This window comes from Streptomyces sp. NPDC096105, assembly GCF_044763335.1.
Classification (GTDB): domain Bacteria; phylum Actinomycetota; class Actinomycetes; order Streptomycetales; family Streptomycetaceae; genus Streptomyces.
The window spans coordinates 393,114-450,122 of sequence record NZ_JBIWGC010000003.1 but is presented as its reverse complement, the minus strand read 5'-3'; the positions used below and the strand labels follow the sequence as shown (position 1 = coordinate 450,122).

Genomic DNA, 57,009 nt, shown 5'->3' with positions numbered 1-57,009 from the left:
TCGCCGTGGCCACCATGTCGGGGTAGACGCAGACCGCGGCCGTGGCGGGCGTGGTGCGGTCGGTCGGGTCGGGGCGGACCGCCTTCGCGCCGAGCGCCCGGACCTTGCCCGGGGTGTCCGCGCCTTCCAGCGTCGTCAGGTCGACCATCGAGATGGCGAGGTCGATGGCGTACGCCTTCGCGGTCGTCTTGATCGAGCGGGTGCCGAGGGAGGCGGCACGCGCCTCCAGGCCGACCGCGTCGACGCCGGGCAGCCCGTGGAGGAAACGGCGCAGCGTGCTGTCGGACGCGGTGACGTCGCTCAGAGCGTGGGGTGCAGTGGTGGGCATGGTCACCAGACGAGCATATCTACGCGCGTAGCGGCTGTACAGCCCCGGACCGGGATCCGGGGTGCGGGCCGGGGCAGGGGTCCCGGGCGGGGGCGGAGCGGAGGAGTGCCTTCGGGCCGGGTGCGGCAGTCGTGCAGAATCGGGGGCATGACGACCCCCGACCCGTCGCGCGGACCGGAGCCGGAGCCCACGAAGCCCGCCGGGACCGCGACGACCCAGTACAAGGACCGCGTCTACCGCTCGCCCGCAGGCGTCGTCGGTGGCGTGCTGGTGCTCGCCATCATCGGCTGGCTCGGCATCGACGCGGTCGTCGTCGGCGAGGGCCGCACCCCGTGGCTCGCCCTCGCCGTCATGCTCTTCCTCGTCCCCCTGGTCTTCGCGTACACCGTGCGGCCCGCGGTCTTCGTCAACGACGACCGGCTGCGCGTCCGCAACCCGCTGCGGCTGATCGAGCTGCCGTGGGGGCGGGTCGCCTCGCTGCGGTCCGGGTTCTCCAACGAGGTCGTCGACGACTCCGGCACGAAGTACCAGCTGTGGGCGCTGCCCGTCTCCCTGCGGGCCCGCAGCAAGGCCGCGCGGCAGGAGTCGCGGGCGGCCGCGCGGGCCGCGCGCGCCGAGGCGGGGCAGGGGAGCGGAGGCCGTGGCGGTCGTGGCGGCCGCGCGGGCCTCGGGGGTGCGGTGGGCGCCGCCGATCTGGGCGCGGGTGCCGCCGTGGCCGCGGGCGGACCCCGGCGGGCCGAGACCGACCAGGCCATGGACGAGCTGCGTGAGCTGCACGAGCGGCGGCAGGAGGAGGCGGGCGCGCAGGGGGAGGTCACCGTGCGGTGGGCCTACGAGATCATCGCGCCCGCCGCGGCGGGGGCCGTGCTGCTGGGTGTGCTGTGGGGGCTGGGCTGACGTTTCGTCGCGGTGCGTCGACAGCGGGGGCGGTCTTCGGCCGCCCCCGCTGTCGTGTCCCGTGGAGGGCTGTTCCGGGGGGTGTTCTCAGATGCCTGCCGCCTGGGACAGGTCCTGCTTGATCGTGGCCAGGAGTGCTGCCGCCTTGGCACGGGCCTCGGGGAGGTCCGCCTTGGTGGCCACCGGGACCACCACCTCCAGGTAGCACTTCAGCTTCGGCTCCGTGCCGCTGGGGCGGACGACCACCCGCGCGCCGTCCAGCGTGTAGCGGAGGCCGTCCGTCGGCGGCAGCTTCTCCGTGCCCTCGGTGAGGTCCTCGGCCTTCGTGATGCGCAGGCCCGCCAGCTCCGCGGGGGGCTGCTCGCGCAGGCGGCGCATCGCGGCGGCGATCAGGCCGAGGTCCTGCACGCGGACGCTGAGCTGGTCCGTGGCGTGCAGGCCGTGCTCCACGGCGAGGTCGTCGAGGAGGTCGAGGAGCGTGCGGTTCCCGGCCTTGAGCTCGGACGCCAGTTCCGTGAGGAGGAGGGCCGCGGTGATGCCGTCCTTGTCGCGTACGCCGTCCGGGTCCACGCAGTAGCCGAGGGCCTCCTCGTAGCCGTAGCGCAGGCCGTCGACGCGGGCGATCCACTTGAAGCCGGTCAGGGTCTCCTCGTAGGGGAGGCCCGCCTTCTCGGCGATGCGGCCGAGCAGGCTGGAGGAGACGATCGACTCCGCGAAGGCGCCGGTCGCGCCGCGGCGGACCAGGTGGGCGGCGAGGAGCGCGCCGACCTCGTCGCCGCGGAGCATGCGCCAGGCGTCGCCGTCCTTGACGGCGGCGGCGCAGCGGTCGGCGTCCGGGTCGTTGGCGATGACCAGGTCGGGGTTGGTCTCGCGGGCCTTCGCGAAGGCCAGGTCCATCGCGCCGGGCTCCTCCGGGTTGGGGAACGCGACGGTCGGGAAGTCCGGGTCGGGGTCGGCCTGCTCGGTGACGAGGTCCGGGGCGGGGAAGCCGGCACGGGCGAAGGCGGCGAGGAGGACGTCCTTGCCCACGCCGTGCATGGCGGTGTAGACGGTGCGGGCGGTGCGGGGGGAGCCCTGGGAGAGGACGGCGTCCGTGCGGGCGAGGTAGGCGTCCAGGACGGTGTCGTCGAGGGTCTCCCAGCCGGTGGCGGGGCGGGGGACGGTGGTGAGGGAGGCGACTGCCTCGATCTCCGCGGCGATCTCCGCGTCCGCCGGGGGGACGATCTGGGAGCCGTCGCCCAGGTACACCTTGTAGCCGTTGTCGCGGGGCGGGTTGTGGCTGGCGGTGACCTCCACACCGGCGACCGCGCCGAGGTGCCGGATGGCGAAGGCGAGGACGGGGGTGGGGAGGGGGCGGGGGAGGACGGCGGCGCGGAGGCCGGCGCCGGTCATGACGGCGGCGGTGTCCTCGGCGAAGGTCCGCGACTTGTGGCGGGCGTCGTAGCCGATGACGACGAGGCCGTCGGTGTGGTCGTGCTTCTTGAGGTACGCGGCGAGGCCGGCGGCGGCGCGGATGACCACGGAGCGGTTCATGCGGAGGGGGCCGGCGCCGAGCTCGCCGCGGAGGCCGGCGGTGCCGAACTGGAGGGTGCCGGCGAAGCGGGCGGTGAGTTCGGCGTGGTCGCCGGAGTCGATGAGGCGGGCGAGTTCCTCGCGGGTGTCCGGGTCGGGGTCCTCGGCGAGCCATGCCTGGGCCTGTGCGATGAGCGCGTCGTGTTCCACGGTCGGGTCGGCCTCTCTCGGTGGTCGTGTCGTCAGGGTGCCCGCGGGGGCGGGAGTTCTGCCCGGTGGGGGCTGGGGTCCCGTGCCTGCGGCGCAGTGTTCTGTTCGGTGGGGGCGGGCGCAGCGCCCGCGGTCGGTGGGTGGTGCGGGGCCGCGGTGGGGGCGGTCGTCCCCGGTCCGGCGCGAGAGTGCGTCTCGGTCGGTGAAGGGCGCGGACGCGCCGGCCGCTGCGGGCGCCCGCCCCCACCCCGTCCCCTCCCCGCCGCAGGGGGCTGCATCCCGCCCACGCCGGGTGCCCCGTCTCGCCGTACGCGGCTACCGCCCGGCAGTCCGGGGAGCGCTCCTCGCCCACCGCGGGCAGTCGTGCCTCCCCGGTGCCTCAAGGGCCTGGGAGGTGCCCCCGGGGCGGCACGGTGGTACCCCCTCTGGGGGATGCGCCCCGTTGGCGCCGGGTTGCGCCGACACCCCCCCGGCCCGCGCCCACGCCGGGCGTCGCTGCGGCCCACCCGCGCCGAAGGCACCCGCACCCCGAGCCGCACAGCCCCGCTGACAAGCAGCCGCGCTGCGAGCAGGTGGGTTACAAGCGCCCCAGCACCTGGGTGAGGAGCGCGCCCATGCGTGTCGCGCTGTCGCGGCCCGCCTGGAGGACCTCCTCGTGGTTGAGGGGCTCGCCCGTCATCCCCGCGGCCAGGTTGGTCACCAGGGAGATGCCGAGGACCTCCGCGCCGGCCTCGCGCGCGGCGATGGCCTCCAGGACCGTGGACATGCCGACCAGGTCCGCCCCGATGACGCGGGCCATGCGGATCTCCGCGGGCGTCTCGTAGTGCGGGCCGGGGAACTGGGCGTAGACGCCCTCCTCCAGGGAGGGGTCGATCTCCTTGCACAGGGCGCGCAGGCGCGGGGAGTACAGGTCGGTGAGGTCCACGAAGTTCGCGCCCACGATCGGCGAGGTCGCCGTCAGGTTGATGTGGTCGCTGATCAGGACCGGCTGCCCGGGGCGCATCCCCTCGCGGAGCCCCCCGCAGCCGTTGGTCAGCACGATCGTCTTCGCGCCCGCCGCGACCGCCGTGCGGACGCCGTGCGCGACGGCGGCCACCCCGCGGCCCTCGTAGTAGTGGGTGCGGCCCAGGAAGACCAGGGCACGCTTCGCGCCCACGCGGTAGGAGCGGATCTTGCCTCCGTGGCCTTCGACCGCCGGCGGCGGGAAGCCGGGCAGCTCGGTGACCGGGTGCTCGGCCTCGGGGGTGCCGAGCGCGTCCACGGCCGGGGCCCACCCGGAGCCCATCACGAGGGCGACGTCGTGGGTCTCGGCGCCTGTGAGTTCGCGCAGACGGACTGCGGCGGCGTCGGCTGCGGCGTACGGGTCGCCCTGGATGTCGTCCGGAAGAAGAGAAGCGTTCACGTCGACGAGGGTAGCCGCAATTCGCCTACGCGCGTAGATGTGGGAAGTGACGGGATGGCGATCGTTGTCTTGTCGTTTCCCTCAGCAGGGACGCTTGCGGAGCTCCATCACATAGTCGTGGGGCGCCCCCGCGGACTCCGCCGCGTCGGCGATCTCGCCCAGGTAGCGGGCCGAGGGCAGGCCGCCCTCGTAGGAGTTCAGGACGTAGGCCCAGGCGCCCTCTTCGCCGTCCAGGGTGTGCGCGCGGACCCGGGTGCGGCGGTAGATGCCCAGGCCCGTCCCCTCCCAGCGGTCCAGGGACTCCTCGTCCATGGGTGCGATCTCGTAGAGGGAGACGAAGACCTGGGAGAGCGGGTCCTCCACCAGGGTGGCCAGCGCGCCCTCCCAGCCCATGTGCTCGCCGCCGAACGTCAGCCGCCAGCCGTTGAGCCAGCCGGTGGCCCGCAGCGGGGAGTGCGGGGCGCGGCGGGACATCAGCCGTGCGTCGAGGTTGCCGGCGTAGGCGGCGTAGAGCGACATGGGGGGAAGGGTACGGCAGGGGATGCCGGGGCCGGGGTGACCGAGGGGGAACACCCCCGGGCGGTCGCACGGTGAAGCGTGCGGGACAATGGAGTACGTGACTCGGATCGTGATCATCGGTGGCGGACCCGGCGGATACGAAGCGGCGCTGGTCGCCGCGCAGCTCGGCGCGGAGGTGACCGTCGTCGACTGCGACGGCCTGGGCGGGGCGTCGGTGCTGACCGACTGCGTGCCGTCCAAGACCCTGATCGCCACGGCCGAGGTGATGACCACCTTCGACTCCTCCTACGAGGAGCTGGGGATCATCGTCGCCGACGACACCCCGCCGCTGGAGCAGTCCGCCCGGGTGGTCGGCGTGGACCTGGGGAAGGTCAACCGGCGCGTGAAGCGGCTCGCGCTGGCGCAGTCGCACGACATCACCGCCTCCGTGACGCGCGCCGGCGCACGGGTGATGCGCGGGCGCGGGCGGCTGGACGGGATGCAGGCGCTCGACGGGTCGCGCAAGGTCGTCGTGACCGCCGCCGACGGCACCGAGGAGACGCTCACCGCGGACGCCGTGCTGATCGCGACCGGCGGTCATCCGCGTGAGCTGCCGGACGCGCAGCCCGACGGCGAGCGGATCCTGAACTGGACCCAGGTGTACGACCTCGACGAGCTTCCCGAGGAGCTCATCGTGGTCGGTTCGGGTGTCACGGGCGCCGAGTTCGCCGGCGCCTACCAGGCGCTCGGCTCCCGCGTGACGCTGGTGTCCTCGCGCGACCGCGTGCTGCCGGGCGAGGACCCGGACGCGGCGGCCGTGCTGGAGGACGTCTTCCGGCGGCGCGGCATGAACGTCATGGCCCGCTCGCGGGCGCAGTCCGCCAAACGGGTCGGGGACCGGGTCGAGGTGACGCTGGCGGACGGCCGGGTCATCACCGGCACGCACTGTCTGATGGCGGTCGGCGCCGTCCCCAACTCCGCGGGCATGGGCCTGGAGGAGGCCGGGGTGCGGCTGCGGGAGTCGGGCCACATCTGGACCGACAAGGTGTCGCGGACCACGGCCCCGGGCGTGTACGCGGCGGGTGACGTCACCGGTGTCTTCGCGCTCGCCTCGGTGGCCGCCATGCAGGGGCGGATCGCCATGTACCACTTCCTGGGGGACGCGGTCGCGCCGCTCAACCTGAAGACGGTCTCCTCCAATGTCTTCACCGATCCCGAGATCGCCACCGTCGGGTACACGCAGGCCGACGTGGACGGCGGGAAGATCGACGCGCGCGTGGTGAAGCTGCCGCTGCTGCGCAACCCGCGCGCCAAGATGCAGGGCATCCGCGACGGCTTCGTCAAGATCTTCTGCCGGCCGGGCACCGGCATCGTGGTGGGCGGTGTCGTCGTGGCGCCGCGCGCCTCGGAACTCATCCACCCCATCTCGGTCGCGGTCGACAACAACCTGACCGTCGAACAGATCGCGAACGCCTTCACCGTGTACCCGTCGCTGTCGGGCTCGATCGCCGAGGTCGCGCGGCAGCTGCACACGCGGAAGGCGGACGGCGAGGGCTGACCCGGCCCTATACCACTTGCCGTGGGGCCGTGCGAACAACTTCTGCTATTCAGCGCAAACTGCTGAAAGCAGACGGTCGCCGGCGTTACTGTCAGTTTCGTGTTCGCTGCAGAACGTCGCCAATTGATCCTCGAAATGGTGCGAGCGAACGGAGCCGTGTCGCTCCGTGAGCTCGCCCGCGTCGTCCAGACCTCCGAAGTGACCGTACGGCGGGACGTGCGCGCGCTGGAGGCAGAAGGACTCCTCGACCGCCGGCACGGCGGTGCGGTACTGCCGGGCGGTTTCACACGCGAGTCCGGCTTCCCGCAGAAGTCGCACCTCGCCACCGCCGAGAAGACCGCCATCGCCGACCTCGCCGCGAGCTTCGTGGAGGAGGGCGAGGCCATCGTGGTCGGCGCGGGCACCACCACGCAGGAGCTGGCCCGCCGGCTGGCCCGGGTGCCCGGGCTGACGGTCGTCACCAACTCCCTGCTGGTCGCCCAGGCGCTCGCCCACGCCAACCGGGTCGAGGTCGTGATGACCGGCGGCACGCTGCGCGGTTCGAACTACGCCCTCGTCGGCAGCGGCGCCGAACAGTCCCTGCAGGGGCTGCGGGTCTCCCGGGCCTTCCTCTCGGGCAGCGGCCTGACCGCCGAGCGCGGGCTGTCCACGTCCAACATGCTGTCGGCGTCCGTCGACCGGGCGCTGGTGCAGGCTGCGGCCGAGGTGGTGGTCCTCGCCGACCACACCAAGCTCGGCACGGACACCATGTTCCAGACCGTGCCGACCGACCTGATCACCCGGCTGGTGACCGACGAGCCGCCCGCGCACGACGACCGCGCGGCGACCGAGCTCCAGGCGCTGGCCGACCAGGGCGTGCAGATCGCCGTCGCGGGGGCGCCGGGGGGAAACGGCGGCGCGGGACATGACGGACCGCCGTCGGGGCGGCAGCGCCGTGACGTCCCGCTGCCCGGCCCCCGACGGCAGGCGCCCGGACTGCGTACGGCGGTGGGGCTGGGCGCCGCGTCCGACCAGGGGCAGGGCGCCGAGCGGGCGGCCCGGGTGGCGGACCTGCGGCGGCGCTGACCGGGTTCGCCGGTACGACAGCGCCCGGCGTCCCCTCGCAGGAGGAGCGCCGGGCGCTGCGGTGTCGGCGGGGGTCAGTCCTTGATCTCGCAGATCGCGGCGCCGGAGGTGACCGAGCCGCCGACCTCCGCGGTCAGGCCCTTGACGGTGCCGGAGCGGTGGGCGTTGATGGGCTGCTCCATCTTCATCGCCTCCAGGACGACGACCAGGTCGCCCTCCTGCACCTCCTGGCCCTCCTCGACCGCGACCTTGACGATCGTGCCCTGCATCGGGGAGGCGAGGGTGTCACCGGAGGCCGCCGGGCCCGACTTGCGGGCGGCACGGCGCTTGGGCTTGGCGCCGGCGGCCAGACCCGTGCGCGCCAGGCTCATGCCGAGCGACGCGGGCAGGGAGACCTCCAGACGCTTGCCGCCGACCTCGACGACGACCGTCTCGCGGCCCGCCTCCTCCTCGGCGTCCGCGTCCGCGGGCGAGGCGAAGGGCTTGATGTCGTTGACGAACTCGGTCTCGATCCAGCGCGTGTGCACCGTGAACGGCTCGCTGGAGCCGGTCAGTTCGGGGGCGAACGCCGGGTCCTTCACCACCGCGCGGTGGAACGGGATGGCCGTGGCCATGCCCTCGACCGTGAACTCCTCCAGCGCACGGGAGGCGCGCTCCAGCGCCTCCTTGCGGGTGCGGCCGGTGACGATCAGCTTGGCCAGCAGGGAGTCCCACGCCGGGCCGATCACGCTGCCGGACTCCACGCCCGCGTCCAGACGCACGCCCGGGCCGGACGGCGGGGCGAAGACGGAGACGGTGCCGGGAGCCGGCAGGAAGTTCCGGCCCGGGTCCTCGCCGTTGATGCGGAACTCGAAGGAGTGGCCGCGCAGCACCGGGTCGTCGTAGCCGAGCTCCTCGCCGTCGGCGATGCGGAACATCTCGCGCACCAGGTCGACGCCGGCGACCTCCTCGGTCACCGGGTGCTCCACCTGGAGGCGGGTGTTGACCTCGAGGAAGGAGATCGTGCCGTCGTTGCCGACGAGGAACTCCACGGTGCCCGCGCCGACGTAGCCGGCCTCCTTGAGGATGGCCTTGGACGCGCGGTACAGCTCCTCGACCTGGGCGTCGGTGAGGAACGGCGCGGGGGCCTCCTCGACCAGCTTCTGGTGGCGGCGCTGCAGCGAGCAGTCACGGGTGGAGACCACCACCACGTTGCCGTGCTGGTCGGCCAGGCACTGGGTCTCCACGTGGCGCGGCTTGTCGAGGTAGCGCTCGACGAAGCACTCGCCGCGGCCGAAGGCGGCGACCGCCTCGCGGACGGCCGAGTCGTAGAGCTCGGGGACCTCTTCCAGGGTGCGGGCGACCTTCAGGCCGCGCCCGCCGCCGCCGAACGCGGCCTTGATGGCGATCGGCAGGCCGTGCTCCTCGGCGAACGCGACGACCTCGTCCGCGCCGCTCACCGGGTCGGGCGTGCCCGCGACCAGCGGGGCGCCCGCGCGCTGCGCGATGTGCCGGGCGGCGACCTTGTCGCCGAGGTCGCGGATGGCCTGCGGGGGCGGGCCGATCCAGATCAGGCCCGCGTCCAGCACCGCCTGGGCGAAGTCGGCGTTCTCCGAGAGGAAGCCGTAGCCGGGGTGGATCGCGTCGGCCCCCGACTCCCGCGCGGCCTTCAGCACCTTGTCCATGTCCAGGTAGCTGGTGGCCGGAGTGTCACCGCCCAGGGCGAACGCCTCATCCGCGGCGCGGACATGCAGAGCGTCCCGGTCCGGGTCGGCGTAGACGGCAACGCTCGCGATTCCGGCATCCCGGCAGGCCCGGGCCACGCGGACAGCGATTTCGCCACGGTTGGCGATGAGCACCTTGCGCACGATTGAGGCTCCCTCCTTGAAACAAGCCGAGTTTAGGGACTGCCGACACGGCACTTCGACCCGTCCCCAGTGGTGAGCTTGCCCACACGGAGCGTGATGCGAGGCTTGCTCGACCCGCGAAAGCCCTTGTCGCACCTCGGTACGCAGGACTCCTCCCGGAAACACTAGCGCCGTCGTGTGGTCAAGGTCTCTGTGAGAGCGTGCCGCGGCCCACTTGGTTTCTTTGTGGAGTCCCTACGAATGGCCCAATGATTCTTTGCCCTCGGCAGGCCCCTTGTACCGGGGTTTACCGGTTAGTAGCCTTCGCGTCGTCCCGAACATACTCGGGGTAACCACAGTCGTGCTCGAAGGTGGGTGGGGGCCGGTGGTCCGCAGACCGGTGGCGTGGATCGTCGCGCTCGTGCTGTTCGCCGAGGCGTTGGGCGTGCTGGCGGTGAACTGGTTCCTCGGGGTCGTCGTCGACCGGCAGGACATGTCGCTGGCCAGCCTCGACCCGGACGTGATGTCGGTGTCCTCGAAGGCCGGCGGAGTGGTCTTCGGTCTCTACTTCGCGCTGTGCGGCCTGGTGTCCCTGCTGGTCGCCGTGCGCGACCGGGCCCCGGCCGGATTCGGCAAGGTGCTGCTGATCAGCGCCGCGGTGGTGCACGCGCTGCTCGGCGCGTTCGCGTGGGGGCTCGTCGGCTGGACGGCGTTCCTCCTCATGGCCGTCGTCCTCGCGCTCGTCGTGCTGCTCCTGATGACGCACGACGGGCGGCCCGGGGAGCCGGCGGACGCCGCTGCCGGGACGGCGGGCGGCGGCCCCGGCGGTACGGACGGTTCCGCGGGCCCCGGCGGCCCGGGCGGGCCCGGCACGCCGGTCAGTCCGCCCGCGGCGCCCACAGCTCCGTGATGCCGACGCCCAGTTCGGCCAGCAGGCGGCGGACCAGCGGCAGGCTGATGCCGATCACGTTGCCGTGGTCGCCGTCGATGCCCTCGATGAACGGGGCCGAGCGGCCGTCCAGGGTGAACGCCCCGGCCACGTGCAGCGGTTCGCCGGACGCCACGTAGGCCGCGATCTCCTCCTCGGAAGGTTCACCGAAACGGACGACCGTGGAGGCGGTGGCGGAGGCGTAACGCCCGCTGACGGTGTCGTGGACACAGTGACCCGTCTGGAGGACGCCCGCCCGGCCGCGCATCGCCTTCCAGCGCGCGGTGGCCTCCTCGGCGTCCGCCGGCTTGCCGAGGGCCTGGCCGTCCAGCTCCAGCACCGAGTCGCAGCCGATCACCAGCGCGCCCCGCACCTCGGGCTTCGCGGCGACGACGGACGCCTTGGCCTCGGCCAGGGCGAGCGCCAGTTCGGCGGGGGTGGGGGCGGAGACGGCGTCCTCGTCCACCCCGCTGACCCTCACCTCGGGGTCCAGTCCGGCCTGGCGGAGCAGCCCGAGCCGGGCGGGGGACTGGGAGGCGAGCACGAGGCGGCGACGCGGCTGATCTGTCATACGGTCAGCGTATCGACGTCGCCCGGATGCCTCACCTCACGCCGATCACGAGCATCGCGAGCACCATGGCCAGCGCCATGAGAACACCCAGCCGCCGCAGCATCTCCTGCGCGTCGCGCAGTTCCTTCGGCGGTTTGTTCTCGGGGTCGGACCACAGCATTCCTCCAGCGTGCGGCGGAGCCGGAGGGGGGCGCCTGAGTACGCGTACTCAACTTGGCGGGGCGGGGAGGGTCCGGTGGGGTGAGGGGAGCCGGTGGGGAGGGCGCGGTGACGCGGGACGGGCCGTACGCCGTGCGTACGGCCCGTCCGGGACGCCGTCGCCGGATCAGGCGCCCGGCCAGTACGTCCGCGACCACGACGCCGGGCCCGGCCGGGGCACGTGGCGGGCGGCGATGCGGGACGGGTCGGACCAGGCGTCGCGGACCGTGGGCGCGCCGGACGGCAGGGCGGCCGCCGCCGCGGCGCGCGCCCTGACCACCGCCAGTGCGGCGGCCAGCTCCTCCGGGGTCGGGTTGCCCCGTACGACCTTGATCGTCACAGCGGCTCCTTACAGGGGGATGTTGCCGTGCTTCTTCGGGGGCAGGCTCTCGCGCTTGGTGCGCAGCTGGCGCAGACCGCGCACGATGTGGCGGCGGGTGTCGGACGGCATGATCACCGCGTCGACGTAGCCGCGCTCGGCCGCGACGTAGGGGTTGAGGAGGGCGTCCTCGTACTCCCGCATCAGCCGGGCCCGGGTCGCCTCCGGGTCGTCCGACTCGGCGATGGTACGGCGGTGCAGGATGTTGACGGCGCCCTGCGCGCCCATCACCGCGATCTGGGCGGTGGGCCAGGCGAGGTTGAGGTCGGCGCCCAGGTGCTTGGAGCCCATCACGTCGTACGCGCCGCCGAACGCCTTGCGGGTGATGACGGTGATGAGGGGGACCGTGGCCTCGGCGTAGGCGTAGATCAGCTTGGCGCCGCGGCGGATGATGCCGTCGTGCTCCTGGTCCACGCCGGGCAGGAAGCCGGGGACGTCGACGAAGGTCAGCACCGGGATGTTGAAGGCGTCGCAGGTCCGCACGAAGCGGGCCGCCTTCTCCGACGCGGTGATGTCCAGGCAGCCGGCGAACTGCATCGGCTGGTTGGCGACGATGCCGACGGGGCGGCCCTCGACGCGGCCGTACCCGGTGAGGATGTTCGGCGCGAACAGGGGCTGCGTCTCGAAGAACTCCGCGTCGTCGAGGACGTGCTCGATGACCGTGTGCATGTCGTACGGCTGGTTCGCCGAGTCCGGGACGATCGTGTCGAGTTCGCGGTCCTCGTCGGTGACCGTGAGGTCGGCCTCCTCGGGGAACGCCGGCGGCTCCGAGAGGTTGTTGGACGGGAGGTAGGAGAGGAGCTGCTTGACGTACTCGATCGCGTCCTTCTCGTCGCCCGCCATGTGGTGCGCCACGCCGGACGTGGAGTTGTGCGTGCGGGCGCCGCCGAGCTCCTCGAAGCCGACGTCCTCGCCGGTGACCGTCTTGATGACGTCCGGGCCGGTGATGAACATGTGGCTGGTCCGGTCGACCATGATCGTGAAGTCGGTGATCGCGGGGGAGTAGACCGCGCCGCCCGCGCAGGGTCCGACGACCAGGCTGATCTGCGGGATCACGCCGGAGGCGTGGGTGTTGCGGCGGAAGATCTCGCCGTACGCGCCGAGGGAGGCCACGCCCTCCTGGATGCGGGCGCCGCCGGAGTCGTTGATGCCGACGACCGGGCAGCCGGTCTTCAGCGCGAAGTCCATGACCTTCACGATCTTCTGGCCGTAGACCTCGCCGAGGGCGCCGCCGAAGACGGTGAAGTCCTGGGAGAAGACGGCGACCGGGCGGCCGTCGACCGTGCCGTAGCCCGTGACGACGCCGTCGCCGTACGGGCGGTTGGCGTCGAGGCCGAAGTTGGTGGAGCGGTGCCGGGCGAACTCGTCCAGTTCGACGAAGGAGCCCTCGTCGAGCAGGAGGTCGATCCGCTCACGGGCCGTCAGCTTGCCCTTGGCGTGCTGCTTCTCGACGGCGCGTGCGGAGCCGGCGTGCGTCGCCTCTTCGATGCGACGCTGGAGATCCGCGAGCTTGCCCGCGGTGGTGTGGATGTCAGGCTGCTGCTCTTCCGGCTCGGACATCGGGATGCGGCTCCCTGCCTGCTCAAAAGGGGGGACGGTTACTCAGCCGTAGCGTAGTGGGGGGCCGTGTGTTCGGCAGTGCGGTGTTTCCCACACCTAGTGTGGGTTGCATGACACCCCGAGATGACTCCGAATCCGCTGGGCCCCGCCGTAGCCGGTGGTCCGACCTCGACCGGCCGCCGTTGAACGCCGCCGCGCTGCGGCGGGCTCTCGTGCGGGAGGGAAGTCTGTGGCGGGAGGTGGACGTGGTGCAGCGGACCGGGTCCACGAACTCCGATCTTGTGGCGCGGGCCGGCGGGGGTGGCGCTGAGGGGTTGGAGGAGGGGGTTGTCCTTGTCGCGGAGGAGCAGACCGCCGCGCGGGGGCGGCTGGACCGGAAGTGGGTGGCTCCTGCCCGGTCCGGGTTGTTCTTCTCCGTGTTGTTGCGGCCGGGGGACGCCGTGCCGGTGGAGCGGTGGGGGTGGCTGCCGTTGCTGACGGGGGTCGCCGTGGCTGCCGGGCTGGCGCGGGCCGGGGGCGTCGATACGGCGTTGAAGTGGCCCAATGACGTGCTGGTGACGGTGGGGGGAGAGGAGCGGAAGGCCGGGGGGATCCTGGCGGAGGCCGCGGGGACGGCGGGGGCTTCGGGGGGTGGTGGTGTGGTCGTCGGGGTCGGCATCAACGTGAGTCTGCGCGCTGATGAGCTGCCGGTGCCCACGGCGGGGTCGTTGGCGTTGGCGGGGGCCGTGAGTACGGACCGGGATCCGTTGCTGCGGGCGATGCTGCGGGGGCTGGAGGACTGGTACGGGCGCTGGCGGGCCGCCGGCGGTGACGCGGGGGCGTGCGGGCTGCAGGAGGCGTACGCGGCGGGGTGCGCGACGCTGGGGCGGGTCGTGCGGGCGGAGTTGCCGGGGGACCGGGCGCTGGTGGGGGAGGCGGTGGCCGTGGACGGGGACGGGCGGCTGGTGCTGGCGACGGAGGCGGGGGTGCAGGAGCCGGTGGGGGCGGGGGACATCGTCCACTTGCGGGCGTGAGGTGGGGGATGCGTGCGGTGCGGGTTCCGTCGGTGGGACTGGCGCTCGTGGGGCAGTGTTCCGTCCGGTGGGGGCTGGGGTCCCGTGCCTGCGGCGGAGTGTTCCGTCTGGTGGGGGCTGGGGTTCCGTGCCTGCGGCGGAGTGTTCCGTCCGGTGGGGGCTGGGGTTCCGTGCCTGCGGCGCAGGGTTGCGGTTCGGTGGGGGCGGGCGCAGCGCCCGCGGTCGGTGGGTGGTGCGGGACCGCGGTGGGGGCGGTCGTCCTCGGTCCGGCGCGAGAGTGCGTCTCGGTGAGTGAAGGGCGCGGACGCGCCGGCCGCTGCGGGCGCCCGCCCCCACCCCGTCCCCTCCCCGCCGCAGGCGGCTGCATCCCGCCCATGGTGGGCGAGCCGTCTCGCCGTACGCGGCTACCGCGCGGTCGGGTGCGCCCCCACTGCGGGCAGTCGTGCCGCTGGGGCGGCACGGGTGGGCGCTGGGGGTACCCCCTCTGGGGGAGGCACCCCGTAAGCGCCGGGTTGCGCAGACACCCCGGGCCCGCACCCACCCCGGGCACGTGACGATGCGCCGGGGCGTGCAGCACCCCACCCGCGCCGCTTGCGCGACCGTGGCTGAAAAGCGCCCCCGGGGTCGCGTCCCGGGCGCGTGGGGCAAGGGGCGCGACCCGTGCCTCACCCGCGGCCCAACCTGACGGAGTGAGCTACCGCACACCTGCCGTAGAGTTGAGCCCGGTCGAGACATGGCCGTGACAGATCGGAAGGGCAGCAACGCGTGAGCGTCGACGACTCGGGTTCCGGTGCGGACGCGCAGGGCGACGGCGAGGATCCGCTTGCTCTGCGTCTCGAGCAGCTCATCCTGGGCGCCGAGCGCCGTTACACGCCGTTCCAGGCGGCCCGCAGCGCCGGCGTCACGATGGAGCTCGCCACCCGCTTCTGGCGCGCCATGGGCTTCGCCGACGTCGGCCAGGCGAAGGCCCTGACGGAGGCGGACGTCCTCGCCCTGCGCCGTCTCGCCGGTCTGGTGGAGGCGGGCCTCCTCAGTGAGGCGATGGCCGTGCAGGTCGCCCGGTCCACCGGCCAGACCACCGCACGTCTGGCCGAATGGCAGATCGATTCCTTCCTGGAAGGGCTCACGGAGCCGCCCGAGCCCGGCATGACCCGCACCGAGGTCACGTATCCGATCGTCGAGCTGCTCCTTCCCGAGCTGGAGGAGTTCCTCGTCTATGTCTGGCGGCGGCAGCTCGCCGCCTCGGCCGGGCGCGTGGTGCAGGCGGCCGACGACGAGGAGATGGTGGACCGGCGGCTCGCCGTCGCCTTCGCCGACCTCGTCGGCTTCACCCGCCTGACCCGGCGGATGGAGGAGGAGGAGCTCGGCGAGCTGGTCGAGGCGTTCGAGACCACCGCCGCCGACCTGGTCGCGGCACGCGGCGGACGGCTCATCAAGACCCTCGGCGACGAGGTTCTGTACGCCGCCGACGACGCCGGGACCGCCGCGGAGATCGCCCTGCGGCTCATCGAGACCATGGCGAACGACGAGACCATGCCGGAACTGCGGGTCGGCATGGCCTTCGGCACCGTCACCACCCGGATGGGCGATGTCTTCGGCACGACCGTCAATCTGGCCTCCCGTCTCACCTCCATAGCCCCCCGCGACGCGGTGCTCGTGGACGCCGACTTCGCCCAGGAGCTGATCCGCACCGGTGACGCGCCGGCCAGTGAGGCCGCCGCGGCCGAGGCGGCGGCAGCGGCCGAGAAGGAGGGCGAGGAGCCGCCCTCGTACCGTTTCGCCCTCCGGCCGATGTGGCAGCGGCCCGTGCGTGGTCTCGGCGTGGTCGAGCCCTGGCTGCTGACCCGCCGGAACGACGCGGAGCCGTCGGCCTGAGTTCCCTCAGCCGCCCAGGCAGAGGCTGAGCAGCGGCAGGCAGAGGCCCCGGTCATCGTCGTCGTCAGGCGGAGGGGGCGGGGGCGTGGGTGTGGGTGCCGACGGGGGTGGTGCCGTCGGCTGGTGCCGGTCCGGTGAGGGCTGGGGTGCCGGTGACGTCCGGGGTGGGACGGCGCGGGGGCGGGTGTGTTCGCTCGGTGGTGGTGTGGTCCGGGGTCGTGGGGGTGGCGTTTCGACGCGGGGTGGGAGGAGGGGGGCTTGTGCTTTGCCGCCCAGGGGCCTCGGGGACGTCGGGCGGGGGTGAGGGGGCGGCGGGGGTGTGGAGCCCTCGGGGGGCGCGGGTTCCGTGCCCGGTGTGGAGGTGCTGGTCTCGGGGAGGGGGGCCGCCTTCGTGGCCCTGGGCGGGGTGTCCGGGGCCGCCAGGTGGATGAGGGCCGCCGCGCACGCCGTCAGGGTCAGGGCGCCCGCGGCCAGGAGGGCGCGGCGGTCGCGGGGCTTGCGGTGGCGTCCTCGGGGGACGGTACGGGTCTCGTCCGGTGTCATCGTCTGTCTCCCCCCTGCGGCGCGCCGCGGTGTGCGCACGCTACGCGCCGGGCGGGGCGCGGCTCAGCCGGGTCGGTCGTATGTCACTCGAACGGGTGGACCCTTTTCCTCGGCGGCTCCCGGCTGCCATGATCGGGGCGAGTCACGTTAACCCGCGTTAACCGGAGGGTGTCATGAGTGAGGAACGGTTCGGGGAGTTCGTGCTGGTGCGGCGGCACGAGCGGGGGCATGTCGCGGAGCTCGTCCTCGACCGGCCGAAGGCCATGAACGCGGTGTCGACGGAGATGGCCCGCTCGATCGCCGGGGCCTGTGCGGCGCTGGGCGAGGACCGTGACGTACGGGCGGTGGTGCTGACCTCCTCGCACGAGCGGGCGTTCTGCGTGGGGGCCGATCTGAAGGAGCGGAACTCGTTCAGCGACGCGGACCTGGTGCGGCAGCGGCCGGTGGCGCGGGCCGCCTACACGGGGGTGCTGCAGCTGCCGGTGCCCGCCGTCGCCGCCGTGCACGGGTTCGCGCTGGGGGGCGGGTGCGAGCTGGCCCTGTCGTGCGACGTGATCGTGGCCGACCGTACGGCCGTGATGGGGCTGCCCGAGGTGTCCGTCGGGGTGATCCCGGGCGGGGGCGGTACGCAGTTGCTGCCCCGGCGCGTGGGCGCGGCGCGGGCGGCCGAGCTCATCTTCACCGCGCGGCGGGTGGAGGCCGCCGAGGCGCGGGAGATCGGGCTCGTGGACGCGTTGGTGGAGGAGGGGCGGGACCGCGAGGAGGCGCTCGCCCTGGCCGCGCGGATCGCCGGGAACTCGCCCGTGGGGCTGCGGGCCGCCAAGCGGGCGCTGCGGCTCGGGCACGGACTCGATCTGCCGGCCGGGCTGGAGGTCGAGGACGCGGCCTGGCGGTCGGTGGCGTTCTCCGGGGACCGGGCGGAGGGTGTCGCGGCCTTCAACGAGAAGCGGCGGCCGGAGTGGCCGGGGGAGTGACTTTCACATCGTCCCCGATGTCTCGACAAGCGGAGAATCTCCCTAATCTGGGGGAATGGGTGAGGAGAGCCGGCTGGCGGCCGTGGTGGCGCTGGCTCAGGGCATGGCCGCCGCGCACAGTTCGCGGGAGGCGTGGCGGGCCGCCGCCGGCGGGGCCCGCCGGGCGCTGGGCGGGAGTTTCGCCGCGCTGTCGGTGTGGGAGCGGGAGCTCGGACGGCTGCGGGTGCTGGTGAACGTCGGGGAGCTGGCCGAGGGCGAGGAGGAGTTCCCCGAGGACGAGTCGTACCCGGTGCACCAGTTCGCCGAGATCACCGAGTTCCTGCACGAGCAGTGGGCCGGCGGGGGCGAGCCCGACGCCTGGGTGGAGACCGCGCAGGGCCCCGAGGAGGGGCGCGCCGGCTACTGCCACCAGCGGGTCGCGGCGCTGCGGCGGCGGGGGCGCGGCTGCTGCGTGGTCGCGCCGATCGTGATGCACGGGCGGGCCTGGGGCGAGCTGTACGTGGCCCGGCCGGTCGGTGAGCCCGTGTTCGGGCGCGCGGACGCCGACTTCGCGACCGTGCTGGCCGCCGTGGTGGCCGCGGGCATCGCGCAGACCGAGCGGCTGGAGGAGGCGCGGCGGCTGGCCTTCACGGACTCGCTGACCGGCCTCGCCAACCGGCGGGCCGTGGACGCCCGGCTGGACGAGGCGGTCGAGCGGCACCGGCGCGACGGGGCCGTCGTCAGCCTGGTGGTGTGCGACGTGAACGGGCTGAAGCGGGTCAACGACACGCTCGGGCACTCCGTGGGCGACCGGCTGCTGGAACGATTCGGCACCGTTCTCTCGCTGTGCGGGGCGATGCTGCCGGGCGCCCTGGCGGCGCGGCTCGGCGGGGACGAGTTCTGCCTGCTGGCGGTCGGGCCGCCCGCCGACGAGGTGGTCAAGGCGGCCGACGAGGTGTGCCGGCGGGCCGTCGAGCTGGGCATCGGGGACGGGGTCGCGTGCGGGGTGGCGTCCACCGGGGACCCGATCGGGCCGGTGCGCTCCGCCCGGCGGCTGTTCCGGCTGGCCGACGCGGCGCAGTACCGGGCCAAGGCCGAGCGGGCCGCGCATCCCGTGGTGGCCGGGCGGGAGGGGCCGGGCGACCCCGTGGTGCGGCTCGCGGACGAACCGTCGCGGGAGGCCGACGGGGAGCGGCGCCGGTTCCGCGGGCGGCACGCGCCCGGGTAAGGGGCGCGGGCCCGGTCCGGTGGTGACAGTGCGGCATTCACTGCGTAGGCTCCTGAATATGGATATGCACACTGTGGTGGTGGGGACGTCGGGCGTGACCGCGTCCGACGTGCGGGCCGTGGCGCGCGACGGCGCCCGCGTCGAACTGTCCGCGGAGGCGGTCGCCGCCCTCGCCGCGTCCCGCGAGATCGTGGACGCCCTGGCTGCCGAGCCGGACCCCGTCTACGGGGTGAGCACCGGTTTCGGCGCCCTGGCGACCCGGCACATCAGCCCCGAGCTCCGTGCCCGGTTGCAACGCAACATCGTCCGCTCGCACGCCGCCGGCATGGGGCCGCGCGTGGAGCGGGAGGTCGTCCGGGCGCTGATGTTCCTGCGGCTGAAGACCGTCTGCTCCGGACACACCGGTGTCCGGCCCGAGGTCGCGCAGACGATGGCCGACGTGCTGAACGCCGGGATCACCCCGGTCGTGCACGAGTACGGCTCCCTCGGCTGCTCCGGCGACCTCGCCCCGCTGTCCCACTGCGCCCTCGCGCTGATGGGCGAGGGGGAGGCGGAGGGTCCCGACGGCAGCGTGCGGCCGGCCGGTGAACTGCTCGCCGACCACGGCATCCGGCCCGTCGAACTGCGCGAGAAGGAAGGGCTCGCCCTCCTCAACGGCACCGACGGCATGCTCGGCATGCTGGTCCTGGCCCTCGCCGACCTGGACCTCCTCTACCGGTCCGCCGACGTCACCGCCGCGCTGAGCCTGGAGGCGCTGCTCGGCACCGACAAGGTGCTCGCCCCCGAGCTGCACGCCATCCGCCCGCATCCCGGACAGGCCGCGAGCGCCGCCAACATGCTGGCCGTGCTGGAGGGTTCGGGCCTGACGGGACATCACCAGGACGACGCGCCCCGGGTCCAGGACGCCTACTCGGTGCGCTGCGCCCCGCAGGTCGCCGGTGCCGGACGCGACACCCTGGCGCACGCCCGGCTGGTCGCCGAGCGCGAACTCGCCGCCGCCGTCGACAACCCGGTGGTCCTCCCCGGGGGCGCCTCCCAGGCTTTCGGCTCCGGGGGAGGCCGTCTGGAGTCCAACGGCAACTTCCACGGGGCGCCGGTCGCCTACGTGCTGGACTTCCTCGCCATCGCCGTCGCCGACCTCGCCTCCATCACGGAGCGCCGCACCGACCGGCTGCTCGACAAGAACCGCAGCCACGGACTGCCGCCGTTCCTCGCCGACGACGCCGGCGTCGACTCCGGGCTGATGATCGCCCAGTACACGCAGGCCGCCCTGGTCGGCGAGCTGAAGCGGCTGGCCGTACCGGCGTCGGCGGACTCCATCCCGTCGTCCGCGATGCAGGAGGACCACGTCTCCATGGGCTGGTCGGCGGCGCGCAAGCTGCGCACCGCCGTCGACGGCCTCGCCCGGGTCGTCGCCGTCGAGCTGTACGCCGCCGCGCGGGCCGTGGAACTGCGTGAGGGGCTCACCCCGGCCCCGGCGACGCGGGCGGTGCTGAAGGCGCTGCGGGAGGCCGGCGTGGGCGGCCCCGGCCCGGACCGGTACCTGGCGCCCGACCTCGCCGCCGCGGAGACGTTCGTACGGGACGGGCGGCTGGTGGCAGCCGTGGAGCGGGTCACCGGGCCGCTGAGGTGAAGAGGCCGGGGCCCCGCGGACGTGTCCGCGGGGCCCCGGTACGCCGTGGGGGAGTTCAGAACTCCAGGCGCTCCCTGCGGACCGAATAGACGACGAAGCCGGCGCCGAGGGCCAGACAGGCCGTGCCGCCGACGATGTACGGGGTGCTGTCGAAGCTTCCGGTGTCCGCGAGGCGGACGTCCTGGCCGGTGGTCTCCAGCGAGGCCGACGTCGCGCTCGACACGCCTCTCGCCTGCTCGGTGACCTGCGGGGACGGACCCGCGGACGGCGCGGTCCCCGTCGGGGCGTCCGAGGTCGCGTTCGCGGACGGGACGAACCACAGGGCGCACAGCAGGGTGCCCGCGGCGGTGGCGGTCAGCAACGGACGGAGCGCGGATGACACGGAATATCGATCCCCTTGTGGCGCTGGCGAATTGGCCGTGTGGGCTGATGGTAGTGAACCGCGCGGGTCACAGGAAAGTCACGGGCGTCCGTCCCCGTGCGCTCCGGGCGTGACCACGTCGGGGATCTCACGGTTTGCCGGGTTCGCCTGCAGGGTGTCCCCGGGACCGGCGACGTGCGGGCGCCGACCGGCGCCGCGCTGCGGGGCGCCGGTCGGCACGGGGCCGGCGGGCGGCGAACGGACCCGGGCGGAAAGGGCTGTGACGGAGGACACAGCGGAAGTCCTGGCTCGTCTCGTGGACGCGTTCGCACTGGTCGGAGAGGTGCCGGGGGCGGAACCGCCGCGGGCCTCCTGGGGCAGTGAGCGGATCGACCGCGGCCCGCACTCGCCCGAAGGGGGCGCCGGCGACGAGGATGAGAGCCTGTTCGGCGCGGGCGACGAGGACCGCGACGACGAGTCCGGCGGCGAAGAGTCCCTCCATGACGCGTCCTGCGGCGGCGGGTCCCGCGCCCACGGGACGACTTGGGGAAATGTTGACCCCGCGAGGCAACCGGCGCACCGGATCGGAACGTCTCAAACGGCGCAAAGACCGGCGTTCCCGCGGTCCGCACCGGCGGACGTGGCGAGTTCCACACGCGTGGGCCTCGGGAACCGGATCACCCGGTCGTAGCGTTGAACGTTGTGGACGAGACGCCTCGGCTCCCGCCGGGCTCTCGTGGGGTTGGGATTCTGGCGACGATGGAGAAGCGTGTGATGACGGACGGTAAGCGGCGGCGCAGGGGTCTGGCGGCCGCGTCCGCTCTGCTCGGCGGAGTGCTGGTGCTCTCGGCGTGTTCCGGCGGGGACGACGACGCCGCCGCGGGGTCCGACGGCAAGGACACCTCGCAGGCGCAGGTCGACGAGGCGGCGGCCAAGGAGTCCTCCGAGGCGCGGATCGAGATCACGCCCAAGAACGGCTCGAACAACGCCTCCATCAACAACTCGGCCACCGTGACCGTCGACAAGGGCACGCTCACCAAGGTCACGATGACCGGTTCCGACGGCACCGTCGTCGAGGGCGAGATATCGGCCGACAAGAAGAGCTGGAAGCCCAGCGTCCAGCTCGAGCGCGCCACCACCTACAAGCTGGCCGTGTCCGCGAAGGACTCCCGGGGCCTCGTCGCCCACGAGAACGCGTCCTTCACGACGGTCTCCCAGGCCAACAGCTTCATCGGCACCTTCACCCCGGACAACGGCACCACGGTCGGCGTGGGCATGCCGGTGTCGATCAACTTCGACAAGGCGATCACGGACAAGGCCGCCGTGCAGAAGGGCATCACCGTGTCCTCCACCAGCGGCCAGGAGGTGGCCTGCCACTGGTTCAACGCCAACCGCATGGACTGCCGCCCCGAGCAGTACTGGCAGGAGGGCTCCACCGTCACCCTGAAGCTGGCGCTCGACGGCGTCGAGGGCGCCGAGGGCGTCTACGGCGTCCAGCAGAAGACGGTCACCTTCAAGATCGGGCGCAACCAGGTCTCCTACGTCGACGCGAAGACCAAGCAGATGAAGGTCACGCAGAACGGCAAGACCGTCAAGACCATCCCGATCTCCGCCGGCGCGCCCGAGACCAAGACGTACGAGGGCCAGATGGTGATCTCCGAGAAGTTCAAGGAGACCCGGATGAACGGCGCGACGGTCGGCTTCACCGACGACGACGGCAAGGGCGAGTACGACATCGCGGACGTGCCCCACGCCATGCGCCTGAGCACCTCCGGCACCTTCATCCACGGCAACTACTGGGGCGCGAAGTCCATCTTCGGCAGCGTCAACACCAGCCACGGCTGCGTGGGCCTCGCCGACACCAAGGGCGCGAACGACCCGAGCACGCCGGGCGCCTGGTTCTACAACAACTCGATCATCGGTGACGTGGTCGTCGTGCAGAACACCGGTGACAAGACCATCGCCCCGGACAACGGCCTCAACGGCTGGAACATGGACTGGGAGCAGTGGAAGGCGGGCTCCGCGATCTGACGCCCCCTCCGCCACGACGGAAAACCCACACCACCCGGCCGGTGCCCTCGAACCCTCCCTCGGGAGCGGTGACGGGGCATCGGCCGTTTTCGTCCCTCCGGCCCCAACCGCGCGATTGCGTAACGGAGTTCCGGCGATGACATCACAGTCACCCGGCGACTTCCCGACCTCTTCCGATCCCCCTTGAGCCGCTTGATCGCCCGTCGGCATACTCCGAGCACCGGGGGGTGCGCGCAGGCGTACGAGACCACCCCCGGCCGGGTGATGCTTCGGCCACCCGGCGACTCCGCTAGGGGGAACCTTGCGCAGACAAGTGAAAAGAGCATGCGCGGCCACGATCGCCACGGCGACCGCCGTGGCGCTCGCGGCGGGCATGGCCGGCCCCGCGTCGGCGAACGGGGAGGGCACCACGGCCGCCGGCTCGTCCGCGAGCGCGGCCGCACTCAAGGGCAAACACCGGATCACCCTCATCACGGGCGACCGGGTCACGCTGGACGCCAAGGGCCGCGTCGTGGGCCTGGAGCCGGCCGAGGGCCGGGAGCACATACCCGTCCAGATCCGCCGCGGCGACGGCCACACGCTGGTCGTGCCGGCCGACGCCGCCCGGCTGGTCGCGTCCGGCAAGCTGGACCGACGGCTCTTCGACGTCACGGAGTTGAGCAAGGCGGCGACCCGCACCGCGCACCGGAGCGGTCTGAAGGTCATCGTCGGCTACCGGGGCTCCGCGAAGACCGCCAAGGCCGAGGTCCGTGACGCGGGCACGGTCCGCCGGGCGCTGACGTCCCTGAACGCGGAGGCGGTGCAGACGCCGCACGAGGCCACCGCCGAGCTGTGGGACGCCGTCACCGACGGCGACCGTACCGCCTCCGGTGTCGCCCGCGTCTGGCTGGACGGCGTCCGCAAGGCGTCCCTGGACACCTCGGTCGGGCAGATCGGCACCCCGAAGGCCTGGGAGGCCGGCTACGACGGCAAGGGCGTCAAGATCGCCGTCCTGGACACCGGTGTGGACGCCACCCACCCCGACCTCAAGGGCCAGGTGAGCGCGTCCAAGAACTTCACCTCCGCGCCCACCGCCGGGGACGTGGTCGGCCACGGCACCCATGTCGCGTCCATCGCGGCCGGCACGGGCGCCCAGTCGAAGGGCAAGTACAAGGGCGTCGCGCCCGGCGCGAAGATCCTCAACGGCAAGGTCCTCGACGACAGCGGCTTCGGCGACGACTCCGGGATCCTCGCCGGCATGGAGTGGGCGGCCGCCCAGGGCGCCGACATCGTCAACATGAGCCTCGGCGGCATGGACACCCCGGAGACCGACCCGCTGGAGGCGGCGGTCGACAAGCTCTCCGCCGAGAAGGGCGTCCTGTTCGCCATCGCGGCGGGCAACGAGGGTCCGCAGTCGATCGGTTCGCCCGGCAGCGCGGACTCCGCCCTCACCGTCGGCGCCGTCGACGACAAGGACAAGCTCGCCGACTTCTCCTCCACCGGCCCGCGCCTCGGCGACGGGGCCGTCAAGCCGGACGTCACCGCCCCCGGCGTGGACATCACGGCCGCCTCGGCGAAGGGCAACGACATCGCCGGGGAGGTCGGCGAGAAGCCGGCCGGCTACATGACCATCTCCGGCACCTCGATGGCCACCCCGCACGTCGCGGGCGCCGCCGCGCTGCTGAAGCAGCAGCACCCGGAGTGGACGTCCACGGAGCTGAAGGGCGCCCTCACCGCCTCCACCAAGGGCGGCAAGTACACCCCCTTCGAGCAGGGTTCGGGCCGCGTCCAGGTGGACAAGGCGATCGCGCAGACCGTGATCGCGGAGCCGGTGTCGCTGAACTTCGGCGTGCAGCAGTGGCCGCACACCGACGACAAGCCGGTCACCGAGAAGCTCACCTACCGCAACCTCGGCACCGAGGACGTCACGCTGAAGCTGACGTCGACCGCCACCGGACCGAAGGGCAAGGCCGCCCCGGCCGGCTTCTTCACCCTCGGCGCCTCCACCCTGACCGTCCCGGCGGGCGGCACGGCCTCCGTGGACGTCACCGCCGACACCCGCCTCGGCGGCACGGTCGACGGCGCGTACTCGGCGTACGTGGTCGCCACGGGAGGCGGTCAGACCGTGCGCACCGCCGCCGTGGTGGAGCGCGAGGTCGAGTCCCACACCGTCACGCTGAAGGTCCTCGACCGCTCCGGCAAGGCGACCGCGAACTACTCGACGTACCTGTCGGGCCTCACCGGCCTGGGCAAGGACCGGTCGTTCGCGCCGTACGAGGCCGACGGCACCGTCAGCGTGCGCGTGCCCAAGGGCAGTTACGTCCTGGACGCCAGCGTGTTCGTGGGCGCCGACCCGGAGAAGTGGCGGGGCGCCGACTGGCTCGCCCAGCCGAAGCTGGACGTCACCAGGAACACCACCGTGACGGTGGACGCCCGCAAGGCCAAGCCGGTGAAGGTCACCGTGCCGGGCAAGGGCGCCAAGACGGAGTTCGCCCTGGCCGACTACACCGTCGAAACCAACGACAGCGCGGTCTCCTACGGCTGGTGGCTGGCGTCCTTCAGCGGCTTCCGCACCGCCCACCTCGGGCCGCAGGTCACCGACGGCACGCTGATCCAGCAGTGGAACGCCCACTTCAGCAAGGGTTCCACGGCGCAGTACAGCGCCGTCACCGGCGGCAAGGTGAAGAAGGTCGCGACCGGTTACACCCGCGCCCTCAAGGCCAAGGAGTTCGCCACCGTCCAGGTCGGCATGGGCGCGGCGGCGAGCGGCAAGAAGGGCTCCGTCAGCGCGTACGGCTGGCTGCCGGGCAGCTCCGGCGCCTCCGGGCTCGGCATCGAGCAGAAGCTGCCCAGCACCCGCACGCTGTACCTGTCCGCGGTCAACGGCGTGAAGTGGGACCTCGACTTCGAGCAGCAGAGCGGGGTCGACAAGGAGGGCTGGCCCGTCTACGACGCCGGCTACACCATCGGCGTCGACAAGGCCTACAAGGGCGGCAAGAGCTACCGGGAGACCGTCAACACGGCCGTCTTCGGGCCGCGTCTCACCTCGGACTACGGCGTCTTCCGCGACGGCAACGACCTTTACGGCATGATCCCGCTGTTCTCCGACGGCAAGGGCCACGTGGGCTCCTCGGAGATCACGTCCGCCACGACGACCCTCTACCGCAACGGCAAGAAGGTCGGCTCCAACAAGGACCCGCTGTCCGGTGAGGCCTTCACCGTCCCGTCCGGTGACGCCGCCTACCGGCTGACCACCTCGGTCAAGCGGAGCGCCAAGGTCGCCGCCGCGTCCACCCGCGTCGACGCGAGCTGGACCTTCCGGTCCAAGAAGACCTCCGGCGAGAAGCACCTGCCCGTCTCCTCGGCCCGGTTCGCCGCGGTCACGGGGCTGGACAGCAAGGTCCCGGCCGGCAAGAAGGCCACCTTCCCGGTCGTCGTGGAGGGCGCCGCCCAGGGCAAGAACCTCAAGTCCCTGGCGGTGTACGTCTCCTACGACGGCGGCAAGACCTGGAAGAAGACCACGGTCAAGAAGGGCAAGGTCACCGTCAAGAACCCCGCCAAGGGCAAGGCGATCTCCTTCCGCGCCAAGATCACCGACAAGAAGGGCAACACGTCCCTGATCTCGGTCTACAACGCCTACCACGGCAAGTAGTCCCCGACGGACGTGACCACGGCGCGGTGAGACCGCGCGACGCACGACGGCCCGCCGGAGGCATCCGCCTCCGGCGGGCCGCCGCGTCGTGTCCCGGGCGTGCGCGGACCGTCCCCGTCAGCGGCAGGCACAGTGAGCGTGGGCACACCCGGAAGTCTGGGTACGCGTTGCGCGTTGTCGCAGCTCGGACACCTGTGGGCCCGGCGGAGGACGATCCGGGCGCACGATCCGCCAAGGAGGAGAAACACCGCATGACCACTGTCGCCGCGTACGCCGCGCCCGCCGCCAAGGCACCGCTGGAGCGCACCACGATCGAGCGGCGCGCCGTCCGCGAGCACGACGTGCTGATCGACATCAAGTTCGCCGGGATCTGCCACTCGGACATCCACCAGGTCCGTGAGGGCTGGGGCGAGGCGATCTTCCCGATGGTGCCCGGCCACGAGATAGCGGGCGTCGTGTCCGAGGTCGGCCCCGGCGTGACCCGGTTCAAGGTCGGCGACCGGGTGGGCGTCGGCTGCATGGTCGACTCCTGCCGCGTGTGCGAGAACTGCCGGGCGGGCAAGGAGCAGTACTGCGTCCAGGGCCAGACCCCGACGTACAACGGCATCGGCCGGGACGGCGAGCCCACCTACGGCGGCTACTCCGAGAAGGTCGTCGTCGACGAGAACTTCGTCGTGCGCATCCCGGACGGCCTCGCCCTCGACGTCGCCGCGCCGCTGCTGTGCGCGGGGATCACGCTGTACTCCCCGCTGAAGCGCTTCGGCGCCGGACCGGGCCGCAAGGTCGCGATCGTCGGCCTGGGCGGTCTGGGCCACCTGGGCGTGAAGATCGCGCACGCGATGGGCGCCGAGGTGACGGTGCTGTCGCAGTCCCTGCGCAAGAAGGACGACGGGCTGCGGCTGGGCGCCGCCCACTACCACGCCACCGGCGACCCGAAGACCTTCGAGGAGCTGCGGGGCGCCTTCGACCTGATCGTGTCGACGGTGTCGGCGCCGCTGGACTTCGGCGCGTACCTGTCGCTGCTGAAGACGGAGGGCACGCTGGCGAACGTGGGCGCGCCCGAGGACCCGGTCTCCCTCAACCTCTTCTCGCTGATCGGCGGCGGCCGCACCCTGGCCGGCTCGATGATCGGCGGCATCCCGGAGACCCAGGAGACGCTGGACTTCTGCGCCGAGCACGGCATCGGCGCGGAGATCGAACTGATCGCCGCGTCCGAGATCAACGAGGCCTACGAACGCGTCGAGAACAGCGACGTCCGCTACCGTTTCGTGATCGACACGGCGACGATCTGAGCTGCGCTGCCGCGCGGGTCCACGTCGGCCCCCGCGGGCGGCGGACGCGTGGGGGCGGCCGCCGGTGGGGCGGCGCTCCGTGGGCCGGGCGACCGGCTCCGGCGGGCGGGCGAGGTGCCTCGGGGCGCCCCGCCCGCCGTTCGCCTCACGCGTCCGCGTACTCCACGTACAGGGGACTGGCGACCAGGAGACCCGGGGTCCTCGTGGCGGGGAAGCCCGTGGTGACGCGGGCGTAGCCGCGCATCGTCGCCGCCGTCTCCGGGTGGGTCTGGGCGTCGATGCGGGCCAGGAGGGCGTGGAGGGCGGTGACGAGGGAGGGGCGGCGGCCGTCCGGGCCGGTGCCGAGGTCGTCGGAGAGGGCGGCGAGCAGCGCGCCGGGGGCGCTGGCGTCGGAACCGAGGAGGTTCCGTACGAGCGCGCCGGACTGGCGGGTCTCGTCGGTGACGCGGGGCGGCGGTCCGGCGATCAGGTGGTCGGCCGAGCCGTGCAGCAGCAGCCGGACGGGACGGTCCGGCTCCGGGGCGTCCGCGAAGAACACCATCGTCGGGTCGGCGCCGTCCAGGACGAAGTAGTTGAGCGGCGCCTCGAAGGCGATCCACTGCCCCGGCCGCACCCCCGCCTCCGTGTACCAGCGCGCCGACTCCTCGACGCGGCGCACCACCCGCAGCAGGTGCCGGCCCCACAGGTCGGACGCGGGGCCGGGCGACGGGTCCACCTCCACCCCGCCGAACGGCGTGGAGACGCTGACCCGCTGCCGGGGCCACGCGGACCGCAGTCCGGGCAGAAACTGCGAGAGTTTCCGGTCGGACAGGTAGATGACTTCCTGCACTCCTGCTCCGTTCTTCACACGTCCTGGAGACCGAGGAACTCGAAGGCCGCCGGCGGCAGCAGCTCCGAGGGCCGGTGGAGCCCGTCCGGGCCCGGCTCCATGTCCCGCACGATGCGGTCCAGCAACTCGTCGAGGCCCGGGCGACCGTCCGGGTCCGGACGCAGGCACGGCGCGACGACGTCCACGAAGGCGTCCGGCACGCCACGGAGGTCGGGCGCCTCGGACTGCATGCGCAGCATGGTGCGCACGGGGTCGCTGCCCGGGTACGGACTGTGCCCGGTCGCGGCGAACACCAGCACGGCGCCCAGCGCGTACACGTCGCTCGCGGACGTCACCTTCCGGGCGTCCAGCGCCTGCTCGGGGGACATGTAGGCGGGCGTGCCCAGCGTGGTGTGCGCGACGGTCAGCTTGCTGGCCGCCGCGGCCGCCGCCAGCGCGAGCCCGAAGTCGATCACGCGCAGGCCGTCCACGCCGACCAGCACGTTGGAGGGTTTCAGATCGCGGTGCACGATGTCCGCCGCGTGCACCGAGCGCAGCGCCTCCACCAGCTGCGCCGCCACCCAGCGCAGCGCCCCCAGCGGCAGCGGTCCGCACGCGTCGACGAGGTCCTTCAGGGACGGCGCCGAGACGTACGCGGTGGCCAGCCAGGGGATGTCACCGGTGGTGTCCGCGTCCACGACGGGCGGTGCGTAGAAGCCGTTCACGCCCCGCGCCGCGGCCACCTCACGCTGGAAGCGCCTGCGGAACTCCAGGTCGTCGGCCAGCTCCTCCTTGACGACCTTGACGGCGAGCAGCCGCCCGGCCGGGGTCCGCCCGAGGAACACCCGGCCCATCGACCCGCTGCCGATCCGCCGCAGCACCGTGTACGGCCCGACCCGGCGCGGGTCGAAGGGCTGCAGCGGCTTCCAGCGGGACGTGGGGTCCCACTCGTGGTGCTGGGGCCGCAGCACCGAACCGGCCGGAGGCGACGCGGGCGGCGGCACCCGGGGGAGGGACGCGGCGGTCTCCCGCACGACGCCGAGGGCGTCGATCAGCTCCCGGACCACCGGCGCCTCGACCGTGGCCGACGCCGACCGTACGAAGTGGCCCAGCTCGGTCATCTTGTCCAGGACGACCCTGCTGTCGACCCCGACTGTCCTGGCCAGCTCGTAGACCCGTACGTTCGCCACACCCGACTCCTCCACCGGAGGCCCGTCCTGGCCTCGCAGGGGTCAAGAATATGGGGGCGGACGGGGCAATATACGGACAAACACAGGGACGTCGCGCGGGTGTTGACGTCAGTGCGGCAGCGTGGGCCGGCGTCAGTGGGGCAGCGAGGCCGGACTGCCGCCGTTCGCCTCGTAGCCGGCGACCGCCAGGGCGCGGTACACCGCGAACTCGGCGGCCGGGTCCGGGGAGAGCGTCCACGGCAGCGCGCCGACGTGCCCGTCGACGTGTATGAGCTGGCTCATGGCCTCCGCCCAGCGCTCGGCGCGCACCAGGAAGAAGATCAGCATGTGCCGTACGTGCGCCAGCATCGGGTCGTCCGGGCGGGCCGAGTGCACCGCGTGCAGCGCGCCGTGGATCGCCTTGGAGACGGTCTCGCTCTGGTAGAACCCGCTGACCAGATTCACCTCCGGAAGGTGCTCGAACACCGCGAACAGCGGCATCGCGGCCAGCAGGGACCCCTGGGGCGCCCGCGCCGCCGCGGCCTCCGCGAAGTCGAACGCCTGCTGCCGCGAGCCGTGCCACTTCTCGCACCAGTAGTGCAGCGCGGCCAGGTGCGCGCCCATGTGCGCCGGGGCGCGGTCCAGGATCTTCAGCCAGACCTGCTCGAACTCCTGCTGCGAGTAACCGAGTCCGCGCGCCACGGACAGCTCCACGAGGTACGGTACCGGGTCGCCGGGGGCCAGCAGCGCGGCCTGGCCGCACGCCGCCTTCGCCTCCTCCATGATGATCCGGAACTCGTCCGTGCCGGGTGCGGCCGTGCGCCAGGCCTGCTGCACCAGGAACTCGGCGTGCACCGCGGCGCCGCCCGCGTCCTTGGGCGCCTCGGAGCGCCACACCCGCAGCCACTGGCCGCCCGGCGCCTCGGACACCCCGCCGGGCCGCTGCGCCAGCTCCAGCGACGCGGCGCCCGCGAAGGCCTGCACCCGTTGCCAGCGCTGCTCGCCGTCCGCGGGCGTGCCCGCCAGCAGCTGCTGCGCCGCGCGGTAGTCCTGGGTGCGCTGCACCACGTCGAGGACGTCCAGCAGGTCCTGGTCGGGGCCGGGCATGCGGATGTCCAGCTCCTCCTGGAGCGCGAAGCCGTAGTTCGCCGGGTCCGCCGCGTCCGGGTGGCCGGGCGGAACCAGGCCCACGGCGCCGCGCCGGCGGCGAAGGAACGGCAGCACCACGAAGCCGAGCATGACGAGGGCGATCAGGACCCACAGAATCTCCATGTCACCAGCGAACCAGACCGCGCGGCCGGATGGCCAACCCGCTGCCCGGACCTGTGGAAAAACCCCGCCGTCCGCCCCCGGGAAGGCCCCTCCGCCCCGCCCGGCGGTCCGCGGGCGTCACCACGGCGTTCCGCGCACTACCCTCGGGCGCATGAGCGACAGGCACATCAGTCAGCACTTCGAGACGCTCGCGATCCACGCGGGCAACACCGCCGACCCTCTGACGGGGGCGGTCGTCCCGCCGATCTACCAGGTGTCCACCTACAAGCAGGACGGCGTCGGCGGCCTGCGCGGCGGCTACGAGTACAGCCGCAGCGCCAACCCGACCAGGACCGCGCTGGAGGAGAACCTGGCCGCCCTGGAGGGCGGCCGCCGCGGGCTCGCGTTCGCGTCCGGACTGGCGGCCGAGGACTGCCTGCTGCGCACGCTGCTCGCGCCCGGTGACCATGTGGTCATCCCGAACGACGCGTACGGCGGCACGTTCCGCCTGTTCGCCAAGGTCGTGGCCCGCTGGGGCGTTCAGTGGTCGGTGGCCGACACCTCCGACCCGGCCGCGGTGCGGGACGCGATCACCCCGAAGACCAGGGCGATCTGGGTGGAGACCCCCTCCAACCCGCTGCTCGGCATCACCGACATCGCTGCCGTCGCCCAGGTGGCGCGGGACGTCGGCGTCCGGCTGGTCGTCGACAACACCTTCGCCACGCCGTACCTGCAGCAGCCGCTCGCGCTCGGCGCGGACGTCGTCGTGCACTCCCTGACCAAGTACATGGGCGGCCACTCGGACGTCGTCGGCGGCGCCCTGGTCACCGCCGACGCGGAACTGGGCGAGGAGCTGGCGTTCCACCAGAACGCGATGGGCGCGGTCGCCGGGCCCTTCGACGCGTGGCTGGTGCTGCGCGGCACCAAGACGCTGTCGGTGCGCATGGACCGGCACAGCGAGAACGCGACCCGCGTCGCCGACATGCTCACCCGCCACCCGCGCGTGACGAGCGTGCTGTACCCGGGTCTGCCCGACCACCCCGGTCACGAGGTCGCCGCCAAGCAGATGCGCGCCTTCGGCGGCATGATCTCCTTCCGCGTCGAGGGCGGCGAGCAGGCGGCCGTCGAGGTGTGCGACCGCGCGCGGGTGTTCACCCTCGGCGAGTCCCTGGGCGGTGTCGAGTCGCTGATCGAGCATCCCGGCCGGATGACGCACGCGTCGGTCGCCGGTTCGCAGCTCGAGGTGCCCGCCGACCTGGTGCGCCTGTCCGTCGGCATCGAGAACGTCGACGACCTGCTCGAGGACCTGCAGCAGGCGCTGGGCCGCTAGGGCCCGGACGAGGAGCCTGGTCACCAGCCGGTCGTCAGGGGTGGGGCCGTCCCGGACGGCGGCTCCACCCAGGGCCGGGCGGTCAGCGCCCACACGGTGAACGCCACGGCCGCCGCGCACAGCAGCAGCCACACCGCGCGCCGGGCGTACCTCCGGCGCCGCAGCACGCGGGCGCCGCGCCGCACGGCCTCCGCGGCGAGGCCGGGCGGCAGCACCGGGGGCCCCTGCGCCATCAGCCGCCGCACGCGCTCCTCGCGGTTCGTCCGGTTCACGCCGCCTCCCCGGTCATGACGGCACCGTGCCGACGCGTCCCGGCGCGCGGGCCGGTTCCGGAGCCGGGCGCAGCATGACGGCCATCGCGCGGTTCTGCACGGCCCGTACGCGCTCGGCGGGGAGCCCCAGCAGGGCCGCCGCCCGCTCCTCGCCGATGCCCTCGTGCAGCCGCATGACCAGGACCAGCCGCTCCTGCGGGCTCAGCCCGGCCAGCGGGCCGCCGGGACGGGGCCGGAAGGGGAGCCGCCCGCCGTGGCGCAGGGCGCCGAGCGCGAACCTGATCATCAGGTACTGCCGGGTGTGGTCGTACGGGTCCTCGCCGTGCAGCCGCTCCCAGCAGGCGTACGTACGGGCCAGGGCGAGGGTGAGCAGGCGCTGGGCGCGCGGGTTGGCGTCCCGCGGCTCGGCGGTCAGCAGGGTCGCGGTGTGCAGCAGCCGTCCGCCCGCGCCCGCGACGTACGCCCGGAACTCCTGGGCGCGACGGACGTCGTCGCACGCATGCCGTGGTCGCACCCGCACCTCCCGTGGCCCCCGCGGAGGGCCGCCCCGTGCCGTGCGGCGGACGGAAACCCTCTCCCCATATCAGGCCAGGGCGCGCATCCGGGTCAAGAGGCGCGCACGGTGCGGACGCGCGGCCGGATCAGGCGTCGCCGCGGTCGTGCCCGGCCATCCGGGCGGACAGCGCGCCGTTGAACCGGGTGAGGAGCGCGCAGAACGCCTCGCGCTCCTCCGGCGCCCAGTCGTCGGTCAGCTCGGCCATCAACTGCCGCCGGGAGGAGCGTACTTCCTCCAGGCGGGCCTGGCCGCGCGGGGAGAGCTGGAGCACGACCGCGCGGCCGTCCTCGGGGTGCGAGGTCCGCTTGACCAGGCCGGTGTCCACGAGCGGCGCCACCTGCCGGGTGACGGTGGAGGAGTCGATCCCCATGCTCGCGGCCAGGGCCTTGACGCCCATCGGGCCTTCCTTGTCGAGCCGGTTGAGCAGCAGGTAGGCGGCGCGGTCCATGGAGTTGCGGACCTGGCCGACCCCGCCGAGCCGGGTCTGTTCGGCACGGCGGGCGAAGAGCGCCACCTCGTGCTGCAGAGTGTCGAGAAGACCGGTGTCACCGTCCGCGGCCGGATCGGTCGTCATGTCCATCGACATTTCAGGTGTAGTGGGCATGGCGGGGGGCTCACTTCGTGATGGGCTGCTGATGGGACGACAGGGTACGCGGCCGGGGCGCGGACCGTACCAGGGCTGTGGAAAGCGGCCGTCCGCGGGTCGGTCACCGCGCCCGTCCTCCCCGGGGGGACTGCGATGCTGGAGACATGAACCACAGCACGGCCGGCCGACTGCGGACCGTCACCCTCGACGACGTGCGCGGCGCTCGGAAGACGCTCTCCGGCGTGGCCCGCACGACCGCTCTGGAGGGCAGCCGGCACCTGTCCCGGCAGGTGGGCGCGCCGACGCTGCTGAAGTGCGAGAACCTCCAGCGGACCGGGTCCTTCAAGCTGCGCGGCGCGTACGTGCGGATCGCCGGGCTGCTCCCCGAGGAGCGGGCCGCGGGGGTCGTCGCGGCGAGCGCGGGCAACCACGCGCAGGGCGTGGCGCTGGCGTCGGCGCTGCTCGGGGTGCGGTCCACGGTGTTCATGCCGAAGGGCGCCCCGCTGCCGAAGATCAGCGCGACCCGGGAGTACGGCGCCGAGGTGCGCCTGCACGGCCAGGTGGTGGACGAGTCGCTGGCCGCGGCGCAGGAGTACGCGCGCGAGACGGGCGCGGTGTTCATCCACCCCTTCGACCACCCGGACGTCATCGCAGGCCAGGGCACGGTGGGACTGGAGATCCTGGAGCAGTGCCCCGAGGTGCGCACGATCGTCGTCGGGGTCGGCGGGGGCGGGCTGGCCGCCGGGATCGCGGTCGCGGTGAAGGCGCTGCGGCCGGACGTGCGGATCGTCGGCGTGCAGGCGGAGGGCGCGGCGGCCTACCCGCCGTCGCTGGCCGCCGGGCGTCCGGTGTCGCTGGACCACCCGGTCACGATGGCCGACGGGATCAAGGTGGGGCGGCCCGGCGACGTGCCGTTCGGGCTGGTCGGCGAGTTGGTGGACGAGGTGCGCACGGTCACCGAGGACGAACTGTCGGCCGCGCTGCTGCTGTGTCTGGAGCGGGCCAAGCTGGTGGTCGAGCCGGCCGGGGCGAGCCCGGTCGCGGCGCTGCTGAGCCGGCCCGAGGCCTTCGAGGGGCCGGTCGTCGCGGTGCTGTCCGGCGGCAACGTGGACCCGGTGCTGATGGAACGGGTGCTGCGGCACGGCATGGCGGCGCAGGGCCGCTACCTGGCCGTCCGGCTGCGGCTGACGGACCGGCCGGGCGCCCTGGCCTCGCTGCTGGGGGCGCTGTCCGCGGTCGACGCCAACGTCCTCGACGTGAGCCACATGCGGACCGACCCGCGGCTGGGACTCACGGAGGCGGAGGTCGAGCTGCATCTGGAGACCAAGGGGCCGGCGCACTGCGCCGAGGTCCAGCAGGCGTTGCGCGACGCGGGTCACACGGTGACGGGTTAGCCGGCGGCGGGTCAGCCGGAAGCGGCTTCACCCCTTCGGGTAAATCCGTTGAGGGATGCGATACATCGCGTTAGTGTGTGTCTCTCGTCACGGTGTGGCCGCCGACGCCCCCGGCGCCCTCCCGGGCGCGCACCCGGCACATGCCGGCACACGAACCTAGGCTTTTCCGAAGAATCACGACGACGTGGAGATTTCTATGCCAGGTGCCATTCAAGCCGAAGGTCTGGTGAAGACCTTCGGAGACGTCAAGGCACTGGACGGCGTCGACCTCGAGGTCCCCGAGGGAACCGTCCTGGGACTGCTCGGGCCCAACGGCGCGGGCAAGACCACCACCGTCCGCTGTCTCACCACGCTGCTCCGTCCCGACAGCGGCAAGGCCGTCGTCGCCGGCATCGACGTGCTGAAGCACCCCGACGCCGTGCGCCGCTCGATCGGTCTGTCCGGCCAGTTCGCCGCCGTCGACGAGTACCTCACCGGCCGGGAGAACCTCCAGATGGTCGGCCAGCTGTACCAGATGAGGGCCAAGGCCGCCCGGGCCCGCGCGGACGAGCTGCTGGAGCAGTTCCACCTGGCGGACGCGGCCGACCGCACGGCGAAGACCTACTCCGGCGGCATGCGCCGCCGGCTCGACCTCGCCGCCGCCCTGGTCGTCTCCCCGCCCGTGATGTTCATGGACGAACCGACGACCGGTCTCGACCCGCGCAACCGCCAGCAGCTCTGGGACGTGATCAAGAACCTCGTCTCCAGCGGCACGACCCTGCTGCTCACCACGCAGTACCTGGAGGAGGCCGACCACCTGGCGCACGACATCGCGGTCGTCGACCAGGGCCGGGTCATCGCCCAGGGCACCTCCGACCAGCTCAAGGCCCGCACCGGCGGCGACCGCGTCGAGGTCGTGGTGCACGAGCGCGAGCACATCCGCACCGCGGCCGCCCTCCTCGACAAGTACAGCCTGCGCGGCCCCGGCCACGGCGACACCACGGTCGAGGAGCACATGCGCAAGATCACGACACCGGTCTCCGGCGGGGCGAAGCTGCTCGCCGAAGTCATCCGCGAGCTCGACGCCGACGGCATCGAGATCGACGACATCGGGCTGCGCCGCCCCACCCTCGACGACGTGTTCCTCTCCCTCACCGGCCACGCCGCCGAGTCCGCCCCGTCCGACGCCGAGGAGGCCGCGAAGTGAGCACCACCGCCGAGTCCACGCGGGTCGCATCCCCCGGCAACGCCTTCAGCCGCTCGGTCCGCGACTCGCTGGTCGTCGCCCGCAGAAACCTAATTCGGATGACCAGGATTCCTGAGATGATCCTTTTTGGTGTCATCCAGCCAGTTATGTTCGTAGTTCTGTTCACGTACGTCTTTGGCGGCTCCATCAACATTCCGGGGGCGCCTTCGGGTAGCGCGAGCGCCTACAAGGAATTCCTGATGGCCGGCATCTTCGCCCAGACCGTCACCTTCGCCACCGCCGGCGCCGGTGCGGGCATCGCCGACGACATGCACAAGGGCCTCATCGACCGCTTCCGTTCCCTGCCGATGGCACGTGGTGCGGTGCTGACCGGCCGTACTCTCGCCGACCTGGTGCAGACGGCGGTGACGCTGGCCGTGCTGGCGGGCGTGGCCCTGATCGTAGGCTGGCGAGCTGACGAGAACCTCGGCAAGGTGCTCGCGGGCTTCGGTCTCCTCCTTCTCCTCGGGTACGCGTTCACCTGGATTGGCGCGTTGATCGGCCTGACCGTACGCACTCCCGAGGCCGCGACCTCGGGCGGCCTGATCTGGCTGTTTCCGTTGACGTTCATCTCGAACGCTTTCGTCCCGGTCAACGGCATGCCCAATTTCCTTCAGTACGTCGCCGAGTGGAATCCGTTCAGTGCTACAGTGGCGGCGGCGCGCGGGCTATTCGGCAACACGATTGACGGTGTGCCGAAGTCGGTGACTGGCGCGTGGCCGATGGAACACCCGGTCTGGGCCTCGTTGGCCTGGTCCGTGCTGATTATCGTCGTCTTCCGAACGCTGGCAGTGCGCAAGTACCGCAAGGCGGTGTACTGAGCGCGACTCCAGGCGGCGTCTGACATGAAGAGGAAAGACAGCAAGCGGCCCAGAGTCGAACCTGCCAGCTCTGGGCCGCCTGCTGCACCACGTCAGCGGAAGAGCTTGTAGGGCGAGCTGCCCTGCCAGACGGTGCGCCCGTTGTAGACCGCAGCGGCCCACGTGGTCATGTTTCCGCATGCAGGCTTAGGAGCCGACACCTTGTGAGTGCCGGCGGTGAACTCCTTGCAGCCGGACGCGACTGGGGACCGCTGCAACCAGAACCACACCCACGCACAACCTGCCCCGAAGTGGTCATCTTCGGACTGATCCAGCCGATCATGTTCGTGGTGCTGTTCTCGTACGTGTTCGGCGGCTCGCTGGACATCGGCGGCAGCACCAGCCCGCAGGTCTACCGCGAGTTCCTGATGGCCGGCATCTTCGCCCAGACCGTCACCTTCGCCACCGCGGGGGCCGGAGCGGGCATCGCCGAGGACATGCACAAGGGGCTCATCGACCGCTTCCGCTCCCTGCCGATGGCGCGCGGCGCGGTGCTCACCGGCCGCACCCTCGCCGACATGGTGCAGACGGCGCTCACCCTGCTCGTGCTCGCCGTCGTCGCCCTGCTGGTCGGCTGGCGCACCCACACCGGCATCGGCGAGGTGCTCGGCGCGTTCGGCCTGCTGCTGCTCACCGGGTACGCGTTCACCTGGATCGGCGCGGTCATCGGCCTGTCGGTGCGCACGCCGGAGGCGGCCACCTCCGGCGGACTGGTCTGGCTCTTCCCGGTCACGTTCGTGTCGAACGCGTTCGTGGACTCCAGCAACATGACGCCGTGGCTGCGGCACATCGCGGACTGGAACCCGTTCAGCGCCACCGTCCAGGCCTGCCGCGAGCTGTTCGGCAACCCGGGCGTCTCCACCTCGGACGCCTGGCCGATGCAGCACCCGGTGTGGGCGTCGGTGATCTACTCGGTGCTGATCATCGTGGTCTTCCGGACCCTGGCCGTGCGCCGGTACCGCTCGGCGGCGGCATGACGGAGCTCCCGGCGCCGCTCGGACGCCGGGGGCCCGTGGGGACTCGCGCGCGGCGGGTCAGCCGTCGTACGGCTCAGCCTTGAGGATCTTCACCGACGCCTTCCTGCCGTTCGGCAGCTCGTACTCCGCGTCCTCGCCGACCTTGTGGCCCATCACGCCGGTGCCCAGCGGGGACTGCGGCGAGTAGGTCTCGATCTCGGAGCTCGCGTACTCGCGGGAGGCGAGCAGGAAGGTCAGCGTGTCGTCCTCGTCACCGTCGAAGGCGATCGTCACGATCATGCCCGGCGCCACCGAGCCGTCGGCCGCCGGGGGCGTGCCCACCTTGGCGTTCTCGAGGAGCTGGGTGAGCTGGCGCACACGGAGCTCCTGCTTGCCCTGCTCCTCCTTGGCCGCGTGGTACCCGCCGTTCTCACGCAGGTCGCCCTCCTCACGCGCGGCGGCGATCTTGGCGGCGATCTCCGTGCGCGCGGGACCAGTAAGGTACGCAAGCTCTTCCTTGAGCTTGTTGTACGCCTCCTGGGTCAGCCAGGTGACGTTCTCGCTGGTCTGGGTCACAGGTGCTCCTCGTAGTTACTGGGAATACAAAGCAACGCCCTCCCAGAAGGATGGTCCTCCGGGGACGGGCGAAACCACGAGCCTAACAATTGAGTGCCCGTAGGGGGAGGACATAAGCCGCTGTACCCGCGTCAGCGCAGGTCAGCGGCCCGGTATTCCCCGTCGCGTCACTCGGCGTGACAGCCGAGGAGCTCCGCGCTGGTGCCGGGGGAGGTGGTGCGCAGCGTGACCACCTCGTCGATGCGGGTGGCGTCGCCGTCGAAGCGGAAGTCGGCGCGGCCGACCTCGGCGCCGTCCGCGGACTGGGAGCGCACGGTGCAGTAGCCGACGACGCCGGCGTCCTTGTGCACCTCCAGGTGCACCTTCACCGCGTCCTCGCCGGTCTCGAAGCGGATCAGCTCGGCGCTGATCTCGTTCTGCGCGACGTGGTGGTAGCCGAACCAGCCGATCATGGCGGCGAACAGGACGGCGAGCACCCCGCCGACGACCTTGAGGGTGCGGTCGGCGCGCTGGTCCGAGGAGCGGCCGTAACGGCCCTCGGGGGTCCGCGTGCCCGACGTACTCATGATCGTCTCCTCGGCAGGAAGGAACCGGCGTCCCCGGACCGTCCCGGGAGCGGCGCTCCGGAATTTTTCGCCCCCCGGTTCCGTCACTATAGAAGCCTGCGACTGCGCCGCCGCACACAGGGCGCCCAACGACTTGAGGATTGAGTCTTGACTGACCAGCTGCGACTGATGGCCGTGCACGCCCACCCCGACGACGAGTCGAGCAAGGGCGCGGCCACCATGGCGAAGTACGTGTCCGAGGGAGTGGACGTGCTGGTGGTGACCTGCACGGGCGGGGAGCGCGGCTCCATCCTCAACCCCAAGCTCCAGGGGGACCCGTACATCGAGGAGCACATCCACGAGGTGCGCAGGAAGGAGATGGACGAGGCGCGCGAGATCCTCGGCGTGAAGCAGGAGTGGCTGGGCTTCGTCGACTCGGGGCTGCCCGAGGGCGACCCGCTGCCGCCGCTGCCGGAGGGCTGCTTCGCCCTGGAGGACGTCGACAAGGCGGCGGGCGAGCTGGTGCGCAAGATCCGCTCCTTCCGGCCCCAGGTGATCACCACCTACGACGAGAACGGCGGCTACCCGCACCCCGACCACATCATGACCCACAAGATCACGATGGTGGCGTTCGAGGGCGCGGCGGACACCGAGAAGTACCCGGAGGACGAGTTCGGCCCGGCGTACCAGCCGCTGAAGGTGTACTACAACCAGGGCTTCAACCGGCCCCGCACCGAGGCGCTGCACCAGGCGATGCTGGAGCGCGGGCTCGAGTCGCCCTACGGCGACTGGCTGAAGCGGTGGGACGAGTTCGAGCGCAAGGAGCGCACGCTCACCACGCACGTGCCGTGCGCCGACTTCTTCGAGATCCGCGACAAGGCGCTGATCGCGCACCGCACGCAGATCGACCCCGACGGGGGCTGGTTCCGGGTGCCGCTCGATCTCCAGAAGGAGGTCTGGCCGACGGAGGAGTACGAGCTCGCGAAGTCGCTCGTGGACACCTCCCTCCCCGAGGACGACCTCTTCGCGGGCATCCGGGACAATGGCTGACATGAGCGCAAGCGCAAGCCTGGCAATGACCCACCTGGTTCCCCTCGCCCAGGAATTCGACGAGGACAAGGTCACCCCCGGCGTCCTCGGCTTCATCGTCTTCGCGGTGATGGCCGTGGCGGTCTGGGGGCTGATGAAGTCGATGAACCGGCACATGGGCCGCGTGAACTTCGCGGAGGCGGACGAGACCGCCGCGGACGGCGCCGTCCCCGACGGCGGCAACTCCACCACGGCCTGACACCGGGCCCGCAGCCCCGCGGCACCCGGCACGCCCGCCGGGTGCCGCATGCCGTGCGGGCGCGGCCGGCCTCGGTTGCCGCGCGGGCCGGCGGCGCACCGCATGCCGCACGCCTGCGGCCGGCCCCGGTCGCCGGGCACCGCGTGCCCGGCGCCCGCCCCGGCGAGGGCGGCGCGCGCCGACGGAGCTGCTGAGCGGCTCCGGGCCGAGCCTCGGCGTCCGGGCCCGCGCCGCTCGCCCCCCTCCGGCGGCGATCGCGTCCCTACGAGTGTGCTGCGGCCGGGGCCCGGCGCGAGGGTGCGACGACCGTCGACCGCGCCGTCACGCTCCCTTCACGCGCTGGGGCGCCCGGGGGCGCGTGACGGGCCGCGGCGCCGCCCGTCCCGCGCCGGACGGGCGGAGTGCGCGAGGATGGAGACATGGCGAACCGACTTGCGCAGGCCACGTCCCCCTACCTCCTCCAGCACGCCGACAACCCCGTCGACTGGTGGACCTGGTCCGAGGAGGCCTTCGCGGAGGCGCGGCGGCGCGACGTGCCGGTGCTGCTGAGCGTCGGCTACTCCAGCTGCCACTGGTGCCACGTCATGGCCTACGAGTCCTTCGAGGACCGGGCCACCGCCGACGAGATGAACGCGCACTTCGTCAGCATCAAGGTCGACCGCGAGGAGCGGCCGGACGTCGACGCCGTGTACATGGAGGCGGTGCAGGCGGCGACCGGGCACGGCGGCTGGCCGATGACGGTGTTCCTCACCCCCGACGCCGAGCCGTTCTACTTCGGCACCTACTTCCCGCCGGAACCGCGGCACGGCATGCCGTCGTTCCGGCAGGTGCTGGAGGGCGTCCGGCAGGCCTGGGAGGAACGGCGGGACGAGGTCGGCGAGGTCGCCGGGAAGATCACGCGGGACCTGGCTGGCCGGGAGCTGTCCGTGGGCGATGACCAGGTGCCCGGCGAGCAGGAGCTGGCGCAGGCGCTGCTCGGCCTGACCCGCGAGTACGACCCGCAGCGCGGCGGCTTCGGCGGGGCGCCGAAGTTCCCGCCGTCCATGGTGATCGAGTTCCTGCTGCGGCACCACGCCCGCACCGGCGCGGAGGGCGCGCTGCAGATGGCGGCGGACACCTGCGAGCGGATGGCGCGCGGCGGCATCTACGACCAGCTCGGCGGCGGCTTCGCCCGCTACTCCGTGGACCGCGACTGGGTGGTCCCGCACTTCGAGAAGATGCTCTACGACAACGCCCTGCTCTGCCGGGTCTACGCCCGCCTGTGGCGGAGCACCGGCTCGGAGCTGGCGCGCCGCGTCGCGCTGGAGACGGCCGACTTCATGGTCCGCGAGCTGCGCACACCGGAGGGCGGGTTCGCGTCCGCGCTGGACGCCGACAGCGACGACGGCACCGGACGGCACGTGGAGGGCGCCTACTACGTGTGGACGCCGGCGCAGCTGCGCGAGGTGCTCGGTGACGCGGACGCGGAGCTGGCCGCCCGGTACTTCGGGGTGACCGAGGAGGGCACCTTCGAGGAGGGCGCCTCGGTGCTCCAGCTCCCGCAGCGCGACGAGGTGTTCGACGCGTCCCGCGTCGACGGCATCCGGGAACGGCTGCTCGCGGCGCGCGACCGGCGGCCCGCGCCCGGACGGGACGACAAGGCGGTCGCCGCCTGGAACGGCCTGGCGATCGCCGCGCTCGCCGAGACCGGCGCGTACTTCGGCCGGCCGGACCTGGTCGAGGCCGCGGTGGCCGCCGGTGACCTGCTGGTGCGGGTGCACCTGGACGAACACGCCCGCATCGCCCGGACCAGCAAGGACGGCCAGGCGGGCGGCAACGCGGGCGTGCTGGAGGACTATGCCGACGTCGCCGAGGGCTTCCTGGCGCTGGCGTCGGTGACCGGCGAGGGCGTGTGGCTGGACTTCGCGGGCCTGCTCGTCGACCACATCCTGACCCGCTTCCGGGACGCCGGGTCGGGCGCGCTGTACGACACGGCGTCGGACGCGGAGCGGCTGATCCGGCGCCCGCAGGACCCGACGGACAACGCGACCCCGTCCGGCTGGACCGCCGCCGCGGGCGCGCTGCTCGGCTACGCCGCGCACACCGGTTCCGAGCCGCACCGCACGGCCGCCGAGCGGGCCCTGGGCGTGGTGAAGGCGCTCGGCCCGCGCGTGCCGCGGTTCATCGGCTGGGGTCTGGCGGTCGCCGAGGCCGTGCTGGACGGGCCGCGCGAGGTCGCGGTGGTCGGGCGGGGTCCGGACGACCCGGCGACCGCGGAGCTGCACCGCACGGCCCTGCTGGGCACCGCGCCCGGCGCGGTGGTGGCCGTGGGCACGGAAGGCGGCGACGAGTTCCCGCTGCTCGCGGACCGCCCCCTCGTCGACGGCGCCCCGGCCGCCTACGTCTGCCGCGACTTCACCTGCGACGCCCCGACCACCGACCCGGACCGGCTGCGGACGGCGCTCGGCGGGCGGGCGTGAGAGCCGTCGTACGGCGTCGTCAGCCGCGCTCCGCCCGCGACGCCACCGCGCGCTCCACGATCGCCTCCAGCTGTTCGTGGTGCGCGCCCTTCCAGTAGGCGCGCCCGCAGTCGGAGCACTGGGCGAACACGTCGTACGTGCGGTGGGTGCCCTCCTCGAGCTGGTCGGCGACGTCCTCCTTGCCGGCCGCGCGCAGCAGCCCGTTGCAGGCGGTGCAGCGGGTCCAGGGCCGCAGCTCGGGGTCGAAGCGGTCGAGGACGTACGCCAGCTGCTCCTCGGGGCGGGTGCTGTAGACGAAGGCGCCCGCCCACAGTTCGCGGCGGCGCAGCAGGCCCCGGTCACGGCTGAGCATGACCCGCTGCTCGGCGGCCGAGCGGGCGGCCAGCGCGGGGTCGCCGATGTCGGTCGACTCGTACGCGGTGTCCACGCCCAGCAGCCGCAGCCGGCGGGCGAGGGTGCCGAGGTGGACGTCGAGCAGGAAGCGCAGGGGGGCGCCGGGCACCCGCTGCGGGTGGGCGTGGGGGCGGACGGTCACCGACTCGCCGGCGGCCGGGACGTGTCCGGCGGGCACCTCGCGGCCGTCCACCAGCAGCGTGCCGACCTCGGTCAGCGGGACGCCGAGGGACTCGACGACGTGGCCGAGGCTGGAGACGCCGTCGGTGGGCGTCCGGAGGGTGCCTGTGGGGCGTGCCCGGGGGACGAAGAGGAGCAGCTCGGGGGCGAACTCGACGTGGATCTCGGGACCGTTCACCCGGTCAGGATGGCATGTCCGGGGCGTGGCGCCTCAGGAGGCCGCGGCGGGCAGGCCGTGCTCGATCACGTCGACGGCCCGGTCGGCGAGGCCGGTGGGTCCGCCGCGGTCGTCGCGGCGGCATCCCGTCCGGGTACGCCGTGTCGGCGGAGCGGGCGAGGGCGGGGGCGAGGGCGAGGACGGGCCGCTCGGCGACGGCTGTGCGCCGCTCGGCGACTCCCGGCCGCGTCGGCGGCGGGCCGGCGTCGTGCCGGTGGTGCCGGGCGTCGTGCCCGGTGGTGCCGGCCGGGCCGCGTCCACCGCACGTTCAGCGGCCGGAGCGCGTCCGGGCAGGAGAAAAGGCCGCGGCCTCGGTGCTGCGGCCTTGTGTGCGAGGGCGGAGCGCTCCCCGGGGGCGCCCCTACGCGTGCTGGTAGGCCACCAGCGAGATCCCCACGTAGTGGGCGATGAAGGCGGCCAGGGTGAGGGAGTGGAACACCTCGTGGAAGCCGAACCAGCGGGGCGAGGGGTTGGGCTTCTTGAGGCCGTAGACGATGCCGCCGATGCTGTAGAGCACGCCGCCCACGATGACCAGGACGAGCACGGCGACGCCGCCGGCGCGCATGAAGTCGGGCAGGTAGAAGACCGCGGCCCAGCCCATCGCGATGTAGCAGGGCGTGTAGAGCCAGCGCGGGGCGCCGACCCAGAAGACGCGGAAGAGGATCCCGGCGACCGCCGCGGCCCAGATGCCCCACAGCAGCCAGCGGCCCTTGGACTCGGGCAGCAGCAGGATCGTCAGCGGGGTGTAGGTGCCCGCGATGATCAGGAAGATGTTGGCGTGGTCGAGGCGGCGCAGCACGCCGTCCATGCGGGGGCTCCAGTCGCCCCGGTGGTACAGCGCGCTCACACCGAAGAGCAGGCAGGCGGTCAGGGCGTACACACCGCAGGCGAGGCGGCCCCGGGAGGAGTCGGCGAACGCGGTGAGGGCCAGTCCGGCGATCAGTGCGGCCGGGAACATGCCGAGGTGGAGCCAGCCGCGGAGCTTCGGTTTGACGGGGTGCGGCAGAGAGGTCGCCACCGGGCCCCGGCCTTCGGCCTGCGGGTCCTTGGGCGTGTCGGGGGCGAACGCAGTCATATCGGCATGGTACCTACGGGACCGTAAGTCACACCTCTGGGCGATCCGTTGGGCGTGCGAAGTGGCCATCCTCTCACGCCGGCCGACGTGCCCCGTCACGCAAAGATTCGGTTTCGTCCACTCAATGTGCGCGTAAAGCCGCACGACAACCGTGGTCAGCGTCACGTTGCTCACTTGTGCGGCCCTCTGGACAGATGGGCGCGCGCATCGGATGATCAAATGAGTGCGGTCGACACCGGATGAGCGCCAGAGTCACCACTTCCCGCATCCGGGTCGCAGCCCCCACGGGGCCTCCACAACCACAAAACCCTCATTTAGGAGCAAACGTGGCGCGCGACATCGCGGAACCCGGCGTCCCCACCACCCACCAGGGACTGATCTCCTGGGTCAACGAGATCGCAGAGCTGACACAGCCGGACGACGTGGTCTGGTGCGACGGCTCGGAAGCCGAGTACGAGCGCCTGTGCGGGGAGCTCGTCGCCAAGGGCACGTTCAGGAAGCTGGACCCGGTCAAGCGTCCGAACTCCTACTACGCGGCCTCCGACCCGACCGACGTCGCCCGGGTCGAGGACCGGACCTTCATCTGCTCCGAGAAGGAGGAGGACGCCGGCCCGACCAACCACTGGAAGGCCCCCGCCGAGATGCGGGAGATCTTCCAGGGCGAGAAGGGCGTCTTCCGCGGCTCCATGCGCGGCCGCACCATGTACGTCGTCCCCTTCTGCATGGGCCCGCTCGGCTCGCCGCTGTCCGCCCTCGGCGTGGAGATCACCGACTCCGCGTACGTCGCCGTCTCCATGCGCACCATGACCCGCATGGGGCGGGCCGTCCTCGACGAGCTCGGCGACGACGGCTTCTTCGTCAAGGCCGTGCACTCCGTCGGCGCCCCGCTGGAGCCCGGCCAGGAGGACGTCCCCTGGCCCTGCAACCGGACGAAGTACATCTCGCACTTCCCCGAGGACCGCGAGATCTGGTCCTACGGCTCCGGCTACGGCGGCAACGCCCTGCTCGGCAAGAAGTGCTACGCCCTGCGCATCGCCTCCGTCATGGCCCGCGACGAGGGCTGGCTGGCCGAGCACATGCTGATCCTGAAGCTCACCCCGCCGCGCGGCGGGTCCAAGTACGTCGCCGCCGCCTTCCCGAGCGCCTGCGGCAAGACCAACCTCGCCATGCTGGAGCCGACCGTCCCCGGCTGGACGGTCGAGACGATCGGCGACGACATCGCCTGGATGCGCTTCGGCGAGGACGGCCGCCTCTACGCCATCAACCCCGAGGCCGGCTTCTTCGGCGTCGCGCCCGGCACCGGCGAGCACACCAACGCCAACGCCATGAAGACCCTGTGGGGCAACTCCGTCTTCACCAACGTCGCCCTCACCGACGACGGCGACGTGTGGTGGGAGGGCATGACGGAGGAGCCCCCGGCCCACCTCACCGACTGGAAGGGCAACGACTGGACCCCGGAGTCGGGGACCCCGGCGGCCCACCCCAACGCCCGCTTCACGGTGCCCGCGTCCCAGTGCCCGATCATCGCGCCGGAGTGGGAGGACCCCAAGGGCGTGCCGATCTCGGCGATCCTCTTCGGCGGCCGCCGCGCCACGGCCGTACCGCTGGTGACGGAGTCCTTCGACTGGAACCACGGCGTCTTCCTCGGCGCCAACGTGGCCTCCGAGAAGACCGCCGCCGCCGAGGGCAAGGTGGGCGAGCTGCGCCGCGACCCGTTCGCCATGCTGCCGTTCTGCGGCTACAACATGGGCGACTACATGGCCCACTGGATCGACGTGGCGAAGGACAAGGACCAGTCCAGGCTGCCGAGGATCTACTACGTCAACTGGTTCCGCAAGAACGACGAGGGCGCGTTCGTCTGGCCCGGCTTCGGCGAGAACAGCCGCGTCCTGAAGTGGATCGTGGAGCGCCTGGAGGGCAAGGCGGAGGGCGTCGAGACGCCGATCGGCATCCTGCCGACGAAGGACGCCCTCGACACGGACGGCCTCGACCTCTCCGACAGCGACCTGGACTTCCTGCTCACCGTGGACAAGGAGGTGTGGCGCGAGGAGGCCGCCCTGGTCCCCGAGCACCTCGACACCTTCGGCGACCACACCCCGAAGGAGCTGTGGGACCAGCACCGGGCGCTGGTGGAGCGCCTGGGCTGACCACGCCCGCACAGACCCCGCGGCCGGCCGGTACGAGGATGCCCTGACCAGCGATCGTCACGATCCGGCCGGCCGCGGAACACACCGGCGAGACCCGCACAACGACGTGCGGGTCCTGGGGCCTGTCGTCCCCCCCCGTCCGCCCCGGCGGGAGCGGTGACGACAGGCCTTCGCCATGCCCGCGGGCGTGCTCAGTCCGCTCGGTCCTCCAGGTAGCGGGTGTGCGACTCCTGCCGGCGTGCCTCCGACTCGCGCAGGCTCGCGGCCAGCCCCTCCGCCTCCTCGCGCAGCAGACCCAGCTGCCGTTCCAGGTGCCGCTCCGGCGGCTCCTGCCCCGGAGCCGGCCGCGTCCACCGGCGGGTGCGCACATAGGCGTCGACGGCCTCCGGAACGTCCTGGCGCACGGCACGGGACAGGGTGTGCACGGCGTCCGGGTCCTGGGCGAGGATCTCGGTCACCCACCCCGGGTCCAGCAACGCCCCCAGCAGCTGGGTCAGTTCCGTGAGCCGGTCCCGGGCCGCGGGCGGCAGGTCGATGTCCGCCAGGTACTCCCGGAGCCGCTCCAGGTCGGCCCGTACCTCGTCGAGCTGGGCGGACGGGTCCGGGAAGTCCGGCACCGCGGGACGCTCCGGCGGGGCGATCAGCACGCCCGCCCCGTACAGCCCCGCCACCACGACCGGCCAGTACGGTCCCGCCGCCCCCGTGAAGGTCAGCAGCAGCCCCGCGAGCCCGCCCGCGCTCCCGGCGAGGTTCTTGCGGGACTCCAGGTACGCCAGCGCCCTACTGGTAGCCACGGATCTCCTCGAACGCACCTTCGAGCGAGCCCTGCCCGTCGAAGAGCCGGCCCCCGGTCAGCTCGGCGATGTGCTCCAGCTCCGAGCGGTCGGAGTCGCCGAACAGGATCGGGAAGACGGGGATGTCCCGCCGGTCACCGGACAGCCCCCGGTAGAAGGAGTCGAAGTCGGCGGCCCCGGCGCCCGCGGTGTTCTCGCCGTCCGTCATCAGCACGATCGAGGTGAACGTGTCCTCACCGGTGCCGAGATGGTCGTAGGCCTTCTCCAGGGAGGTGTAGATCGCCGTCCCGCCCTCCGCCCGCAGGCGCGCGGTGTCGCGTCGGATCGCGGCGAGGCCCTGCTCCGGGTCGGAAGGACTGACGGCGTGCGTGCGCACGCTCTTCACCGCCGACCCGAACGGCATCAGCGTGACCTCCTCACGGTCGCGGAAGTCGCTCGTGAGGTCGGTGAGGGCCTTCTTCAGCCGGTCGAGGCGCTCGCCCTCCATCGAGCCGGAGGTGTCGAGGACGTACACCGTCCGGGAGGGACGGCGCAGCTCGTTCTCGTACGCGTCCAGCAGGCCGTCGGCGACGGAACGGCTGCCCGGGAAGGGCAGTTCGCGGCGCCTCGCCGTGTCGAGGCCGGAGGCCGGCGGCACCGAGGCGACGACCGGGCGGCGGTGCGTGCGGTCGGTGATCAGCCGCTGGACGGCGTCCGTGCGCAGGGCCTCGGCCACGCGGCGCACGTCCTCGCGGGTGGCGGCGTCGGTGGCGGCGAGGGAGGAGAGGGGATAGTCGGCCGTGACGACACCGTCCTTCGGGCGGATCACGGTGAGGTTCTCGAACCCCTGCAGGACGGACTCGTAGTTGAGGAGCGCGTCCACGTCCCCGCGCCGCTCGTACGCGTCCGCCAGCCAGCCGGAGGAGCCCGAGGTCAGTTTCTGCCCCCGGAAGAACTCCTTCATCCGCGGCCCGGCCTTCGCCACGTCCGCGTCGGTGAGCGCGGACTGCGCGCCGGAGAGCGCCGAGGCCACCGAGACCAGCGTGGAGAAACCGGAGTTGGAGCGGGCCGGGTCGGTCATGCCGTAGGTGAGCCGCCCGTCGCGCACGGCCCGCTCGACCGCGGACCAGGTGACCTCCTCCGGCTTCCAGCCCAGCTTCTCCACGGTGGCCGGCCTGACGCCGACGGCGACCGGGCTGGACATGACGGGCGTCTCCGAGACGACCTTCTCCGCCGCCTCCGGGCGCAGCCGCAGGTAGTCGTTGGAGGACAGCCACACGGCGTCGTACCTGCCGTCCGTCCTTCCCGTGGCCAGCATGTCCACGGCGTCGAGCGTGCCGGTGTAGGTCGGCCGGAGCGTCACCCCGGTGTCCTTCTCGATCCGCTCGAACACCGGCGTCATGTCACTGAGCTCGCTGGAGGCCAGGACGCGCAGGGTGCCCGGCTCGGCGGCGTACGGGTCCGTGTCCTTCCCGGGGTCCGGGCCGGCCGTGCACGCGGTCAGCAGGGCCGCGGCGGCGACGAGCAGCGCGGTCAGGGGCCGTCGTCTCATCCGAGGCCCCCTTCCGGCGCGCCCTGCGCCCGGCTGCGCTCCAGGTACGTGCTCGCGTGCCGGAGCTCGGCGGTCAGGTTCTCCACCGTGGCCGCCATCACCTCGGTCGCCTGCGCCTTGTAGGTGTCGATGGCGTCCAGGGTGCGGTGGATCTGCTGGAACGCGGACCGCAGGGTCTCCGCCCCGACCGCGGGGTCGGCGGCGATGCGCTGGATCTCCCCGCTCTGCGTCGCCAGCATCTCCGCGTTGCCCCGGATCAGGTCCTCCGTGGTGCCGCGCAGGGCGTTGACCTGCTGGACCACCTTCTTCTGGTGGTCCAGCGCGGAGGCCAGCATCACGGAGATCCGCAGCGCCGACACCGTCGTGGTGGCCGCCCGGTCCACCCCCTTGACCAGCTCGTCGTTGTTGCGGCGTACGACGTCCATGGCGAGGTAGCCCTGGGCGCACACCGCCAGCTGGGTGAGCAGGTCCTGGTGCTTCTGCCGGACGGGGAAGAGCACGTCGGCGCGGAGCGAGTCGGCCTGCGCCGGGTCGGTGGCCTCCACGCCGGTGATGTGCTGCTCGACGGCCGTGTCCAGGGCCTCGGTGAGGACGACGTACTCCTGGAGCTTGCCCATGGTCTCCCACAGGCGGACCCGTTCGGTCTGCAACGCGGCGTTGTCACGGCGCAGTTCGTCCTGACCGCCGCGCAGGGAGGCGACGACGGCGTTCAGCGTGCCCTGTGCGGAGGCGTACGTGGCGAGGTGGTCGCGGAGCCTGTTGCCGCCGGGGAGCCGGGAGAGGAACGCGCGGCCCCTGCGGGCCGGCAGGTCCCGCGGGTCCAGGTCCTCGACCACGCGCCGCAGTTCGACGAGGGAGCCCGCCACCTTGGACTGCGCGTCGGCGCCCTTGCCGGGCAGGCTGCGGACCGCGCGCTCCAGCATGCGGTTGGACTGCGCGGTCGCGGTGCGCATCTCACCGGCGCCCAGCGCGGTGATCTCGCCGACCTTCCCGGCGAACTCGGGCGAGCGGGCGTCCAGCGCCGCCAGGCCCTCGACGTACGCGGCGGCCTTGGCGGCCATGTCGGCGCGGACGCCGTCGTCGACGGGCACGAGACCGCCGGCCCGCTCCCGCGGCACGGGCCGGACGGCCTCGGGCGGCGTGAAGATGAAACCGCCGTCGGTGCTGCTGCTCATGGTGTTGCTGTTCCCCTTCATCCGCGCGCCCGTCGCGCCAGTTCGCGCAGCACCGCGGAGGTGGGCACGGGCGCCTGGCGGACGCCGGTCAGTCGCTGCTTGAGGTAGGCGGTGCGGCCCACGGCGGCGGCCGCGAACTCGGCCACGTCGCCCTGCGGGCGGAAGCCGTGCCGGACGGCCAGCTTGCGCAACGCCGGGTCGTTGCCGAGGAGGTCGGCCAGCCTGCGGCCGTTCTCGGTGAGCGGCACGACGGTGTGGTCGCTGTTGACCGTGGTGTCCGGGTAGAGGACGACGAGGTCGTCCGCGTTCTGCTGCTCGTCGAGGAGCGCGGTCACCTGGGACTCGTAGACGAGCACGAGCGGGTTGCCGGCACCGCTGACGAAGTCCCGGAACGCCGCGTCCGTGCCGGACTGCTGGGCGCCCTGGACGCTGACCAGGGTGCGCATCAGGGGAGCGGTGCGCTCCAGGTCGGCGTCGCTCGCGACCACCTTGCCGCCGTTGGCGACGTAGGAGGCGGCGGCCAGGTACAGGGCGCCGGAGTTGGAGCTCTCCGGGTCGGTGCTGGAGATGAAGAGGGTGCCGGTCAGCTCCCCGTACTCCTCCGCCCCGTCGAGCTGCTGCCAGGTGCGGTCGCGTTCGGCCGCCTTGAGGTAGGCATCCATCCTCAGCGTGCCCGGGTGCTCCTCGTCGAGCTCGGCCAGCCCGTTCGCGGCCAGCACCTCGGCGGCCCCGCGACGGGACACCACGACGAGCGGTGAGTAGAACGGACGCGGAAGCATCCCGCGGACCCCGTACTTCTCGGCCAGTTCGGCGGCGGGCGCGCGGCTGGACGGGAAGGCGAGGTCGTACCCCTCGAGGTCCAGCCCTTCCATGGCCCAGGACCCGGAGGTCTCGGCCTCGACGGTGTAGCCCTGGGCGGCGAGGGCCTCCACCACGTCCGGATCGGCGAAGAACTCCGCCTTCTCCGATCCGATCACCATGCGCACGGTCTTCGTTGCCGTGCCCGTTTCCCCGCTGTCCCTGCCCGCGACGACGGCGGCCGCCACGCCACCGATGAGCAGCACCGCGAGGAAGATTCCCGTAATCCGTCTCACGTCCGGAGCATCCCGCCGGAATCCAACGTTCCCGGGCGGCTCCGGTGAACGGGCGGTGTCCGAGCGATACTGGTACGCAACGGGAACCAGTCACTCCGCACCGGTGCGCCCGTGGCGGACCCTCAGATCACGCGGAACAGGCCGGCGGCGCCGTGGACGTCCGTCAGACCGTCGACGGTGCGGAGGCTGTCGCACAGGGATTCCAGGACCGACCCGGCCCCGGCGGCCTCCGGGGTGGCGAGGTGCGCGCACTCTGGACCGGGACGTGGTGTGGCGCCCGGTCCGCGCGTCGCTGCGGGTTGCGCGCGGACCGGGGCCGTACAGGGGAGCCCGTGAGGACTCAGTGGGCGGAGGACGCGAGGGGGCGCGGCTTCAGGGCCGCGGTGTGCGCGTCCATCCGCTCGGCGGCCAGGATCGCCACCGCCGTGTCCGCACGGGACGCGGCGACGACCAGGGCGCGTCCGGCGAGCGCGTGCGCCCTCCGGTGCAGGGCCGCCGGGTCCGGCTCGCGGCTGTGCGTGGCCGCCGTCGTACGGGCCGGCGTACGTCCTCCCCGCAGGCGGGTGATCTCCTGGGTGAGCCGCTCGGCCGCGGTGTCCAGATCGGCCGAGGGCGCCGCCGCGCGCAGTTCGTCGGTGACGGCGAGCAGGGCGGCGAGATGGCCCGCGAGCTGGATGTCCAGCTCTTCCTCGCGGGACCTGTGGGGGAAGTCGTGAGGGCCGGCCATCGTGCTGTGGACCGACTTGGAGCGGATCGGTTCGTACATGGATGGCCTCCTGGGTGCTGACAGGAAGACATCCTAGCTTAGATTCTGTCTAAAGTTGAGTCGCGTTCGAAAGTGATCAGTCCCAGGTGCGGTGCGCAGGCCGCCCCGGCGCGCGTGGCCGGCTGCACCGGCGTGGTGCCGTCCCTCAGTGCTGGCTGTAACCGTCGAGGAAGCGGGCGATGCGGCCGACCGCGTCCCGCAGGTCGGTGACCGACGGCAGGGTGACCACCCGGAAGTGGTCCGGGTCCGGCCAGTTGAAGCCGGTGCCCTGCACGACCATGATCTTCTCGCGGCGCAGCAGGTCCAGCACCATCCGCCGGTCGTCCTCGATCTTGAAGACCTCGGGGTCCAGGCGCGGGAAGAGGTACAGCGCGCCCTTGGGCTTCACGCAGCTCACGCCCGGGATCTGGGTCAGCAGTTCGTAGGCCGCGTCCCGCTGCTCGCGCAGCCGGCCGCCCGGCAGCACCAGGTCGTTGATCGTCTGGCGGCCGCTGAGCGCCGCGACCACCCCGTGCTGGCCCGGCATGTTCGCGCACAGGCGCATGTTGGCCAGGACGGTCAGACCCTCGATGTAGGAGTCGGCGTGGGCGCGCGGGCCGGAGATCGACATCCAGCCCACCCGGTAGCCGGCCACCCGGTACGCCTTCGACATGCCGTTGAAGGTGAGGGTGAGGAGGTCGGGGGCGACGGACGCGGTCGGCACGTGCTGCGCGTCGTCGTAGAGGATCTTGTCGTAGATCTCGTCCGAGCAGACCAGCAGGTTGTGGCGGCGGGCGATGTCGGTCAGGCCCCTGAGCACCGCCTCGTCGTAGACCGCGCCGGTCGGGTTGTTCGGGTTGATGATCACGATCGCCTTGGTGCGGTCGGTGACCTTGCGCTCCACGTCGGCGAGGTCCGGCATCCAGTCGGACTGCTCGTCGCAGCGGTAGTGCACCGCCGTGCCACCGGACAGGGAGACCGCGGCCGTCCACAGGGGGTAGTCGGGCGCGGGGACGAGGACCTCGTCGCCGTCGTCGAGCAGGCCCTGCATCGCCATCACGATCAGCTCGGACACGCCGTTGCCGATGAAGACGTGCTCGACGTCGGTCTCGATGCCGAGCGTCTGGTTGTGCATGACGACCGCCCGGCGCGCGGCCAGCAGGCCCTTGGCGTCGCCGTAGCCGTGTGCCGTCGACACGTTGCGGAGGATGTCCTCCAGGATCTCGGGCGGGCACTCGAAGCCGAACGCCGCCGGGTTGCCCGTGTTCAGCTTGAGGATGCGGTGACCGGCCGCTTCCAGCCGCATCGCCTCCTCGAGCACCGGGCCCCGGATCTCGTAACAGACGTTGGCGAGCTTGGTCGACTGGATCACCTGCATGCTGGGAGCTTACGGCCCGGTATGGCCCCTCGGGCCGTGTTTTCCACCACGTGGGACGCGCCGGTTCGGGTGTTTTCGTCCTCGGTGTGACGGTCGCGGGCGCGCGTCTCCCTCATCCCCGCGCCGGGCCTCCCCGCGCCCGGCCCCTCCTTCCGCGGGTTCAGGGGCGGCCCCGCGGGTCGTCCCGCGTCCGGACGCCGGGGGTGCGTGCCGCCCGGCCACCGCCGGGACACGCGCCCTTGTCCGCCCGGCGCCCCCACGCTGACAATGCGCATGACAATCCTGTGGGCGGCCGGAGCGATCCGGCCGCCCGACGCCGCATTGAGGGGACCCCCCATGAGAAAACCTCTCGTCGTCGCGCTCTGCGCCCTGGCACTCGCCGGGGCGGGCGCGACCCCCGCGGTCGCCGCCGCGCCTTCCCCCACGGGCGCGGACACGGCCACGGGCACGGCCCCGGCCACGTCGTCGACGGATGTCGTCAACGACACGGTCGGGACCGTCGCGGACACCCTGTCCGGACTCACCGCGCCGAAGGCCGCCGCGGCGAACTTCGCGGGCGCCGTCTCGCTGAGCAACTGCTCCGGCTCCGTCGTCCGCATGCCGGACTCGGCCGCCGCCGACCCGGCGCTGGTGCTCACCAACGGCCACTGCCTGGAGAGCGGCTTCCCCGCGCCCGGCCAGGTCCTCACCGACCGGGCGTCCAGCCGCACCTTCGGCCTGCTGAACGCCTCCGGCACCAGGGTCGCCACCCTGCGCGCCGACCGGCTGGTCTACGCGACCATGACCGACACGGACGCCGCGATCTACCGGCTGAACACCACGTACGCGCGGATCAAGAGCTCGTACGGGATCGACCCGCTGACCCTCAGCAGCCGCCGTCCGGCCGCCGGCACCGCCATCAGCGTGGTCTCCGGCTACTGGAAGCGGATCTACCGCTGCTCCGTCGACGGCTTCGCCCACCGGCTGAAGGAGGGCGACTGGACCTGGAAGGACTCGGTCCGCTACACCTCCGCGTGCGACACCATCGGCGGGACCTCCGGTTCCCCGGTGGTCGACGACGCCACCGGACAGGTGGTCGCCGTCAACAACACCGGCAACGAGGACGGCGGCCGCTGCACGCTCAACAACCCGTGCGAGGTCGACGCGAACGGCGGCGTCACGGTCCGCCAGGGCATCAACTACGCCCAGCAGACCTACCCCTTCACCGCCTGCTTCACCACCGGCAACCGACTCGACCTGAGCGCGAGCGGCTGCACCGTGCCCAAGCCCTGACAGGCCCGGCGGGGCGGACGGTCAGCGCGGACTCCTGCGCACCGCCCGCCCCGCCAGCACGTCCGTGCGCCGCCCGTCCTCGATCACGAACCGCCCGTCGACCAGGACGTACGGGATGCCCGTGGGCAGCGTGCGCGGCTCGGCGAAGGTCGAACCGGCGTCCACCGTGCGCGGGTCGAACAGCACCAGGTCCGCCTTGTAGCCCTCGCGGACCAGCCCCCGGTCCGGCAGCCGCAGCCGCGCCGCCGGGCGTGAGGTCAGGTGCGCCACGCACTCCTCCAGCGACAGCACCCCCAGCTCCCGCACGTAGTGGCCCAGATAGCGGGGGAACGTGCCGTACGCCCGCGGGTGCGGCTTGGCGCCCTGGAGGATGCCGTCCGAGCCGCCGGTGTGCACCCGGTGGCGCATGATCGCCCGGACGTTCTCCTCGTGGCCCACGTGCTGGAGGATCGTCGGGGCGAGCCGGTCCTTCAGCAGCAGCTCCCTCGCCACCGCCCACGGGGTCTCCCCGCGCGCCCGCGCCGACTCCAGCACCGTACGGCCCACGTACGCGTCGAGCGCCGGGTCGCCGACCCCGGAGATCTCGATGGTCTCCCACTCCACCGGCACGCCGTGGCAGCCGTCCGAGCCGGTGACCTCCAGGTCGTGCCGGATCCGCCCGGCCGTCCCCTCGTCCGCGAGCCGCCGCAGGATCTCCTCCGGGCCGCCCTCGCTCGCCCAGCTCGGCAGCAGCGCCACGAGGGTGGTGCAGCCGGGGGTGTACGGGTAGGTGTCGAGGGTGATGTCGGCGCCCGCGTCCAGCGCCTCGTCCAGCAGCGCCAGCAGTTCGGGCGCCCGCCCCTTGTTCACGCCGAAGTTCATGGTGGCGTGCGCGAGGTGCAGCGGGCATCCCGCCTCCCGGGTCAGCGCCACCATCTCCGCGTACGCCTCCAGCGCGCCGGCGCCGTAGGAGCGGTGGTGCGGGCAGTAGTAGCCGCCGTACGAGGCCACCACCCGGCACAGCTCGGTCAGTTCGGCGTCCGGGGCGTACATGCCGGGCGTGTACGTCAGCCCCGACGACATGCCGACCGCGCCCTGCTCCATGCCCTCCGCGACCAGCCGCCGCATCCGGTCCAGTTCTTCGGGCGTCGCCTCGCGGTCCTCCCAGCCGACGGCGAGCGCGCGCACGGTGCCCTGCGGGATCAGGTACGCCGCGTTCACCGCGACGCCCCGGTCCAGCCGGTCCAGGTACTCGCCCACCGACCGCCAGTCGACGTCCACGTCGTCCCCCGGGCCGTTCCACCCGGCGATCGCCCGCCGCACCTCGCCCAGCGTCCGGTCGTCCACCGGCGCGTACGACAGCCCGTCCTGGCCCAGCACTTCGAGGGTGACGCCCTGCGCGGCCTTGGCGCTGTGGTCGGGGTCCCGCAGCAGCGCCAGGTCGCTGTGCGCGTGCATGTCGATGAAGCCCGGGGCCAGCACCAGCCCCTCCGCGTCCAGTTCGCGCCGCGCCTTCGGACGCTGGCATCCCGCGTCCGCCGCCTCCTTGACGATGGAGACGACGCGGCCGCCGTCCACCACCACGTCCGCGCGGTAGGAATGATCACCGGAGCCGTCGACGACGTCCGCGTCCCGGATGACGAGCTCTTCCACGGTCCTGCCTCCTAGAAGAAGGTACGGATGTAGTCGACGACCGTGCCGTCCGCCTCCGCCACGGGGATCAGCGCCCACTTGTCGAAGGACGTGCAGGGGTGGGACAGCCCGAGCCCCACCCAGTCTCCCACCTCCAGATCCGCCTCCGGAGAGGTGCGCAGCCACGCGTGCTGGTCGGACAGGCCCGTCACCTCGATCCCCGTGGCCGGCCGCTCCGCCCCGTCCCTGCGGACCGCCCGGGCGACCGGCAGATCCAGGTCGTACGCCGCGTCCCGCTTGCCCGCGTTGGTGAACGCCTGCTCCGCCGACGGCCGGGACACCACCTGCGTCCACAGCCGGAACGCCGGCTCCAGACCGCCCTCTCCCGGCACCCGGTTGAAGGGGGTCAGCCGCTGGTAGTGCCCGTCGTCGTGCGACACGTACGCCCCGGACCGCAGCAGCTTCAGCACCGGCGCCGACAGCTCCGGAACCTCCGAGAAGACGTCCGCCACCGCGTCGAACCAGGCGCTCCCGCCCGCGCTCACCACGATCTCGTCCAGCCCCGCGAACCGTCCCGCCGCGTCGAAGTCCACGGCCAGCGCCACCAGCCGCCGCAGCCAGGCGCGCACC

General features: G+C 72.7%; 49 protein-coding genes and 1 pseudogene (2 of these 50 running past the window's edge). 22 read left to right on the top strand and 28 right to left on the bottom strand.

Annotation, left to right across the window (positions count from 1 at the left end; translation table 11 throughout):
• On the bottom strand, positions 1-328 hold the beginning of the coding sequence (gene deoC, locus ACIQ8B_RS07570) for a deoxyribose-phosphate aldolase (protein ID WP_290011408.1). 626 nt of this gene lie to the left of the window's left edge; the window shows 328 of its 954 coding nt (coding positions 1-328); its start codon is at positions 326-328; its stop codon lies beyond the left edge, outside the window.
• Positions 329-475: 147 nt separating this feature from the next.
• On the opposite strand from deoC, the gene ACIQ8B_RS07565 reads away from it, so the two are divergent.
• The gene (locus ACIQ8B_RS07565; RefSeq protein WP_403545971.1) at positions 476-1,225 is read left to right on the top strand and encodes a PH domain-containing protein; all 750 of its coding nucleotides are present in this window, start codon (positions 476-478) and stop codon (positions 1,223-1,225) included.
• Positions 1,226-1,312: 87 nt separating this feature from the next.
• On the opposite strand, the gene ACIQ8B_RS07560 is transcribed toward ACIQ8B_RS07565, so the two are convergent.
• The 3 genes from ACIQ8B_RS07560 to ACIQ8B_RS07550 all read right to left on the bottom strand — a co-directional run bounded on the left by ACIQ8B_RS07560 (position 1,313) and on the right by ACIQ8B_RS07550 (position 4,868).
• Positions 1,313-2,947 carry a phospho-sugar mutase gene (locus ACIQ8B_RS07560; RefSeq protein WP_403545969.1) on the bottom strand — a complete coding sequence of 545 codons (1,635 nt, stop codon included), beginning with the start codon at positions 2,945-2,947 and terminating at the stop codon, positions 1,313-1,315.
• A 577-nt stretch (positions 2,948-3,524) separates the two neighbouring features.
• Entirely contained in the window at positions 3,525-4,349 is an 825-nt protein-coding gene (locus ACIQ8B_RS07555) for a purine-nucleoside phosphorylase (RefSeq protein ID WP_403545967.1), read from the bottom strand.
• A gap of 81 nt (positions 4,350-4,430) precedes the next feature.
• Positions 4,431-4,868 (bottom strand): gamma-glutamylcyclotransferase, encoded by a 438-nt coding sequence (locus tag ACIQ8B_RS07550; protein ID WP_403545965.1) that lies wholly within the window; start codon positions 4,866-4,868, stop codon positions 4,431-4,433.
• A gap of 82 nt (positions 4,869-4,950) precedes the next feature.
• On the opposite strand from ACIQ8B_RS07550, the pseudogene ACIQ8B_RS07545 reads away from it, so the two are divergent.
• Positions 4,951-6,405: pseudogene (locus ACIQ8B_RS07545) on the top strand (NAD(P)H-quinone dehydrogenase); the annotation flags it as partial.
• A gap of 99 nt (positions 6,406-6,504) precedes the next feature.
• The gene (locus ACIQ8B_RS07540; protein WP_290011400.1) at positions 6,505-7,470 is read left to right on the top strand and encodes a DeoR/GlpR family DNA-binding transcription regulator; all 966 of its coding nucleotides are present in this window, start codon (positions 6,505-6,507) and stop codon (positions 7,468-7,470) included.
• Between the two features lie 74 nt (positions 7,471-7,544).
• Here the strand turns inward: ACIQ8B_RS07540 and ACIQ8B_RS07535 are convergent, their stop codons facing one another.
• Entirely contained in the window at positions 7,545-9,317 is a 1,773-nt protein-coding gene (locus ACIQ8B_RS07535; RefSeq protein WP_290011401.1) for a biotin carboxylase N-terminal domain-containing protein, read from the bottom strand.
• Positions 9,318-9,681: 364 nt separating this feature from the next.
• On the opposite strand from ACIQ8B_RS07535, the gene ACIQ8B_RS07530 reads away from it, so the two are divergent.
• The gene (locus ACIQ8B_RS07530) at positions 9,682-10,206 is read left to right on the top strand and encodes a hypothetical protein (RefSeq protein WP_403545962.1); all 525 of its coding nucleotides are present in this window, start codon (positions 9,682-9,684) and stop codon (positions 10,204-10,206) included.
• On the opposite strand, the gene ACIQ8B_RS07525 is transcribed toward ACIQ8B_RS07530, so the two are convergent.
• The 4 genes from ACIQ8B_RS07525 to ACIQ8B_RS07510 form a co-directional block, all read right to left on the bottom strand.
• Positions 10,175-10,795, bottom strand: coding sequence for a Maf family protein (locus ACIQ8B_RS07525; protein ID WP_403545960.1), 621 nt, complete (start codon positions 10,793-10,795; stop codon positions 10,175-10,177). The two genes, ACIQ8B_RS07530 and ACIQ8B_RS07525, sit on opposite strands and share 32 nt — an antisense overlap.
• A 31-nt stretch (positions 10,796-10,826) precedes the next feature.
• Positions 10,827-10,955 carry a morphogenic membrane protein MmpB gene (gene mmpB, locus ACIQ8B_RS07520; protein ID WP_274543353.1) on the bottom strand — a complete coding sequence of 43 codons (129 nt, stop codon included), beginning with the start codon at positions 10,953-10,955 and terminating at the stop codon, positions 10,827-10,829.
• 165 nt (positions 10,956-11,120) lie between these two features.
• Positions 11,121-11,333, bottom strand: coding sequence for an acyl-CoA carboxylase epsilon subunit (locus ACIQ8B_RS07515; protein WP_106412725.1), 213 nt, complete (start codon positions 11,331-11,333; stop codon positions 11,121-11,123).
• Positions 11,334-11,342: 9 nt separating this feature from the next.
• Positions 11,343-12,932 (bottom strand): acyl-CoA carboxylase subunit beta, encoded by a 1,590-nt coding sequence (locus ACIQ8B_RS07510; RefSeq protein ID WP_403545958.1) that lies wholly within the window; start codon positions 12,930-12,932, stop codon positions 11,343-11,345.
• Between the two features lie 110 nt (positions 12,933-13,042).
• Here ACIQ8B_RS07510 and ACIQ8B_RS07505 point away from each other — a divergent pair, with 110 nt between their 5' ends.
• The 5 genes from ACIQ8B_RS07505 to hutH all read left to right on the top strand — a co-directional run bounded on the left by ACIQ8B_RS07505 (position 13,043) and on the right by hutH (position 20,177).
• Positions 13,043-13,945, top strand: a complete 903-nt coding sequence (locus ACIQ8B_RS07505) for a biotin--[acetyl-CoA-carboxylase] ligase (RefSeq protein WP_403545956.1) — start codon at positions 13,043-13,045, stop codon at positions 13,943-13,945.
• A gap of 765 nt (positions 13,946-14,710) precedes the next feature.
• Positions 14,711-15,820, top strand: coding sequence for an adenylate/guanylate cyclase domain-containing protein (locus ACIQ8B_RS07500; RefSeq protein WP_290007962.1), 1,110 nt, complete (start codon positions 14,711-14,713; stop codon positions 15,818-15,820).
• A 716-nt stretch (positions 15,821-16,536) separates the two neighbouring features.
• A complete protein-coding gene (locus tag ACIQ8B_RS07495; RefSeq protein ID WP_106412721.1) occupies positions 16,537-17,337 on the top strand; it encodes an enoyl-CoA hydratase/isomerase family protein in 801 nt (266 codons plus the stop codon).
• A gap of 55 nt (positions 17,338-17,392) precedes the next feature.
• A complete protein-coding gene (locus ACIQ8B_RS07490; protein WP_290007965.1) occupies positions 17,393-18,544 on the top strand; it encodes a GGDEF domain-containing protein in 1,152 nt (383 codons plus the stop codon).
• Between the two features lie 64 nt (positions 18,545-18,608).
• A complete protein-coding gene (hutH, locus tag ACIQ8B_RS07485) occupies positions 18,609-20,177 on the top strand; it encodes a histidine ammonia-lyase (RefSeq protein WP_403546045.1) in 1,569 nt (522 codons plus the stop codon).
• A gap of 55 nt (positions 20,178-20,232) precedes the next feature.
• Here the strand turns inward: hutH and ACIQ8B_RS07480 are convergent, their stop codons facing one another.
• Positions 20,233-20,559 (bottom strand): LAETG motif-containing sortase-dependent surface protein, encoded by a 327-nt coding sequence (locus tag ACIQ8B_RS07480; protein WP_403545953.1) that lies wholly within the window; start codon positions 20,557-20,559, stop codon positions 20,233-20,235.
• A 753-nt stretch (positions 20,560-21,312) separates the two neighbouring features.
• Here ACIQ8B_RS07480 and ACIQ8B_RS07475 point away from each other — a divergent pair.
• From ACIQ8B_RS07475 to ACIQ8B_RS07465, 3 genes are all read left to right on the top strand, one after another.
• Complete coding sequence (locus ACIQ8B_RS07475; protein WP_403545951.1) at positions 21,313-22,569, top strand: Ig-like domain-containing protein; 1,257 nt, start codon at positions 21,313-21,315, stop codon at positions 22,567-22,569.
• A gap of 373 nt (positions 22,570-22,942) precedes the next feature.
• Entirely contained in the window at positions 22,943-26,200 is a 3,258-nt protein-coding gene (locus tag ACIQ8B_RS07470) for a S8 family peptidase (protein WP_403546043.1), read from the top strand.
• Between the two features lie 251 nt (positions 26,201-26,451).
• Positions 26,452-27,492 (top strand): NAD(P)-dependent alcohol dehydrogenase, encoded by a 1,041-nt coding sequence (locus ACIQ8B_RS07465; protein ID WP_290007972.1) that lies wholly within the window; start codon positions 26,452-26,454, stop codon positions 27,490-27,492.
• A 145-nt stretch (positions 27,493-27,637) separates the two neighbouring features.
• On the opposite strand, the gene ACIQ8B_RS07460 is transcribed toward ACIQ8B_RS07465, so the two are convergent.
• The 3 genes from ACIQ8B_RS07460 to ACIQ8B_RS07450 all read right to left on the bottom strand — a co-directional run bounded on the left by ACIQ8B_RS07460 (position 27,638) and on the right by ACIQ8B_RS07450 (position 30,741).
• Positions 27,638-28,321: an SAVMC3_10250 family protein gene (locus ACIQ8B_RS07460; RefSeq protein ID WP_403545949.1), complete on the bottom strand. Its 684-nt coding sequence runs from the start codon at positions 28,319-28,321 to the stop codon at positions 27,638-27,640.
• Positions 28,322-28,335: 14 nt separating this feature from the next.
• On the bottom strand, positions 28,336-29,490 hold the full coding sequence (locus ACIQ8B_RS07455) for a translation initiation factor IF-2 N-terminal domain-containing protein (protein WP_290007975.1): 1,155 nt from the start codon (positions 29,488-29,490) through the stop codon (positions 28,336-28,338).
• A gap of 132 nt (positions 29,491-29,622) precedes the next feature.
• Positions 29,623-30,741: a hypothetical protein gene (locus tag ACIQ8B_RS07450; RefSeq protein WP_403545946.1), complete on the bottom strand. Its 1,119-nt coding sequence runs from the start codon at positions 30,739-30,741 to the stop codon at positions 29,623-29,625.
• Positions 30,742-30,892: 151 nt separating this feature from the next.
• Here ACIQ8B_RS07450 and ACIQ8B_RS07445 point away from each other — a divergent pair, with 151 nt between their 5' ends.
• Positions 30,893-32,050, top strand: coding sequence for a cystathionine gamma-synthase (locus ACIQ8B_RS07445; RefSeq protein WP_403545944.1), 1,158 nt, complete (start codon positions 30,893-30,895; stop codon positions 32,048-32,050).
• A gap of 20 nt (positions 32,051-32,070) precedes the next feature.
• Here ACIQ8B_RS07445 and ACIQ8B_RS07440 read toward each other — a convergent pair whose 3' ends face one another.
• From ACIQ8B_RS07440 to ACIQ8B_RS07430, 3 genes are all read right to left on the bottom strand, one after another.
• Positions 32,071-32,322 (bottom strand): hypothetical protein, encoded by a 252-nt coding sequence (locus ACIQ8B_RS07440; protein ID WP_403545942.1) that lies wholly within the window; start codon positions 32,320-32,322, stop codon positions 32,071-32,073.
• A 13-nt stretch (positions 32,323-32,335) separates the two neighbouring features.
• Positions 32,336-32,836, bottom strand: coding sequence for a sigma factor-like helix-turn-helix DNA-binding protein (locus tag ACIQ8B_RS07435; protein ID WP_403545940.1), 501 nt, complete (start codon positions 32,834-32,836; stop codon positions 32,336-32,338).
• A gap of 127 nt (positions 32,837-32,963) precedes the next feature.
• Positions 32,964-33,464, bottom strand: a complete 501-nt coding sequence (locus ACIQ8B_RS07430) for a MarR family winged helix-turn-helix transcriptional regulator (RefSeq protein WP_290008167.1) — start codon at positions 33,462-33,464, stop codon at positions 32,964-32,966.
• 164 nt (positions 33,465-33,628) lie between these two features.
• Between ACIQ8B_RS07430 and ilvA the strand changes: the two genes are divergently transcribed.
• The 4 genes from ilvA to ACIQ8B_RS07410 all read left to right on the top strand — a co-directional run bounded on the left by ilvA (position 33,629) and on the right by ACIQ8B_RS07410 (position 37,920).
• Positions 33,629-34,858, top strand: coding sequence for a threonine ammonia-lyase (gene ilvA / locus ACIQ8B_RS07425; protein ID WP_290007984.1), 1,230 nt, complete (start codon positions 33,629-33,631; stop codon positions 34,856-34,858).
• A gap of 196 nt (positions 34,859-35,054) precedes the next feature.
• Complete coding sequence (locus tag ACIQ8B_RS07420; protein ID WP_403545938.1) at positions 35,055-36,044, top strand: ATP-binding cassette domain-containing protein; 990 nt, start codon at positions 35,055-35,057, stop codon at positions 36,042-36,044.
• Positions 36,041-36,904, top strand: a complete 864-nt coding sequence (locus ACIQ8B_RS07415) for an ABC transporter permease (protein ID WP_403545936.1) — start codon at positions 36,041-36,043, stop codon at positions 36,902-36,904. The genes ACIQ8B_RS07420 and ACIQ8B_RS07415 overlap by 4 nt, the downstream gene beginning before the upstream one ends.
• Positions 36,905-37,155: 251 nt before the next feature.
• Entirely contained in the window at positions 37,156-37,920 is a 765-nt protein-coding gene (locus ACIQ8B_RS07410; RefSeq protein ID WP_403546040.1) for an ABC transporter permease, read from the top strand.
• 57 nt (positions 37,921-37,977) lie between these two features.
• Here ACIQ8B_RS07410 and greA read toward each other — a convergent pair whose 3' ends face one another.
• Both greA and ACIQ8B_RS07400 read right to left on the bottom strand, forming a co-directional pair.
• Positions 37,978-38,475 carry a transcription elongation factor GreA gene (gene greA, locus ACIQ8B_RS07405; protein ID WP_403545934.1) on the bottom strand — a complete coding sequence of 166 codons (498 nt, stop codon included), beginning with the start codon at positions 38,473-38,475 and terminating at the stop codon, positions 37,978-37,980.
• Positions 38,476-38,642: 167 nt separating this feature from the next.
• Positions 38,643-39,041: a DUF4307 domain-containing protein gene (locus ACIQ8B_RS07400; protein WP_290007993.1), complete on the bottom strand. Its 399-nt coding sequence runs from the start codon at positions 39,039-39,041 to the stop codon at positions 38,643-38,645.
• 147 nt (positions 39,042-39,188) lie between these two features.
• Here ACIQ8B_RS07400 and mca point away from each other — a divergent pair, with 147 nt between their 5' ends.
• The 3 genes from mca (at position 39,189) to ACIQ8B_RS07385 (ending at position 42,767) form a co-directional block, all read left to right on the top strand.
• Entirely contained in the window at positions 39,189-40,070 is an 882-nt protein-coding gene (mca, locus tag ACIQ8B_RS07395; protein ID WP_290007995.1) for a mycothiol conjugate amidase Mca, read from the top strand.
• Positions 40,063-40,308: a hypothetical protein gene (locus tag ACIQ8B_RS07390; protein WP_403545932.1), complete on the top strand. Its 246-nt coding sequence runs from the start codon at positions 40,063-40,065 to the stop codon at positions 40,306-40,308. Before mca ends, ACIQ8B_RS07390 begins: the two co-directional genes overlap by 8 nt.
• Positions 40,309-40,727: 419 nt before the next feature.
• Positions 40,728-42,767, top strand: a complete 2,040-nt coding sequence (locus ACIQ8B_RS07385) for a thioredoxin domain-containing protein (RefSeq protein WP_403545930.1) — start codon at positions 40,728-40,730, stop codon at positions 42,765-42,767.
• A 19-nt stretch (positions 42,768-42,786) separates the two neighbouring features.
• Here ACIQ8B_RS07385 and ACIQ8B_RS07380 read toward each other — a convergent pair whose 3' ends face one another.
• Both ACIQ8B_RS07380 and ACIQ8B_RS07375 read right to left on the bottom strand, forming a co-directional pair.
• Positions 42,787-43,518, bottom strand: coding sequence for a Mut7-C RNAse domain-containing protein (locus ACIQ8B_RS07380; protein WP_290007999.1), 732 nt, complete (start codon positions 43,516-43,518; stop codon positions 42,787-42,789).
• 400 nt (positions 43,519-43,918) lie between these two features.
• Positions 43,919-44,632, bottom strand: a complete 714-nt coding sequence (locus tag ACIQ8B_RS07375; protein ID WP_403545927.1) for a hemolysin III family protein — start codon at positions 44,630-44,632, stop codon at positions 43,919-43,921.
• Positions 44,633-44,958: 326 nt separating this feature from the next.
• On the opposite strand from ACIQ8B_RS07375, the gene ACIQ8B_RS07370 reads away from it, so the two are divergent.
• A complete protein-coding gene (locus ACIQ8B_RS07370; RefSeq protein WP_403545925.1) occupies positions 44,959-46,779 on the top strand; it encodes a phosphoenolpyruvate carboxykinase (GTP) in 1,821 nt (606 codons plus the stop codon).
• Between the two features lie 191 nt (positions 46,780-46,970).
• On the opposite strand, the gene ACIQ8B_RS07365 is transcribed toward ACIQ8B_RS07370, so the two are convergent.
• The 6 genes from ACIQ8B_RS07365 to ACIQ8B_RS07340 all read right to left on the bottom strand — a co-directional run bounded on the left by ACIQ8B_RS07365 (position 46,971) and on the right by ACIQ8B_RS07340 (position 53,496).
• A complete protein-coding gene (locus ACIQ8B_RS07365; protein WP_403545923.1) occupies positions 46,971-47,573 on the bottom strand; it encodes a hypothetical protein in 603 nt (200 codons plus the stop codon).
• A complete protein-coding gene (locus ACIQ8B_RS07360; protein ID WP_403545921.1) occupies positions 47,560-49,104 on the bottom strand; it encodes a substrate-binding domain-containing protein in 1,545 nt (514 codons plus the stop codon). The genes ACIQ8B_RS07365 and ACIQ8B_RS07360 overlap by 14 nt, the downstream gene beginning before the upstream one ends.
• Complete coding sequence (locus tag ACIQ8B_RS07355; protein WP_403545919.1) at positions 49,101-50,279, bottom strand: toxic anion resistance protein; 1,179 nt, start codon at positions 50,277-50,279, stop codon at positions 49,101-49,103. Before ACIQ8B_RS07355 ends, ACIQ8B_RS07360 begins: the two co-directional genes overlap by 4 nt.
• Before the next feature lie 17 nt (positions 50,280-50,296).
• A complete protein-coding gene (locus ACIQ8B_RS07350; RefSeq protein ID WP_403545917.1) occupies positions 50,297-51,373 on the bottom strand; it encodes a hypothetical protein in 1,077 nt (358 codons plus the stop codon).
• Between the two features lie 340 nt (positions 51,374-51,713).
• Complete coding sequence (locus tag ACIQ8B_RS07345) at positions 51,714-52,139, bottom strand: hypothetical protein (RefSeq protein WP_290008013.1); 426 nt, start codon at positions 52,137-52,139, stop codon at positions 51,714-51,716.
• 145 nt (positions 52,140-52,284) lie between these two features.
• Entirely contained in the window at positions 52,285-53,496 is a 1,212-nt protein-coding gene (locus ACIQ8B_RS07340; RefSeq protein WP_290008015.1) for a pyridoxal phosphate-dependent aminotransferase, read from the bottom strand.
• Positions 53,497-53,832: 336 nt separating this feature from the next.
• On the opposite strand from ACIQ8B_RS07340, the gene ACIQ8B_RS07335 reads away from it, so the two are divergent.
• Complete coding sequence (locus tag ACIQ8B_RS07335; protein WP_403545914.1) at positions 53,833-54,768, top strand: serine protease; 936 nt, start codon at positions 53,833-53,835, stop codon at positions 54,766-54,768.
• A gap of 21 nt (positions 54,769-54,789) precedes the next feature.
• Here ACIQ8B_RS07335 and ACIQ8B_RS07330 read toward each other — a convergent pair whose 3' ends face one another.
• Both ACIQ8B_RS07330 and ACIQ8B_RS07325 read right to left on the bottom strand, forming a co-directional pair.
• Positions 54,790-56,400 (bottom strand): amidohydrolase family protein, encoded by a 1,611-nt coding sequence (locus ACIQ8B_RS07330; RefSeq protein WP_403545912.1) that lies wholly within the window; start codon positions 56,398-56,400, stop codon positions 54,790-54,792.
• 11 nt (positions 56,401-56,411) lie between these two features.
• Positions 56,412-57,009, bottom strand: partial view of an alanine racemase gene (locus ACIQ8B_RS07325; protein ID WP_403545910.1) — the final stretch only. 668 nt of this gene lie beyond the right edge of the window; the window shows 598 of its 1,266 coding nt (coding positions 669-1,266); its start codon lies beyond the right edge, outside the window — the gene reads right to left on this strand; it ends in the stop codon at positions 56,412-56,414.

Excerpts from the sequence above, each read along its gene's own strand:
- ACIQ8B_RS07400 (WP_290007993.1), bottom strand. The coding sequence starts at position 39,041 with ATGAGTACGTCGGGCACGCGGACCCCCGAGGGCCGTTACGGCCGCTCC.
- ACIQ8B_RS07430 (WP_290008167.1), bottom strand. The coding sequence starts at position 33,464 with ATGTCGATGGACATGACGACCGATCCGGCCGCGGACGGTGACACCGGT.
- ACIQ8B_RS07360 (WP_403545921.1), bottom strand. The coding sequence starts at position 49,104 with ATGAGACGACGGCCCCTGACCGCGCTGCTCGTCGCCGCCGCGGCCCTG.
- ACIQ8B_RS07375 (WP_403545927.1), bottom strand. The coding sequence starts at position 44,632 with ATGACTGCGTTCGCCCCCGACACGCCCAAGGACCCGCAGGCCGAAGGC.
- ACIQ8B_RS07450 (WP_403545946.1), bottom strand. The coding sequence starts at position 30,741 with ATGGAGATTCTGTGGGTCCTGATCGCCCTCGTCATGCTCGGCTTCGTG.
- ACIQ8B_RS07475 (WP_403545951.1), top strand. The coding sequence starts at position 21,313 with ATGACGGACGGTAAGCGGCGGCGCAGGGGTCTGGCGGCCGCGTCCGCT.
- ACIQ8B_RS07355 (WP_403545919.1), bottom strand. The coding sequence starts at position 50,279 with ATGAGCAGCAGCACCGACGGCGGTTTCATCTTCACGCCGCCCGAGGCC.
- ACIQ8B_RS07445 (WP_403545944.1), top strand. The coding sequence starts at position 30,893 with ATGAGCGACAGGCACATCAGTCAGCACTTCGAGACGCTCGCGATCCAC.
- ACIQ8B_RS07385 (WP_403545930.1), top strand. The coding sequence starts at position 40,728 with ATGGCGAACCGACTTGCGCAGGCCACGTCCCCCTACCTCCTCCAGCAC.
- hutH (WP_403546045.1), top strand. The coding sequence starts at position 18,609 with ATGCACACTGTGGTGGTGGGGACGTCGGGCGTGACCGCGTCCGACGTG.
- ACIQ8B_RS07390 (WP_403545932.1), top strand. The coding sequence starts at position 40,063 with ATGGCTGACATGAGCGCAAGCGCAAGCCTGGCAATGACCCACCTGGTT.
- ACIQ8B_RS07525 (WP_403545960.1), bottom strand. The coding sequence starts at position 10,795 with ATGACAGATCAGCCGCGTCGCCGCCTCGTGCTCGCCTCCCAGTCCCCC.
- ilvA (WP_290007984.1), top strand. The coding sequence starts at position 33,629 with ATGAACCACAGCACGGCCGGCCGACTGCGGACCGTCACCCTCGACGAC.
- ACIQ8B_RS07335 (WP_403545914.1), top strand. The coding sequence starts at position 53,833 with ATGAGAAAACCTCTCGTCGTCGCGCTCTGCGCCCTGGCACTCGCCGGG.
- ACIQ8B_RS07505 (WP_403545956.1), top strand. The coding sequence starts at position 13,043 with ATGACACCCCGAGATGACTCCGAATCCGCTGGGCCCCGCCGTAGCCGG.
- ACIQ8B_RS07550 (WP_403545965.1), bottom strand. The coding sequence starts at position 4,868 with ATGTCGCTCTACGCCGCCTACGCCGGCAACCTCGACGCACGGCTGATG.
- ACIQ8B_RS07470 (WP_403546043.1), top strand. The coding sequence starts at position 22,943 with ATGGCCGGCCCCGCGTCGGCGAACGGGGAGGGCACCACGGCCGCCGGC.
- ACIQ8B_RS07490 (WP_290007965.1), top strand. The coding sequence starts at position 17,393 with ATGGGTGAGGAGAGCCGGCTGGCGGCCGTGGTGGCGCTGGCTCAGGGC.
- ACIQ8B_RS07565 (WP_403545971.1), top strand. The coding sequence starts at position 476 with ATGACGACCCCCGACCCGTCGCGCGGACCGGAGCCGGAGCCCACGAAG.
- ACIQ8B_RS07340 (WP_290008015.1), bottom strand. The coding sequence starts at position 53,496 with ATGCAGGTGATCCAGTCGACCAAGCTCGCCAACGTCTGTTACGAGATC.
- ACIQ8B_RS07495 (WP_106412721.1), top strand. The coding sequence starts at position 16,537 with ATGAGTGAGGAACGGTTCGGGGAGTTCGTGCTGGTGCGGCGGCACGAG.
- ACIQ8B_RS07345 (WP_290008013.1), bottom strand. The coding sequence starts at position 52,139 with ATGTACGAACCGATCCGCTCCAAGTCGGTCCACAGCACGATGGCCGGC.
- ACIQ8B_RS07420 (WP_403545938.1), top strand. The coding sequence starts at position 35,055 with ATGCCAGGTGCCATTCAAGCCGAAGGTCTGGTGAAGACCTTCGGAGAC.
- ACIQ8B_RS07465 (WP_290007972.1), top strand. The coding sequence starts at position 26,452 with ATGACCACTGTCGCCGCGTACGCCGCGCCCGCCGCCAAGGCACCGCTG.
- ACIQ8B_RS07510 (WP_403545958.1), bottom strand. The coding sequence starts at position 12,932 with ATGTCCGAGCCGGAAGAGCAGCAGCCTGACATCCACACCACCGCGGGC.
- mmpB (WP_274543353.1), bottom strand. The coding sequence starts at position 10,955 with ATGCTGTGGTCCGACCCCGAGAACAAACCGCCGAAGGAACTGCGCGAC.